Origin of the sequence: Sporocytophaga myxococcoides (assembly GCF_000775915.1) — a bacterium.
Lineage (GTDB): Bacteria > Bacteroidota > Bacteroidia > Cytophagales > Cytophagaceae > Sporocytophaga > Sporocytophaga myxococcoides_A.
In genome coordinates, this window is sequence record NZ_BBLT01000002.1 from 1 (window position 1) to 57,671 (window position 57,671).

A 57,671-nucleotide genomic window follows, 5' to 3' on the forward strand; every position below is an offset into this window, starting at 1 on the left:
CCCTATCTATGCTTGAAAAAATTATATCGCTCCCCAGGTTTTCCGATTGATCCGTTTTTTTGGATCAGTAATCAAGGGGGGACTTGAACCCATAAAAAAAAGCCCGAAGATTTCTCTTCAGGCTTTCGTACCAGGGGCGGGACTTGAACCCGCACGTCCAAGCGGACACAAGATTTTAAGTCTTGCGTGTCTACCAGTTCCACCACCCCGGCAAAGATTTTTAAGTGGAAGTTGTTGATTTTTAATAGTCAACCCCTATTTAACAAATAACCCCGGTAACCGGGGTTTTATTTGAGCGGGAAACGAGACTCGAACTCGCGACCCCGACCTTGGCAAGGTCGTGCTCTACCAACTGAGCTATTCCCGCTTGTTATTTCCTTAATGGGACTGCAAAGGTAATAGATGGATTTAATAAGTCAATAGATATACCCAATTTTTTTTAATTTTTTTTGAAAAAATTATTGATTTCACTTTTAAAGGGTTTTTGCTAATTTTGGTCATCTTCTTATTGCATGAATCTCAGAATCTTTTTTGATAATATCAAGGAGCCTTTAGAAAAGCCTTCTGTCGACCCTACACTATTCGTAAACAACATTAAATTTTACAGTGAGGATTTCCCGGATTGGAAAGAGGCTGATATAGCACTCATTGGTCTTGTGGAGGATAGGGGAAGCACCACCAATAACAATCTCCAAAACGGACCTGATGAAATCAGAAAGAAATTATATAGCCTGAAAAGAGGTGGTGGTGCTTACAAAATCGTTGATCTTGGTAATCTCCGTTGTGGAGTAAATCTTGAAGAAAGTTACCTGAGAATTAAAGAGGTTTGTGAATTGCTGATGCAGCACAATACCATTCCGGTTTTATTCGGAGGTACACATGATCTTGATTATGGACAGTTTTTAGGATATGAATCATCCGGAAAGGTGATCAATATGCTTAATGTGGATGCATTTGTGGATATGGCAGCAAGCAGAGAAGACATGAGTCGCCATCATATACATAAAATTCTGGTCAACGATCCTAATATTATTTTTCATTACAGTCAGCTTGCGCACCAGTCCTATCTTGTAGATCCTGAAACAATCAATGTTCTGGAAAAACTTTATTTTGAAACAAGAAGGCTTGGTCAGATACGCGAAAGCCTGGAAGATATAGAGCCTGTTGTGAGAAATGCCGATATGCTAAGCTTTGATATTACTTCTATCAAACAGGCAGACGCTCCGGGAAATGCGAATGCTCAACCTTTTGGTTTGACTGGTGAAGAAGCCTGTCAAATTTGCTGGTATGCAGGACTTAGTTCCCGTCTCAGTTCATTTGGGATTTATGAATATAACCCTGAGCTTGATTTCAGAGGGCAGACTGCCGGTGTGATTGCAACGATGATCTGGTATTTTATAGAAGGATTTTATCTACGCCAGGAAGATAAGGATTTGAACAGTGTTAATTTTACCAAATACATAGTTTCTCTTCAGGAAGAACCACATAAACTGGTTTTCTATAAAAATGAAAAATCAGAAAAATGGTGGCTTGAAGTACCTTATCCTTCGGGAAAAAGCAAATTTGCAAGGAATTCTATAGTACCCTGCAGCTATGCTGATTACCAGGATGCCAATAATGGCGAGATTCCCAACCGCTGGTTGCTTACGCATGCAAAACTAATTTAATGCGGGCAGGTTATTTCTTCAGTATGGAGAAAGAACCCATTACCGTTGTCGATAATTACACACTTGCATCTCCTGTAGAAAGGATCCTTGCTCTGTTTATCGATTATATAGTTGCAGGAGTGATTTATACAATATTCTTTGTCATCTTCCCTGGTTTTATTGCCGCTCTGGCGAGTACGGTTTATCTGATATTCAGGGATAATTTTCGTTTTCTGGGCTATAAATCCTTAGGGAAAAAAATTTTTAAAATAGAGGTTTTAAAAAATGATTCTTCCCGGATAAGTGTTAAAACTGCTCTGAAGCGAAACTTTGTATTCTTTACTGCACTTTTAAATATTAATCCCGGTTCATGGTTTTATATTGCCGGATCCATTACTTTATTGTTCTTCGCTATTGAAGGCTACCTTTTGATTACAACTGACGACAATCAAAGACTTGGAGATTATTTCGCAGATACTTTAGTGGTGAAAGAATAAGTTAATTTTTTGAATATTCCTGAAGATCAAGATCTAAGGAGCCGACCAGAACATTAGCTTCCACTTTAAGAAGAATTCTTCTTTCGTCATTAGTGATCCATGCTTTTACCGGAAGCTCACCACTTAAAAGACCATTAGGAGGAAGAATAGGAGCAATTTTATAGGCCGTTCCTTTGCCAAATATACTTTTTATCTTCTCTGTTCCAAGGTACTTCACTTTGATGTTATAAGCACTCTCTTCGAGAAACACATCTATCACAATTGTATCGCCAACTTTCATCGAATTAAAACTGGCATTTCTCAATAAATATAATGAACTGATCATATCTTCCATGTCAGCTGTTATATCAAATGTTTTATTTTTGATATTCTCTTTTCTAGTTGTATCAGTTACAAATACTTTATTTTCAAGTCTGTTGAAAATGGAAAATTCATGTTTGCGGTACTTGTTTTCCTGAAGATGTCTTGAAAATTTTACAGGAAGCAAATCAAAGGTGTCTACACAGGTTTCCCAGGTATCATCGAGATTGGACATCCATCCTGCCGCACCTTTCAACTTACAGTTGGCTCTTACGCTATAACAGGGAGTCTTATCTACCCAGTGTGGTTTGTTGTCATTCTCAATAATCAATGTTCCTGCATTAAGCAAACCATAGCTTGCATTATATCTAAATCGCTCACCTTTCTTATAGTAGTTATGTGTATGCTTTATTTGCTTATGCGTTGGAATGAAAAGCTCTTTGCCTCCTCTTTCTCCTTCGCAGCTAAACAAAAACCAGACAGGTATAATTAATATATAGTAATAGAGATAGGCAGATCTATTCATGTTAATATTTTAAGTGGTTCTGGCTCAAAAGAATTGTGCCATATTTTTCAAATTTAATATTTCTGCAACGCTAAAAGCAAAAAAGAAAGTATAATGCTATATCTAAACAAACTATTTCTTAAGGATTTTGCAATTGTTAATCCCTTCGCCTTGTGAAAATCAATCATTTGTATCATTTGGCCAAGTGTGTAGAAAAAACTTTTTCATTTTGAGATTAAAGATATTTAAACTTGTATATGTTAAAATCGAAATAATATATGAAAGGAATTCTGGCAATAGGTCTTTTGATACTTTCCAATGCATTCATGACGCTTGCATGGTATGGTCATTTATTTTTTAAGAAAGTGCCTTGGTTCAGCAAGCTGGGTTTGTTTGGGGTTATAATAATAAGTTGGGGAATGGCCTTTTTTGAATACTGTTTTCAAGTGCCTGCCAACCGTATTGGTTTTGAGGAAAATGGTGGTCCTTTTTCATTATTTGAATTAAAAGTCATACAGGAAGTTGTTTCTCTTACGGTCTTTACAGCCTTTGCAATTCTAGTTTTTAAATCTGATAAGCTGGCCTGGAATTATGTGGTTGGCTTTTCATTGCTCATACTGGCTGTTTTCTTTATATTTAAAAAATGGTAAGTTGCAATTGCTAATGGATTTACCTTAGACAGAAATTAATATTATTGAGCTGATGGCAGAGATAACAGATAAAGAGCGTACAGAGTTATTATATACTAAATTAAAACAAGTCAGGGAAGAAGTAGGAAAAGTGGTGATTGGTCAGGAGTATATGTTTAATCGTCTGCTTTTAGGACTATTTACGAATGGTCACATATTGCTTGAAGGTGTTCCTGGTCTTGCCAAAACATTAATGGTTAATACCCTGGCTAAAGTTTTACACCTGGATTTTAACCGGATCCAGTTTACTCCAGATCTTCTGCCTGCTGACCTCATTGGTACTATGATTTACAATCAGGCCAAGAGTGATTTTGAAGTAAAGAAAGGGCCTATCTTTGCAAATCTTATACTCGCAGATGAAGTGAACAGATCTCCTGCAAAAGTTCAGGCTGCTTTACTTGAATCTATGCAGGAAAGGCAGGTAACTATCGGTGAAACTACATTTAAGCTGGATAGTCCTTTCCTGGTCCTTGCTACTCAGAACCCGGTAGATCAGGAAGGAACATACCCATTGCCTGAAGCCCAGATGGACCGCTTCATGATGAAAGTTCATGTTGATTATCTTGATAAGGAATCAGAGCTTGAGGTTATGAGACGTATGTCAAATATGAATTTCAGATACGAGCCTAAAACTATCCTTGATAAAGGTGATATCGCTTTGATTAGAAATGAGATCAATAAGGTGAACATGTCTGAAAGTCTTGAAAAGTATATTATAGAGCTTGTATTTGCAAGCCGGCGACCAAAGGAGTATGGGCTGAATGACGAAGCAGAATACATCCAGTACGGCGCTTCTACAAGAGCAAGTATCAATCTGAACCTGGCATCTAAATTCATCGCATTTTCAAATCAACGCGACTACGTTTTACCTGAAGATGTGAAGTCTGTTGCTTATGATGTCTTGAATCACAGAATCATTCTTAACTATGAAGCGGAAGCAGATGGTGTGACAACCAGGCAGATCATCGAATCTATATTAAGAAAAGTTACCATAGGAAAGGTATAATATAAGGGAGAAGCTGATGGGGCAGAAGTTCAATTTAACATTTTGATAATATTTGTGTAACTCAGGATTAATAAGAGTTGTCGAACTTTGAACCATATCCGGAAATGATTATTAATGGCTCTCCTGCATTAGTAATTGACTTTTAAAATTAAAAAGCCGAAGGGACGCTTCGGCTTTTTTATTTTAAACCCACAGCAATTGTTTGTTCAAATAATCTCCTTTTTTTGTACTGGTTTGCAAACTTTATTAGGGTGGAAATTTTTTAAATGACCCCAACATGTACTCCTTGCCAATTTCAAGGTATATTGTTCTTCGACTTATTCTTTGTGAAACTTTAGATAAAGATACCTGTAAGCATCCGCACAGATGCCCTAATGCAAGAAATACAAAGCTGCTATAGAAATAATTGACTGCTAAGCTCATAATGATCTGTCCGTCATTTGCCATGTTCCAGTTTTGTGAAAGGTAAATATAAAACCCTAGGGGATGAACTATTAAGAGCAATAATGTAAAACTCTTGAAGTATGATTTTATGTTGATATTTTTCTCCTTCTTAAGTTGCTCAGTGATACTGTAATGAAGATAAAGACAGGATAAAACCAATAGAAAGGACAGTATAAGAATTACACCTGTTCCACTGGTTTGGGCCGACTCATTAGGAAGTATCACTTTGATAATAGCTTCAAGAAGAATTGTTGGCAATGAAATTAATATAGGCACAAGATATGTCGGTGCTGTAAAGATGCTAAATAATGAAAATGCAAAACCAATTAATGTTGCAGTAAATTTTCCTTTCATGAAAATCTGTAACGTAAAAGCGGCTTAATCTGGCTAATTGTTTTTGTGAATCTTCAACAGACCTAGTTAAGAGCCTGCCATGTTTAATATTTCCATGGCATCCAGAAAATTATTATGCCCTTGAGGAAATATAAAGTATTGATAAATACCTAAAGATTCTTTTTGCAAAATGTTATTGATAGAGGCCTCTTCATCTTTAAAATCTTTGAAGCTTATATGAACAAATTCATAATTTTCATTGCCAAATTTTTTATGAACTTCGATCGCATGATCGAACAGGATTCTGGCTCTAATTTCCCATATGCTCTTATCCCTTTGAGAAACCAATTTAGCGCCTTGTGCAAGGCCGTTCAGATTGTGTTGCAATTCTATGATAAATCCTCTGTTGATTATGTTGAAAAAGCTATGGACTATTGCTGTGTTATCTGTTGGCAGTTGGCTGTTTTCCATATTCCAATAATGAAGAGATTAATAAAGAACATAATTTGACTCAGTAAAAGAATTGAATATGTAATTAAATCTGCATTGATAAAAAAGTTTAATCCCAATGTAGATAGTAATTTATTTATGTCATTATCAAAGAAAAAGAAAAGTAACTCGGGTCCCCATAAGATATAAAATAGTGGTAGTAATATCATGATGAAATGAGCAAGAGTAAGGTACTTAATAGTACGATTTTTTTCCCTGTCAAGAAACCCGTATATAGAGGAGATAAATAAGAGAATTCCTAACAAGATAAAAGTTGTTGGAGAGGCCTCATTTTCAATGGTTGTATGCCATCCAAAGCTAAATGAATATAGAAAGCCCGGATAAATCATTGTCACTATTATCGGCACTATAGCAAATAAAAATATTTATATCCTTTCATAAAAGATAATTATGATGCCTCTTCCTTTTCTAAATCCTCAATGGGAATAGGAGGTAACCAGAGATTCTTTTAAGTATGTAGTCACTATATATCGCATGCGTAAAGAGAGAATTTTTTTGAGAATAAAAAAATCCCGGCTACTTCCTTCAAATGTAACCGGGATATGTTAAAGATAGTAAATCAATGTTACTTTAAATCGTCAAGTTTCCCCTTCACTACATCCAGTGCTTTTTTCATCTTCTCCACATCGCTTGCAGCAGCTGCCTGGTCAAGCTTGTTTTGCTCAACATCTTTTTTCAGTTGCTCAAGTTCGGAAGCGTTGTCTTTTAGTTTTTGTTCAAGATTTATTTTCTCTTGTTTGTTTTTATCGATGTCTCGTACAAGATTTTCTCCATCTTTTACTTTTCTTTCCTGATTTTTAACGGAAGAACTTAAAGCTTTTTCTGCATCTTTTATCTGATTGTTGATATCAACTCTATAGCATTCCAGAGCGAATTCATATAAAATTTTTTCAGCAGCTTTGTATGCACTGGAGTTTGATTCTTTGGTTACGTGGGTTGTTCCCATATCTATTGCCCACCATACCTTTGTACCTTTTCCTGAGCCTTCTACCTTTGATACAATTTTAACCGGGCTTGAAGAAATGTTGGAAACATTTGCAGCTGGTGAAGTATAGATGCCTTTAGAACTTTCAGTTTTACCATAACTTTTTAATTGTTTCTCCCACATTTTCTCCACCATCTTCTGGTCAAGGTCAATTACTACAAACAATCCTGACCTTTCTAACTTATCAATTGTTTCAGTTGACTCGCTGACTTTTACTTTTTGAGCCACAGCAAATTGGGACGCAATAAATAGGAGTAATGTAAATACTATTTTCTGCATAAGATTTTTGTTTAAATATTAATTGCTAAACAATATTAATTTCTTTAAATTATTTAATCAAAGAGTTTTGTTTTATTTCCTGAATATTTTAATCCCTATAATGGAATGAAAGGAAAAGTATTAATTACGGGTGGTACGGGAATTATTGGATCAAGGTTAACTGAGATTCTCAAAGAAAAAGGTTATGATGTTGCACATTTGAGCAGGTCAACTGGAAATGGTGATATTAAAACATTTGTTTGGGATATTAAAACCGGTGCAATTGATGATAATGCGGTAAAATTTGCAGATTATATTGTACACCTTGCAGGAGCCAATGTTTTTGAACACAAATGGACAAATGAAGTAAAACAAGAAATAATAGATAGCCGGGTAAAATCAGCGGATTTGCTTATTAATACATTGAAGAAACTTGATCATCCATTGAAGGCATTTATATCTGCCTCTGCCATTGGTTACTATGGTGCAGATACAGGAGATCAAAGGATAGTAGAAACCTCTCCTAAAGGAAAAGATTTCATAGCAAAGGTAACGGAAGAATGGGAAGCTGCCGCTGATAACGCAGCACGTCTGGGAATCAGAACTGTGAAGTTGAGAACAGGAATTGTTTTCAGCAAAGGTGGTGGAGCTTTGGAGCAATTGGTAAAAACAGTAAATAAAAGTATGGGAGCAGCTGTGGGTAGCGGAAAACAGCTAATTTCATGGATTCATATAGATGATCTCTGCCATATGTATATAAAGGCTATTGAAGATGAGTCTATGAGTGGAGTTTACAATGCTGCCGGAGTTCATCCGGATACAAATCACGAAGTAATGAAAGAAGTTGCTGGAATACTTGGGAAACATCTGCTTCCGAATGTCCCCTCGTTTGTCCTTAAGATGATGTTAGGTAGTGAAAGGGCCGAAATGGTGCTGGGAGGAAACAACATTTCAGAGGAAAAAATTTTAAATGCTGGTTTTCAGTTTAAATACAAAGAACTAAAGCCTACTTTACAGGAGCTTTTATCATAAAACTAAATATTTAATTCCTTAAATATCTGTTGATTTTAAGGCGGTGGGCCAAATATGACCAAGGTTTTAAAAACAACACGATCCTTAAATCCGTTTAATGGAGGTAGATAAATAATCGAGGTAGGAACAAAATTTTTTAAATTATGGACGACTACAGATCACCTAATCCTTTAAAATCAGATGATTTTTCTGGAGAACCTAATGAAAATTCTAATCCAACTAGTCCTTCAAAAAATCTAAAAATTGTCAATGAAGAGCAGCAGAGGGTGGATGAAGAAAACAAAATCAGAAAAGCATTCAAAGAGCGCGACTGGAATGAAATAAAGAGCGCTGACTCCTGGGCTGTGTTTAAAGTTATGGCTGAGTTTGTCGAGGGCTTTGAAAAACTTGCTAAAATCGGGCCTTGTGTGTCAATATTCGGGTCTGCTCGTATCAAGCAGGATAATCCGTACTATCAGATGACTGTAGAAATTGCTGCCAAGCTGGTGCGCCATGGTTATGGCGTAATAACCGGAGGAGGGCCAGGTATCATGGAAGCGGCAAACAAGGGTGCGCATATGGAAGGCGGAAAATCAGTAGGTCTTAATATTCAGCTCCCTCATGAGCAGTTTCACAATGTTTATATAGATCGTGATAAGATTCTTAACTTTGAGCACTTCTTTGTGAGAAAAGTGATGTTTGTCAAATATTCTCAAGGCTTTATTGTAATGCCTGGTGGCTTTGGTACACTGGACGAACTGTTTGAAGCTTTGACTTTAATTCAGACCAAAAAGATCGGAAGATTCCCGATAGTTCTTGTCGGTAAGTCTTTCTGGAAAGGCTTGATGGATTGGATTGAACAAATCATGTATACTAAAGAAACTTGTATCGATATTAAAGATATGAGTCTTGTAACGATTGTGGATACTCCTTCAGAAGCTGTGAAGGCTATAGATGATTTCTATTCTAAATATCTGTTGCAACCTAACTTCTAATCATTGAATAAAAGCTTAACAATAGGACTTACAGGTATACTGGTATGTATTTCGGGAATAGGATTTTATGGCACTCTTGCTCATAAGCTGGAATACATACCGGAAGACCAACTCCGGCATCAGCGAAAAATCAAAAGAATACCTGAAGATATGACTTTTGCCGGGGAGATGGTACATTTTAAGTCCCCGGATGCCTATCTGAAATATTATAGAGAGCTTAAGCTTAACACACAAAGTAACTCCAGTACAAGGCTTCTATTCAGAAATGTAAGAATATGGCTCCCTGAAATCACAAGGATAGTGGAGGCTTATGGTCTTCATGACGATTTCAAATACCTTGCTGTTGCAGAAAGTAATTTGAGTAATTCAGTTTCTCCTAAAGGAGCAGCTGGCTTCTGGCAGCTTACCGAGCCTACTGCTCTTGAACTCGGCCTTATCGTAAATGAAGAGGTGGATGAGCGATATCATCCCTTCAGGGCTACCAAAGCAGCTTGTCGATTCTTTAAAAAATCATACAAAGTATTTGGAAACTGGACCTCAGTAGCGGCTTCCTATAACAGAGGAGTTGGGGGGTTACAAAGAGCATTTAATAATCAGAGCGTAAATTCTTACTATGATCTGGCATTGAATGATGAGACATCCAGATATCTCTTTCGTGTTTTAGCTATGAAAGATCTGCTTAATCATCCTGCTAAATACGGTATTACTGTTTTACGGAAGCAGAGACCAAAGATGAAACTCGTTAGAGTGGATTCTTCCATCACCAACCTTGACAAGTTTGCAAGATTACATAAAACAGACCTTGTTACATTAAAAGAATTCAATCCCTGGATTCTTGGTAATAAATTGACTGTCAGTGATAAAAAGATGAACTTTGAAGTAATCATTCCATTAGAAGCTACCCGTATAGCCCTGAAACCTCAGGTTGACACTAACAAGCTGCTTATTCCTGATAAAGATGTTGACAAACTTAGCAATATCATGAACGGAGCATCAATTGGTGAATTTGAACCAGACGCTTTTAAAAATTCCTATTAAGAGAATTCTCGTTATTGCTTTTTTCCTTTTAACTTGCGTTTCGGTAAGCGAACCTTCCCTTATAGAAATTGTTATGCCAGTGGAGCGAGTTAACGAAGTGAAAAAATCTAAAGAAACAACTTTTACAGATTCTACGGGATTTGAATACATTGAAGTTTTTGGTGCAAGAGAACATAACCTGAAGAATATAGACCTTTCTATTCCGAGAAATAAGTTGGTAGTTATTACCGGAATAAGTGGAAGTGGTAAGTCAAGTCTTGCATTTGATACCATTTATGCCGAAGGTCAGAGAAGATATATGGAAAGCTTCTCCACCTATGCGAGATCTTTTATAGGTGATATGGAAAGACCTGAGGTTGATAAAATCAATGGCCTTAGCCCGGTTATTTCCATTGAGCAAAAGACTACTTCCAAAAACCCAAGATCAACTGTAGGCACAGTTACTGAGATATATGATTTTATGCGCTTGCTTTATGCAAGAGCATCTGATGCATTTTCATATGTTACAGGGAATAAAATGGTGCGTCAGTCGGAGGATCAGATACTTCAGCATATCATAGACAATTTTAATGGTCAGAAGCTGAATATCCTGGCTCCTGTGGTTAAAGGAAGAAAAGGCCACTACAGGGAACTTTTTCAGGAAATCAGAAAAATGGGCTTTACCAAAGTCAGAGTCGATGGAGAACTAATGGAGCTGGTTCCTAAAATGCAGGTAGACCGCTATAAGATTCATGACATAGAAATTGTAATTGACAGGGTTCTTGTAAGGGAAGAGGACAGGTTCAGAATTTCTCAGTCTGTCAAAACAGCAATGACACATGGAAAGGGTATAATTATGCTCTTGCAAGAAACTAAAAATGCTCAGGCAAAATTCTATTCCAAATACCTGATGGATCCGGAGTCTGGTATCTCTTATGATGAACCTGCTCCGAACATGTTTTCCTTTAATAGTCCATATGGAGCTTGCCCTGTCTGTAATGGATTAGGTCAGGTAGAAGAAATAACTGAAGATGCCGTAATACCTGACACTTCCCTTAGCATAAGCAGAGGCGCAATTGAGCCGCTTGGAGAATACCGTGATATTTGGATCTTCAAGCAGATTGAAGCTATTCTGAAAAAATACCAGCTGAATGTAAGCACTCCGGTTTCAAAAATTCCAAGAGAGGTATTGGATGTCATTTTATATGGAACCGAAGAGGCAGTACGGATGAAAGCTTCATCGGGTAACGTTTACAATTTTAAGTTTGATGGGATCATCAACTTTATGAAGCAACAGCAGGAGTATGGTTCTGAAAAGACACAGGACTGGCTGAGTGATTATACAACTGTCAATGCTTGTCCGGAGTGCCATGGCGCCAGGCTAAAGAAAGAATCGCTTCATTTCAAAATTAACGGTAAGAATATTTCAGAACTTGCAAGAATGGACATTTCCACTCTTGATGCCTGGTTTACCAATCTTGATAAAAAACTTACCTCAAGACAAAAGCAAATTGCGGCTGAGGTAGTAAAAGAGATTAAAAAGAGAATAGGATTTCTTGTAGATGTAGGTTTGGATTATCTGATGTTGGATAGACCTATGAGAACACTTTCAGGCGGAGAATCCCAAAGAATCAGACTTGCGACGCAGATCGGTACTCAACTTGTAGGAGTGCTTTATATTTTGGATGAGCCGAGTATAGGGCTTCATCAGCGAGATAATGTGAAGTTGATAAGTGCATTAAAAAATCTGAGGGATATTGGAAATTCTGTTCTTGTGGTAGAGCACGACAAGGATATGATGATGGAATGCGATTACATCCTGGATATAGGTCCTGGTGCAGGTCGTCACGGAGGAAGTGTAGTAGCTTCAGGAACACCAGATGAATTCCTTAAGAAAGACAGCTTAACAGCTAAGTATTTAAAAGGAAAATTAAATATTGAAGTCCCTTTGAAAAGAAGAGATGGTTCGGGTGATTACCTGAAATTGCTTGGCGCAAAAGGGAATAACCTGAAGAATGTAAACCTGGAACTTCCTTTGGGAAAGATGATCTGTATCACAGGCGTTTCAGGAAGTGGGAAATCTTCACTGATTCATGATACATTATTCCCTATATTGAACAAACATTTTTACAATTCAAGAAGGGAACCACTAACCTTTAAAAAGGTCGAAGGGCTAGAACATCTTGATAAAGTTATTGAAGTTGATCAATCACCGATTGGAAGAACCCCAAGATCTAACCCCGCAACTTATACTGAAGTATTCACCGAAATCAGAAATCTTTTCTCTCAGCTTCCGGAAGCTAAAATCAGAGGATATAAACCCGGTCGCTTTTCTTTCAATGTAAAGGGCGGGCGTTGTGAAACATGCGAAGGAGCAGGGTTAAAAGTAATTGAGATGGACTTCCTTCCGGATGTTCATGTTTTCTGTGAAACCTGTAAGGGAAAGAGATACAACAGAGAAACCCTGGAGGTCAGGTACAAAGGAAAATCCATTGCGGATGTTCTTGAAATGACTGTGGAGCAGGCTACTGAATTTTTTGAAAGTATTCCGAAAATTCATCGAAAAGTACAGACCCTGTTTGAAGTTGGTCTCGGATATATCACCCTCGGGCAGCACGCCACTACCTTATCAGGTGGAGAAGCGCAAAGAGTTAAACTGGCTACAGAGCTTTCAAAAAAGGATACAGGTAAAACATTATATATTCTTGATGAGCCTACTACAGGTCTTCATTTCGAAGACATAAGACATTTACTGGATGTGCTTAATAAACTTGCTGACAAAGGAAATACTGTTCTTATTATTGAACATAATCTTGATGTGATTAAAGTAGCGGATTACATTATTGATCTTGGTCCTGAAGGAGGAGCGGGGGGAGGAGAAATCTTAGTACAGGGAACTCCGGAAGTCGTAGCAAAGGATAAAAGAAGCTATACTGCGAAATTTTTAAAGGAAGAACTTAAATAGTTCTTCCTTTCATCTTTTGGAAAACCCCTGTTCTTAATGATTATTTGGTCTTGACCTTTGCTTAAAGGTTCCCATTGCAATTTTTTTGTGTATTTAGTCGATGTTGCTTTCAACTGTTGCTGTCCTTGGGGGAACATTAGCCATTTTCATACGGTTCTTCTTAAAGATAATGGCACTAAGATATGGACTTTATTCAACAGCCGGAGAAAGGTAAGGGTGATCCTTCTGAAAAAGGGATTCAATTTATGAACATTCCAAATTCTACCAAACCCAGACTTGTAGTAATAGGAGGAGGTTTCGGCGGAATCGAGCTTATCAAGGAGCTGAAGCATTCAGGAAAGTTCCAGATAGTACTTCTGGACAGACATAACTATCACACCTTTCAGCCATTGTTATATCAGGTGGCTACTGCAGGCCTTGAACCGGATTCTATTGCTTCACCATTAAGGAAAGTATTTAAAGGTTATGACGATTTCTATTTCAGACTTACAGAAGTGGAGAAAATTAATCCTGAAAAGAATTGCATTGAAACATCTATAGGTCATCTTAAATATGATTTTCTGGTTATAGCAACCGGATCAAAGACTAATTACTATGGAATGGAGGACTTTAAAGCCCTGGCAATGCCTATGAAAAAAGTTTCGGAAGCTCTTGACCTGAGAAGTAGAATCCTCCAAAACTATGAGAAAGCATTGCTGATCGATGATCCTAAGGAATTTAGCAGCACTGTCGATATAGTCATCGTTGGTGGCGGACCCACGGGCGTTGAATTGGCTGGAGCACTTTCTGAACTGAGAAAGTATGTATTACCGAAAGATATTCCTGAACTTGATTTCTCTAAGATGGCAATTCACCTTGTAGAGGCTGGTCCGAGACTGTTGTTTGGAATGTCAGATAATGCTGGCAAAAAGGCTTTGAAATATCTGGAAGAATTGGGCATTAAAGTACATTTAAATACTGCGGTAAAATCTTTTGACGGGTTTAATTTAAAACTCCATAATGGCTCAGAAATCCTTTCTGAGACTGTCATTTGGGCTGCGGGAGTTACAGGAAATAGTCTTGAGGGTTTAAATCCAGATTCTATAAAAGCAGGTCGCTATGTTGTAGATGGTTACAATAGAATTGTAGGATATGATAATATATTTGCAATCGGAGATGTGGCCTTGATGATCGGTGAAAATACTCCAAAAGGATATCCTATGCTCGCTCAGGTTGCCATTCAGCAAGGCAAGTTGACAGCTGCTAACCTGAAGACTGTTTTAAAAGGGGGCATTTTAAAACCATTTGTTTACAACGATAAGGGCAGTATGGCTACTGTGGGTAGAAATAAAGCAGTAGTGGATCTTAAAAATTTTAAATTCTCAGGGATATTTGCATGGTTTGTCTGGATGTTTGTGCACTTACTTTTTCTGATTGGTTTCAGAAATAAGGTAACAACATTTGTAAACTGGATCTGGAACTATTTTACTTTTGACAGGGCTACAAGATTGATTATAAGACCATGGTCAAGGTCTGCCTGTGTAAGGGAATTTAAGGAAGAAAAAGCATATGTTGAAAATCAAAGAGGCAAAAGTTAGGTACTTTTGCCTCTTCTGCATTCATCTACCCGCTCATTAAACCGTTGCCTCCAGTTATACCCAAACATTTTTTTCAACTTCTTGTCCGTCTTTTTATTATTTCTTTCTAAAGCCTTTTCAACCTTTTTATTTACAACGCAGCCCAGGTCTCTTGTTCTGAAAAGGAAAAACTCCTCTGTTTTTGCTGTACAAGCATCATAACTTACATGATTCGGGTCGCAATAATAAAATTCCAGATTCGTTTTCTGTTTTCTTTCAATCGCTTGTGCAAATGACAGTTGCATTATTGCAAGTATTGGAATTAGTGATAATAATCTTTTCATAGGATTATTCATTTATTAAAACAACCGTTAAGAATCTTAAACTGTTAATCATGCTCTTTTAATCTCATTTTAAGGCTCTTTTAACACTGTTTTAAACCCTATAAATTTTCTTTGACCTTATTAAAAACTACCTGGCTATTTGACTATACCTCTACTGATTATAAATGTGTTACAGTTTTTCTGCACAATTATCATCTCCAATATTAAAAACACATTAAATACAGGGTATTATGACATCGTCACCAAACGAAAACAAACACAAAAAAAATCAGGTAATTGCATTGGCTGCAACCGGAGCTATTATGACAGGGCTTTTTGCCGGAAGTACAGTTCTTTATGTTGATAACGGCCAGCTTAAAGCGGAAAATGCAGAAAAAGTTCAACAGATTGAAAGCCTTGAAAGCATAGGTAAGAAACTGAAAAGTGACCTTCTGCAGATTAATGAAGAGCTTTCTTCAATGCAGGGAAGAAATAAAGAACTGGATCGTTTGCTTGTTTCTGCTAAAGAAGATATCAATGGCAAGTCAAAGAAAATTTCCATCCTTATAAAGGATAATGCTTCCCTTAAGAAAGTGCAGAAGCAGGTTGCTGAACTCAAAAAGATTAAATCAGGTTACTTTAACAGGATCAAGGAATTGGAAGACCGTCTGGGCCTTCTGACCACTCAGAATGATGAATTAAGAAGAGATAACGAAAGTCTTCAGGATAAATTCGATGACCTCTCGGCAAGATATTCAGAGATGGAAAGAAAGGTTGAGATCGCTTCTGTTTTAAGAGTTGAAAAGGCAACTGCTCTAGGATTCAAAAAAACTAAATCAGGGAAACTTGTTAAAAACAGTAACGCTGGTAAAGTAGACAGATTAACATTCTCTTTTGATCTTGTCGAAAACAAAGTTGCAGAGAAAGGAACCAAAACAATTTATGCAAGAATAATAAATCCAAAGGGAGAAACGCTTCCTGCTCCTGCATCTGAATCTGGTACCTTTAATAATACGGACAGTAATGTTACTTTGCCTTACAGTGTATCAAAACTAGTGGATTATAATAATGAAAATCTGAAAGTAGATATGTCCTATGATTTTGCAAATGATAAAAATGCAAAGGGATTATATAAAGTCGAGTTTTACTGCGATGGCTTCTACTGTGGATATTCTCAGATAAGACTTAAGTAAGTTGTAAGCTTAAAGTTTAAAGTAATTTAAGCTTTAAGGATATTTAACCTGTTAATTTTTCTATTAACCAATCCTCGGAAGAGGTGATATTGTCAACATAGGTGATAGCCCTATATGAAGTGATTGGTAATCGAAAATAGCATGTAAATATTTTCTTTGAGTTTTAAAGTAATTACTTTAAACTTTTAGCTTTCAGCTTTTAACTTTAAAATAGTATCATTTAAATAAAAAAGGCAGTACATTTATACTCTTTGTACTGCCTTATTCTTTTGACTTATGAAAATACTTTTGGTTGAAGATGAAATAAAAGTTGCATCCTTTATCAAAAAGGGGCTTGAAGAGCAGTTGCACGAAGTAACAGTTGCATATGACGGATATACAGGTAAGCAGATGGCTTTAGCTAATACTTATGAAATGTTTATTCTGGATATCAATTTACCTCAGATTAATGGTGTTCAACTTTGCAAAGATCTCAGAGCAGCTAATATCCAGGCGCCTGTTTTAATCCTCACTGCTTTGGGCACTACTGATAATAAAGTCACAGGATTAGATGCCGGTGCAGATGACTATCTGGTAAAACCTTTTGAATTTCCTGAGTTACTGGCGCGTCTCAGAGCACTTTCAAGAAGAACTACTTTACAAAATTCAGGCGGAACAAAATATAAAATTGCTGATCTGGAAATGGATACTGATACCAAAACCGTTATCAGATCCGGAAAGAAAATTGATTTAACAGCTAAAGAATTTTCTTTGCTCGAATACCTTTTGAAGAATAAGGGAAGGGTTATTTCCAGAGTAGACATCGCCGAAAAAGTATGGGAAATTTCATTTGATACCGGTACCAATGTAATCGATGTTTATATCAATTTTTTAAGAAAAAAAATAGACAAGGACTTTTCTCCTAAGCTTATTCATACGCTGGTAGGTATGGGTTATGTAATAAAAGTGGAAGATTAATATGAAGATAAGAAGTAAACTGACTTTAAAGTTTACAGGTATTGTTGCATTGGTTTTGCTTATTTTCAGTATAGCTGTATTTTATCTTTCTGAAATCAACAGGTACAATGTTTTTGAAGATCGCCTTGAAGAAAGAGCGCTTAATACTGCAAGGATGTATCTTGAAGTCGATGAAATAGATGAAAGATTATTAAAGATCCTGAGAAGAAACCATCTTAAATCCCTTCCTTCAGAATTTGTAAGGATATATGATAAAAATTATAATCCTGTTTTTCTAGATGACACTATAAATTATCCTCTGGATAAGAACTGGTTAAGCAAGATTCAGGAAGAAGGGAGTTTAAGTTATGAAGATGGAATCAGACAAATAGTAGGAGTTTTTTATTCTGACAATCAGGGAGATTTTTTTATCGTTGCAAGTGCGATTGATTGGTATGGCCATAAAAAACTAAAGAACCTTGAGGTAGTACTCACTGTCGGATATTTCATATCACTCATTATTGTTTATTTCTTAGGACAGATTTTTGCAAGGGAAGCATTAAAGCCTATTCAGAAAGTTGTTAGCCAGGTGCAAAAAATATCGGCATCCAGTCTTCACCTGAGAGTCGATGAAGGAAATGGCAAAGATGAAATATCTGATCTTGCAATCACCTTCAATACCATGTTTACAAGGATTGAAACAGCTTTTGATTTGCAAAAAACTTTTGTGTCCAATGCCTCGCATGAATTACGAACTCCACTTACTACTATTACCGGAGAAATCAGCGTGGCTTTAATGAAAGACAGAACTGTAGAGGAATATAAAGAGATCTTAAAGTCTTCGCTGGAGGAAGCAAAAGAGCTAACCAAGCTTATTAATGATCTCTTGGAATTGGCTCAGACAGGCATTGATACAAATTCTGTGCTTATGGGAAATCTCGACCTAAGCGAAACGATCAGGAAAGCTACGGATGAGGTTTTAAGAAGAAATCCTGATGCTGCGTTGTGCCTAAATATGGCTAAAACATATCCCAATGGACCAGTTGTATTTGGTAATGAAAAACTCCTGCTAACGTGTTTTCTGAATATAATTGGAAATGCGCTTAAGTTTTCTGAAGGTAAAGAAGTTGTAATCGATTTTTCTTTTAATGATCATGAAGCCTCTATTGCTATTACAGATAAAGGATTTGGAATTAGTGAGGAGGAATTAAAGAATATTTTTGTACCATTTTATAGGGCAGAAAGATCAGGAAGTTTGCAAGGCCATGGAATCGGACTGCCACTTACAAAGAAAATTGTTAATATCCATAGAGGAAGGATAGAGGTTCAGTCAATCCCAGATAGGGGAACAACCTTCAACATATTTTTTCCGGTTTTATTTATTTAATGTCCTTTTAATTCTCTTTTAATTACCCTTTAACTATAAGGAAAGAGCTTTGTCTAAGGAAGACTAAAATATTCCAGATTAATAAACTAAATGCTGGGAATTGTCTTGACAGGACAGAATTACTACAGAATCCATCATTTTTTTTGGGATTTAAATTAACACGAAGGGGATAAAATCATAAGTAATGAAATGGTTATTAAGCATACTTCTAAGCATTGAGCTATTAGTTGGTGCAGATGTTTTTGGACAAAATCAGGTATTTTCAGATACTGTTAAAATCACTGTTGCGGAAGCGGATAAAAGGTTCCTGGAGAAAAATCTATTATTGTTAGCATCCAGATATGATATAGATGCTGCTAAAGCTCAGGTTCTTCAGGCGCGATTGTGGGAAAATCCTTCTGTATATTATGAACAAAACGTTTATAATCCTCAATCAAAAAAATATTTTGACGCATCAAAAAGTGGCGAATTTATTCTTGAGGCATCTCAGCTTATAATGTTGGCAGGAAAGAGAAATAAAAGAATTAAGCTTGGCAATACCAATGCTGAAATTGCAGAATACCAGTTTTTCGATCTCCTTCGTACTCTTAAGTATGAATTAAGAACAAACCTGATAGAGCTTTATTTTCTTCAGCAATCTTATTATATGTTCCAAGATGAGATACGTACGATGAGAAATACTGTAAAGCTTTATCAGACACAATATGAAAAGGGTAATATACCTTTGAAAGAAATCATTCGTCTTAAGGCATTCCTTTTTAACATGGAAAATGAAAGCAAGGATCTGCTTTCCCAGATTACATTAAGGCAGACTACACTGCATGTCCTTTTGAACGACAAGTCCAGGTCCTTTTTTTCTCCTGTACTGGATAAGAAAGAGATCGATAGTCTAAATGTGAGAGAAGTGAACCTTCAATCCCTTATAGATTCAGCTAATGTAAACAGGTATGATCTGAAAGCGTATAGATCTTCGCAAAAATATGAAGAGCAAAACCTAGCTTACCAAAAAGCTCTTGCAGTTCCAGACCTTAGATTTGGTGGGGTCTTTGACAGAAATGGTAATTATATTCCAAATTATTATGCTGTGTCTATAGCAATGGATCTTCCATTGCTTAACAGAAATCAGGGCAATATAGAAATAGCCAAAAAGAAATTTGAAAGAAGTAAGGTGCTAACAGAGGAATATGAAAACAGGGTAGAGGCAGAGGTAGCTGGAGCATTAAGCAGATCAATTGAGTACAATGACCTCTATTCAAATTTTGATAATAAGTTTACCGGTGAATTTGACAGACTTATTGGAGGTATTCTTATAAACTATGAAAAGCGAAATATAACGTTAATTGAATTCATAGACTTTTACGAAGCATACAAAGCTTCTGTAATTCAAATGAACCAATTGCAGATCAACAGATTGAATGCATTTGAAGAGCTTAATTTTTCAGTAGGAAAGCCTGTCATTAAATATTGATATTATCTCATATGAAAAAGATATATTTTATAATCGTCTCTGCTGTTTTAGCAGTGAGTTGTTCTAAAAAACAAGTTGAAGTACATGAAGAAAAGTTTTGCCTGAGCGATACTATGAGTCGAGTTATATCCATTGATACAGTTAAAAGGCAAAAATTAGCAACTGAACTGATCTTGTCAGGAAAAGTAACTGCAAATGAAGACAAAGTAGTTAAAGTGTTTCCTTTAGTTGGGGGTAACATTGAAGACCTAAGGGTTGAATTGGGAGATTATGTAGAGAAAGGACAAACATTGGCAATCATTCAGAGTAGCGAAATCGCAGATTTTGAAAAGCAGTTAATTTCGGCTGAATCAAATCTTTCTGTAGCACAGAAAAGCTTTTCTGTAACCCAGGACATGTACAAAGCTGGTCTGGCTTCTGAGAAAGAAATGGTTATGGACAGGAAAGAACTTGAAAAGGCCGAAAGTGAATTGAAGAGAATCAAAGAGGTTTTTAGAATTTACGGTGTACAGGGTAATTCTGTATATACAATGAAAGCTCCTATTTCTGGATTCATTATTGAAAAGAATGTTACTGAAAATATGCAGTTCAGAACTGAAAGCGCAAATAACTTCTTCACCATTTCCGGGCTTGATGAAATCTGGGTCATCGCTAATGTTTATGAAACGGATATCAATAAGGTAAAGATTGGTTATGACGCGGAGATAAAAGTACTGCCCTATCCTGATAAAGTATTCAAAGGGAAGATAGATAAGATCTTTAATGTTCTGGATCCTGCTACACGTGTGATGAAAGTACGTGTTAAGATGAATAACAAAGGTTATGAATTGAAACCTGAAATGTATGCACATGTGATTGTACGGTATGAAGAAGGAGATCATTCCATGATTGCAGTTCCATCTGAAAGCATTGTTTTTGACAAAAACAGAAATTTTGTAATGGTCTATACTGACAAGTGTTCTATTGAAACCAGAGAGGTTGAGATTCAACAAAGGTTAAATACGATTACTTACATCAAAAGCGGCCTGAAAGAAGGTGAGAGGATCATCTCAAATCATCAGTTATTGGTTTATAATGCGCTTAATAACTAATATTTAATCTCAGTGCATTTTAATCATCAAGGATCTTTCATTTAAGATCAGCCATTTACAATTACATCTATGAAGCGGTTTATTGGAAATATTGTTGGGTTTTCTTTAAAACATAAATTCTTTGTTTTTTTTGCAACCTTAGTATTGATTATTGCAGGTATATTCAGCTATCTGAATACTCCTATTGAAGCTTTTCCGGACGTGACAAACGCTCGGGTTCAGATTATAACGCAATGGCCTGGAAGAAGTGCGGAAGAGGTTGAGAAGTTCATTACCATACCTATTGAAGTGGAAATGAATGCGGTGCCGGGTAAGACAAGTTTAAGGTCAATTTCTCTTTTCGGTTTATCCGTCGTTACCATGATATTCGATGATGATGTTGATGATTTTACCGCAAGGCAAAATGCAATCAACCGTCTTATGAATGTGAACCTGCCTGATGATGTAGAACCTGAAATGCAACCACCTTATGGTCCTACTGGTGAAATTTTCAGATATACACTTCATAGTAAAACTAAGGATGTTAGAGAACTGAAGACCATTCAGGACTGGATCATTGACAGAAATCTGAAAGGTGTGCATGGAATAGCGGATGTTGTAAGCTTTGGAGGAGAAGTTAAAAGCTATGAACTAAGCATTAATCCTGATTTATTAAAGAACTATAACCTGACAGCTCTTGATGTTTATGATGCAGTTACAAAAAGCAATATGAATGTAGGAGGTGATGTTATAGAAAAAAATGATCAGGCATATGTAGTTAGAGGTATCGGTCAGCTAAAGAACATATCCGATATTGAAAATATTATTGTCAATGAAATAAGTGGTACTCCTATTTTTGTAAAACATGTTGCAAAGGTAAGGGAGCATCATCTGCCAAAGCTCGGTTATGTTTCCAGAGATACAACAAAAAATCTGGTAGAAGGAATTGTAATCATGAGGAAAGCAGAAAATCCTAGTATGGTGCTTGCCGGACTTAAGGAGAAAATTGAAGAGCTTAATGATTACATACTCCCAAATGATGTCAAGATAGTGCCATTTTATGACAGGTCTACTCTTATTGGTTTTACTACACGTACAGTAACAAAAAACCTGATTGAAGGGATTGTTTTGGTTACTGTCATTGTATTTATTTTCATGGCAGACTGGAGAACTACCATTACTGTTTCCATTATAATTCCGTTGGCATTGTTGTTTGCCTTTATGTGTATGCGGATCAAAGGCATGTCTGCAAACCTCCTATCAATGGGTGCAATTGACTTTGGGATTATCATAGATGGGGCGGTGGTGATGGTGGAAGGATTGTTTGTGATGCTTGATCATAAAGCGAGCAAATTCGGTATGGATCGTTTTAACAAACTGGCTAAAATGGGCTGGATAAAAGAAACCGGAGCTGAACTGGGAAAGTCTATCTTCTTTTCTAAATTAATCATTATAACAGCACTCCTGCCTATATTTTCATTCCAAAAGGTGGAAGGAAAGATGTTTTCTCCTCTCGCATGGACTTTGGGATTTGCGCTGCTTGGAGCCTTGATTTATACACTCACTTTGGTGCCGGTTTTAAGCCATATTCTTTTAAATAAAAATGTTAAAGAGAAGCATAATTTCTTTGTTGAGTTTGTAAACAATATAGTTACGAAAGCTTTTTCATTCGTTTTTAAACATAAGAAGGTAAGCTTCATGACTTCATTAGTTGCGCTTGGAATAGGTTTGTTTTCATTTACATTTCTTGGCTCAGAATTCTTACCACAGCTGAATGAGGGGGCAGTTTACATAAGAGCCAGCATGCCTATGAGCTCATCATTGAATGAGTCCATTTCAATGACGAATAAAATCCGCAAATCCATTTCGTCTTTTGATGAAGTAAATGCTGTAATGAGTCAGACCGGAAGACCCAACGATGGAACAGATCCTACCGGGTTCTTTAATATTGAATTCCACGTTGATCTGAAACCAAAAGAGAATTGGCAAAGAAAAATCAGTAAGGATGAATTGATCACTCAAATGAAAAACAAGCTTGCTGTATATCAGGGAATCAGCTTTAACTTCTCTCAGCCAATTATGGATAACGTAGAAGAAGCGGTTTCCGGGGTGAAGGGTTCTATGGCAGTTAAGATTTTTGGTGATGACTTTGGAAGGCTAGAAGAACTTGGCGAACAGGTTAATAAAATTTTATCAGGTGTTGAAGGTATTGAGGATCTGGGTATAATCAGATTGATTGGTCAGCCAGAAATGCGCATTGAACTCAATCAGCAAAAGATGGCGATCTATGGAGTGAGGACAGAAGATGCGCAACGTGTTATAGAAATGGCAATTGGAGGAAAAACGGCATCAAAGATGTATGAGGGGGAGAAGAAGTTTGATATTGTTGTAAGATATCTTCCTCAGTTTAGAAAGACAGAAGAGCAAATTGCAAATATTACTGTTCCTACAATTCATGGAAACAGAGTGTTGCTGAAAGAGCTTGCGAAAATTCACCCGGAAACAGGTCCGGCATTTGTCTATAGAGAAGGTAATCACAGATTTATTGCTGTGAAGTTCTCTGTGCGAGGTAGGGACTTAGGAAGTACTATTAATGAGGCTCAGGAAAAAGTTCAGAAATCGGTGAAGCTGGATAAGGGAATGAAAGTAGAGTGGAAGGGTGAGTTTGAAAACCAGGTAAGAGCCACCAAAAGGCTTGGACAGGTTGTGCCGCTGAGTATTCTTTTGATCTTCCTTATTCTTTTTGTGACCTTCGGAAATCTGAAAGATGCGGTCCTTGTTTTATTGAATGTACCTTTTGCGTTAATAGGAGGTATCTGGGCATTGTTGATTACAAATACTAATTTTAGTATTTCTGCTGGTGTCGGATTCATTGCACTGTTCGGTATTTGTATTCAGAATGGGGTGATTCTTACCACTGTATTTAAGAATAATTTAAGAGAAGGAATGTCATTGACGGATACACTTGTTGATGGGGTAAGATCACGGATAAGGCCGGTAGTAATGACTGCGATGATGGCTGCATTGGGACTTTTGCCTGCAGCACTGTCAACGGGTATTGGCTCAGAAACTCAAAAGCCTCTTGCCATCGTAGTAATCGGAGGTTTGATAACAGCGACGGTGCTCACACTACTTATTTTTCCATTAATATTTGAATGGGTTTATAAGAGAAATATGGATTTTGAAAGACAGTTAGATTAAAGTTTGTTATTCCCATAGTTTCTTAAATGTCCCGGCAATGGTCGGGACATTTTTGTTTCAAAGATTATATTAACTTATTATCTTTTAGTGAGTGTAAAGAGAAGTTATTCCTTTCAATACTTTTTAACTTTTTGCTTTAATCCTTTCGCTTTCCGCTTCCAAATCACCTTTCTATTACTTCAAACTTTACCCGTTTGCTTTCTCCTGATTCATCTGTAACAGTTAGATAATGTTCTCCAGGATCCGGATTCACAGCGAGTTGATGAAAGTCTTTAGTTGATCCTACATAAGAACTATCTATATACCAAAACACTTGTTTACCAGGGTTTCTATGAGCTACTTCAAAAACAGTCTTTCCTTTCCTTTCGTCTATCTCAACAGGAATAAAGATTTTACTTCCATTAGAAGGATATAAGATTTCAAACGAACGGTTTGAGATATAGGCCATGCAGTCTTCCCTGTACGGTGGTAAGGTTTTGTATGAAGCATTCTTGTTTTTAAAATAGTATTCCATTGCTGGTGGAAGCACAAACAGAGGCTTGGTGCGCATATTTCTGACAGATTCACATTCACCGCTTACCCTGTATTGTCCTGTTGCATCCAGATGGACAAGCTTATGATATGGGCATAAGCCGGAAAGATGAGCAGCCTTTTGTGTCCATTGAGTGACACTTTCTTCACAATTTTCACCTGCTTTAAATCCACTTTTTGTGCATACTTCAGTCTGAACCATTTCATTAAATGGCTGTAGAAACCAATGTTGCGATTTAAGATGTTTAAAGATGTCAAATAAAATAGGTGCAGCTGAGCCAATACCTGTGAGGTCAGGTCTGCCTTCTCCGTCTGCATTGCCAGCCCATACGGCAACGACATATTGAGGAGTACAGCCAATGGCCCATGCATCTCTGTTACCATAACTTGTACCTGTTTTCCATGCTATTTTATATGCGGAACTAAAGTCTCTCCAGGAGGCATCCTCCTCTGGCCTGGAAACTTCGTTCATAGCTTCGAATGTCAACCAGATAGATCCAGCATCAAGAACTGTACAATAGCCTTGTTTTTCTTTTTCAGAGATAAAAGAGGGTTTCTCTGTTTTTAATCTGAATTTATGAGTGAGATGATAATCATTTAATGAGGAGGCCATGTTTCTATAAATACCTGCAAGATCCCATAGAGTTCCTTCAGCACCTCCCAATATCAAAGATAACCCATAGTGAGTGTATGGTCTATTAAGTGTGGTCATACCAAGTTTCTTCAGGTTATGATGAAATTTTTCAACTCCATATTCCTGAAGGACTCTTACTGCTGGCACATTAAGTGATCTGGCTATTGATTGCTTGAATGCTACTGCCCCATCATAGGTCAGAAAATAGTTTTTAGGAGCATAGCCGCCAATAATTGTTGGAACATCAGCAACAAGAGATGTATTCAATAATTTTCCTTCTGTAAGAAGCATTCCGAACAATAAAGGTTTTAGTATACTGCCGGTACTTCTCTTTGCCTGAATAATGTCAACACTGTAACCATGATCATCAGTTTTGTCATTCAGGATATTGCCACCATAGGTGAGAACCTTACCAGTCTTAACATCTAGGATCAGAGCTGCGGCATTATATACTCCATTTGCAGAAAGCCTTTCCTGATGATAATCTAATATTTTATTTACAGTTTTTTGGAGATGAATATTTATAGTGCTGCTTATACGTTTGCCTTTCATTCCTTTTTTCTCAGAATAGGCCAGCAAATGTGGGGCAACAACTGGTAATGCATAGGGTTTACCTGGCAATGGCTCTTTTAACGCCAGTTCATACGATATCTGGTCGATGTGGCCTTTATCATGTAAACCTTTGAGAAGTCTGTTTCTCTTCTTTAAAAATATCAATTCATTTTTGCCAGGAAAGATAAGTGCCGGACTATTTGGTAAAACAGCAAGTGCAGCAGCTTCAGCCCAGGAAAGTTGACAGGAGGGTGCATTGAAATATCTCCATGACGCGGCTTCCAAACCAACAACATTGCCACCGAAAGGAGCATTCGATGCATAAAATGTTAGTATTTCTTTTTTTGATAAAGTTAATTCAAGCCTCAACGCCTGAGATATTTCTATAAGTTTTTCAAGAAATGATCTTTTCTTGTTTTTTCGGCTCAATCTTATTACTTGCATAGTAAGGGTACTACCTCCTCTTACTATTTTTCTGCTTTTTATATTCTGCCAGGCAGAATTGCATATAGATAAAAAATCTACACCAAAATGGTTATTAAAGTTTTTGTCTTCAAAAGTTAAGATGGATATGGCAAATTTTTTTGGAACTGAATCACTGCTCGGAAACCTCCATTGACCGTCTGAAGCAATTTTAGCGGCAAGCAGTTCTCCTTTTTTGTCCTCAAGAATTGTAGACGTCGGGTCTCTGAATAATTTTGAAGGAAGAGAAAACCAGAATAATAGAAAAAAAATAAGGAGAAGCATAAGTATACCTAGATATATTCTGCTTCTCCTTTTCATGAGTTTTATAGTAATTATTTAAGAGAAATTTCTCCAGCTTTAAACACTTCTACCCATTTGCCTGGCACAGTCGCATTGATAGAACCATCATACATTGCTTCTGCATATGTTGCAGGAAGATAGAATTTGCCAAGATATGCAGCATTCAGCATTACCCGGAATGTTTTCTTTTCATTTGCTTTTATATCAAAGAAGGTGTAGACTCTGTCGTCCCTGAAATCTCTGTAAGTTGGAGCATCAGCCAATGGAAGCCCCTTAGAGGTTGTTTCCTCTTCCTCTTCATTTTCCGGATCTTCATCTTCATAGTAATAATATCTTCTTTTCTTCTTTTCTGCTTTGGTCTTTTCTGTAAAGTTATCCAATCGGGAGTTATTAATCTCCCATCCTGAAGCGAATATTTGTTTTAAGGCCATTTGCTTATAATCTCCTCTGAGGCCAGGATTTGCAATAGAAACTTCAGCAATGAAGTCAGTTCCCTGCTCAAGTTTATAAACATCTATCTCAACTCCGTCTTTTGATAAATAGCGTACTGAAATTTCAAGATTGTTCTCAGCAGCTTCTTCCATTCCGGGCTTTGGTGTACCTGTTAATAATACTCTTGCATATGCCACACCATTGCTGGTGTTTTTAACCTGTAAGCTGAATGGGTTTACATTTGGTTTAAGATCAACTTCAGAAATTTTCATATCTGACATTGCATTAATCTGTTTGCCATTATTAACGGAATATGCAAAACTCACTTTTGTGCCGGGAGTGGAAACATTTGCAAACTTTGTAATGGCCATCAGACAATAAGACGATTCTTGTGTGCTTAACCATTTTTCTGAAGATAGTGCAGCTGAAATTTCTTTTGCAAGCGGAGCGGCCTGTGTTTTCATATTCAAGATGCTTAATACTTCCAGAATCATCGCTTTATCTCTTAATGTTGAGCCATATGTATTGTCCATCTCTCTGTAATCTTTTATAGTGAGAGAAGCAGTACTTACCAGGTTTTTGGCAACCTCTGTTTGTCCAGCCAAATGGTATGCTGCAGCAAGTCTCCATTTTGCAGGAGAAGAAAGACTTTTCGATTCTCTGAGTCTGTTCATAGCTCCAATTTCCGGATCACCTGCAAGTGCAAGAGTATACAATCTGTATGCCTGTGTCAGGTCATCATTATATGCTCCATAGTTCCAGTTGCGTGCTTCTTTCTTCTGGCTCTTCTTCCAATTGTTAAGGAAACCTTGAGGAAGTGCGTATCCTTTTTTCTCGGCTTCAACTATAAAATGTCCTGCATAATTAGTAGCCCAAGGATCATAATAATTCTGCCCAGGCCAATAGGTCATTCCTCCATCAGGTAGTTGAAACAGCTTTAGACGCTGTATACCTGCTTTAACATTTTTCTCAACCATTTTTTTCAACTCCTCTGTTGGTTGCATCAATTCCAGCACATAAAGTTGAGGGAATACTGAAGATGTTGTTTGTTCTAAGCATCCATAAGGATAATGAACCAGATGCCTTAAACGTTTGCCCAGGTTTATCGGAGGTATTACTGAGATCTCAAGTGTTGCTTTGTTTGTCCCTGCTAATCCAAATGGAGTGAAGTCTGAATTCCATGAGGCATTTGAGGAAAGAACATTTTCATAAACCTTAGTAATTTCAGTATTGCCATTTCGAATGTCTATGTCAACGTTATATTCAGCTCTTTCATTTCCACTAGTCGCAGTAACTGAAACAGATCCTTTTCCTGCTGCCGGTTTGGCTTTTAGATAAAAATTCACGACCTCGTCTCCAGGTTGATTAAATGTTATGCTTTTTGAGCTCTCAGCAACTGGTTCAAACATATTATTTGCTTTAATCGTAACATTGACATTTTTTACGTTTTTTGTCATAGCAAATATATTTACAGGTAATGCGACAGATTCTTCAGGTCCTAGGACTCTTGGAAGTGTGGCTAATACCATTAATGGTTTTCTTACAGGGACGGCCTTTTCTGCTTTACCATAAGCTCCATCAGGATTTCCCGCTACCACCATGGCTTTTACTGATCCTACATATTGTGGCATCTTTAAAGTATGTGTTGCCGAGCCACCAGGTGCAAGGCTGAATGGTCCTATAAACTTCACAACAGGTTTAAATCTGTTGGTTTTGTTTCCTTCGCTGCCTTTAAGTTCACCGTCACCACCGATACTTAATATCTTGTCTATTCTTTCTCCATAAGCACCTATGACATAGTCATACATATCCCAGGTATTTACCCCCAAAGCTTCTTTAGCGTAGAAGTGATCATGAGGGTTGGGTGCTTTAAAGCGGGTAAGGTCCAACAAGCCTTCATCAACAACAGCTAAAGTATATATCATAGGCTTACCGTTTTGCTCTTTGATGGAAACAGTGAAGTCTTCTTCCGGTCTGAGCTCTTCTTTCATAGTGATGACGGGAGACAGTATCGTTTGCGGATTTTCAACAGTTAATGGAATGATTCCATATAAACGAATAGGAAGATCATTAAGCGTTTGTGCATGTGGTTGAATTAAAGTGACATTGACAAAGATATTTGGAGTCATTGCTTCGGTAACTTTGAATTCAAAGTTGTTGTTCCCTTTCTTGGTCTCCAGCCATTGGGTCTGTAGTACTTTAGCTCCCGATTCAATACTTACCAGGGCTCTGCCTTCACTGCTTCCGGGAATTGAAAGTCGGACAGTTTCGCCTACATTATATTTTGCCTTATCTGCTGAGAAGGAAAGTAAAGCAGCTCCACCTTGATTTCTTTCTCTAGAGTTTCCAGCCCATCCAGGCCAGTCAATAAATACAATCTTTCCGGTGCTATGACCACTTTTCGTATCCTTGGCGCGTATATAAAAGCGGCCCCATTCCGGGTAGTTTACTCTGAATTGCCATCTTGCCTTTCCATTTGTTGTAACTACATTCTCTCTTATTAGGGCCTGTTTGTAGTTGTTATCCAGGTATGCAGAAAGATTCTCTTCACCTTTTTCCCACCAGTATCTCCATTCTATTTTATAAAGTTCCATCTGAATGTTTCTTCCTGAAACAAGATTTCCATTAGGGTCAAGGCTGACGATATCAATTGTATGAGAAGTATCAGTAAGGAGCATATTTCTCGACTTATCGCCCTCAGGAACTCTTATACCTGTGAAGGATGTAAATGGATAATAAGGCATTGAAAACCTGTCAATACTTGAAGCTCCTCCTTCTTCCATTACTCTTACCTTGAAGTTGGCTGTCATCATTCCCGGTGCATTATCACCGGCATCTAGATGCACATTGACAGATGCGTTACCGTTCTGGTCAATTTTTCCTTTAAAGACTTCTATAGGTTCTCCTTCGTATTTTTTTCCAGGATCATCAAAAATGAAATCAGAATATTTATTAAACTTAGTTTCTCCTTTTGCAAGTTGAACAGTCACATCAGTCTCAAGATTCCTGGCAACAGCACCATGCAGCCATTTTACATTTAGATCCCCTTTCATGGATGATCCTCCTGCTGTGATTTTATCTTTGCCAAAATCAAGATTTATTTTAAGCCTGTTTGGCATTACAGTTTCTATTTTTAGCGGATAGTTGAAGGTGGCACCCCCAACTTTAACAATTGCTGTCCAGTTACCTGTAGGGTCTTCAGGGGAAGTTGTTGTGCTAAAATTATAAAAGCCTTCCACTGAATTAGAGGATACAAGTTTTTTTACTACTTGTCCCGATGGATTGGCTAATTCAAAATTTACCGGCAGATTTTTAGGAAGGTTATGAAGCTTGTCTTCGAGAATAAAAGTTAGAAACAGAGAGTCTCCCGGTCTCCATACACCCCTTTCTCCATATAAAAATCCTTTAATGCCTTTCTGAACTTTAGCTCCGGAAATGTCAAAGTTGCTGACAGCTAATGCAGATTGATCATCCATCTTAAGATATCCTATCTGTTCTTCTTTTTTAACTTTAACCAGGAAAGGTTTCTTTTTGAGGTCAATAGTTAAAATACCTTCTCCGTTTGTCTTATCCTGAGAAATAAGTTGCTGTTGATAGTCATACACTTCTACTGTAGCGCCATCAACAGGCTTGGTTGTTTTAAGGTCGGTAACTACAAACACTAGGTTTCCGGAAGAGCCGGCCTTCGCAATTATGCCAAGATCTGATGCGAAAATGTTTCTTGTTACAGATCTGTATTCGCCATAGTATGAATTGTGGCAGGGATTATCTCTTTGAGAATAATCGTACTCCTCATCGTAGTAGTAGTATTCCTCACTGTAGTCCCAATAGCTTGATTCGTTTTCTTCAATGATATCATCATCATTGACTTCAAGAGTGGTCTGACCTGTAGCTTCAGATACTGCTTGTTCAGAAGCATCACAGCTATAAAAAATATCTTTTTTGTCAAAGCCGATTTTTATTTGATAGATGGCCCCTGGTTCTGTTTTTATTAAGCTTGAAATATCAAGAGCGTATCTTTTCCACTTGCCATAATCATTGGGATTTGTATTATTTAATGAAATGTTCTTTTTTAAAACTACCTTTCCAACTCTTTTAATCTCACTGTTTCCATCGTATCTGTTTACTTGAAAGAACTGCGTAACATTATTTTCGAATATCTTGATGATTTTTACATTAACGGATTTCAAGCTTACTGCTTCAAAAGGGAATATTAAGCCATCAGTGCTTGGAAGAATGACTCCTTTGCCGGTTAGTTTAACAGAAGGTTTTATTTCCTCAAAGTTAATATCAAGGTTTTGTGTTTTTCCTAACGCTTTACCTTTGATATTTTTAATGCCTTGATTTACAGTAATGGTTTTATTGCCGATTTGTCTTACCGGAGGGTATAGCTTTAATACATTTTCATCTTTTACTATATTGAAATCAGGAACATCTGATATTTGTATGAGACCTTGAAGGTCCTGGTTTTGATCAAGAGGGTCAGAGAATTGAATTTCCGCATATTGTTCTTCGCCTTGTACTGCTCTTGCAGATGTAATGGAAAATTCCCCTATTGCAGGAATCTCAATAGTTTCAGTGCCTTTAGTTTCTGATTGAATAGGGGCGCCGTTCCATGTTAAAACAACAGTTCCTGCCACTTCTTTTCTTTGGATCTTTTCAACCTGGAATCTATGGGTTTTTCTGTCGTTTTCGTGTGTCCAGCTAATGGAGAGTGCTTTACCATCCTGGCTTGCAGTTAATACTTTTTCTAGTGTCGCATTGTCTGTTACATCAGCAGTACTGAGTATTCCAAGCAATTTCTGAGAGGCAAGGTTTGTAACATCATAAGTCCTTAGCCCTTCTACATAGACATCAAAGGTCTGAGGGATGGTCTGAAATGCGAATTCAAAAGTCTGAAGGTCTTCAGGCATTTGTATGACTTCACCTATTTCAAATTTAGCCTCAAAAGATTGACCAGGATTAAGAGGTTCTTCCGGAACAAATTCAATAGTACTTTTATCTATCCATTTTGTAGTACCCTTAATTGATGGAGAGAATCTGAATAAGTCACTCTGAAGAGGAGTATTAATCTCTTCTTGTTTTACAATTTCAGATATAAATGAAACCCGAATAGGGGATTCCCTGGAAATAATTCCGCCAGTGAAAGAACTGACATAGGCTTTAAATGCCGGATTGAATTTGTATTCGCCTTTAGCTTTGTTTTTTGAAGCATACCAGTAGACGCCTCCGCCTATTGCTGCTATAGCTAATACTGAGGACAAGATAACTTTTATCTTACTGCCTGATAGTAATGTTTTTAAAGACATAAAAAAGTTAAATAATAGCTTTCTAAAAGTTTTATTATTGTTGTTGGTTTTAAATTTATATAGGTTAAAATCATACCTAAGTTAACGGAAAAGCTTCTTTAAAAGTGGAAAATAGCTAAAAAAAATTGCCGTCTTTTTCTAAGAAAAGACGGCAATTTATAAATCCGTTATGTAAGAAATTATTTACCGAAGCTGAATCTTCCACCGATACCTCCCTGACCTGTCACATATGGATAGCGCAAGAAAGCAATAAATACGTTTGCATCTGCAAAGAAAGTTATTGGAGCCTGTTTTAATGCATATTCGACTCCACCAACTACATCTGGGCCAATATCAATCGTGTGAACTCTGTCTTCAGCATAGTAGTAGTTTCCAAAGTTGTCATAATACTGACGCACAGGGACTACGAAAGTATTATATCTCACCTGTCCTCCAAACCCTATATGCCATGTAAATCCATCGATGTCCCCTATTGGGAATCTCCATAGATAATGTACCTGCAGAGCCATACCAAAATAGTTATAACCGTAACGGCCAGTATAATATCCGTGACCTCTATAGTCGTAATCGTATTTTCTGTCATAATATCTGTCTGCATAATGCGAACCACCCCAAACAGGGAATCCGAATACAAACTCCAGAGCTTTATTATCCATGTACTGTTTTAAAGTGACACCGGTTGGGTCTCCAAGTTTTAAACCAAGTGTAAGGTCATTTCTTGAAAATGCCTGATTCCCTTTAGAAGAACTTTTCTTCTTTTGTGAATATCCTGAAAATGAAATGCCAAGCATCAGGATAAATACAACTAATGTTCTGGTAATTGATTTATTCATGTTAGTTTAATTTTTCTACGCTAATATAATATAAGTCTGTGGGGATTTTAAAATCTTCTATACTGTTTTCTTCAATTTCAACTTTTTTGACTATGTTTTCTGCTATAATTTTTATAGTGTTTCCATTTTTGCTCTTTATTTTTATGGGAAGGGCAAAGTCTTTTTCTGAAGCATTCAGCTTGTAAATAAGGTAATATTTGCCTTTTTTCCTTTCAATTTTGTATTTTAAAACAGGTATAGCGGTATGTAAAAGATACTGATTAAAGAATGGTCGTAAGTTAATCATTCCTTTTTGAGAAATAAAATTAATGAGTTCATCAGAACAGATCTGTTTTTGTGAAAATTGATCCTGTATTTCCTTTAGGATAGAAAACCAAAGACTGTCATTGTCAATTACAGATCGTAATGTATGAAGCATCCATGAGCCTTTATAGTACATATCCGAATCTTTCCAATAGTGGTAATTAACATTTGATGGACCTTTTATTGGCTCACTATTTTTAATATAATTTCGTTGTCGTAACAGGTATTTTACAGATGTGTTAAAGTCAAATATACACTCGACAAATAATGCTTCTGCATAAGTCGTAAAGGATTCCTGAATCCAGAGGTCTCCATGATCACACGCAGTGACGTTGTTACCCCACCATTCATGTGCACTTTCATGGATAACGATATAGTCGTATCCGAGCATGTTTTTCCTGAATTTATTCCCATAGGAAATAGCGCTTTGATGTTCCATCCCCAGATAGGGTGTTTCAACTATTGCATAACCATCTTTAGGAAATGGGTATTTACCAAAATAATGTTCAAAGCATTTTAGCATGGGTTTTACCTGTTGGAAATAATCCCATGACTTAGCTTCGTTGTATTGTAAAACGTAATACCTAAGATCCAATATACTGTTGTCTGGTCGTACATACTCATCTTTGACCTCTGCATAATTCCCAATATTTAGAGTCACATTATAATTATTTATGGGATAATGGACTTTCCAGATATATGTATTAAAATCCTTTCCGGAAACTTCCTTTTCCAGATTTCCATTACTTATACATGTTAAGCCTTTCGGTACTGAAAACGCCATTTGAACACTGTCTGCTTCGTCTGAAGGATGATCCTTACAAGGCCACCAAAGACTTGCTCCGTCCCCTTCACAGGCCACACCTATCCAGGGTTTACCCTGAGCATCTTTTGTCCATACAAAGCCTCCTTCCCAGGGTGGATTACTTGCTTCAGCAGGACTTCCGGAATAATAAATGGTTATGGAATCTGATGAATTATTTGGTAGTGCTTTTTTAAAATTGATAAAAACAGCATTGCTGTCTCGTTCAAAGTGAAGATGCCCCTTTTGATGTAATATGCTGTCAATAGTAAGTCTTGAAGACAGATCTATTTGTATTTTGGCAGTGGGTTCTATTATTTTAAAGTAAATTGAATTACTGCCATTGATATATTTTTTATCGGGATCAATATTAAGCTTTAAGTTATAAAAGTGAACATCATAACATGTTCTTTCCCGAGAAAGGCTTCCGCGCAGTGTATCGTATTTTGTAAAGGATTTGATCTGAGATAGTCCGCAATGAAATGTAAACAGCAGTAAAAGAGTTATAGAAAAAAATCTTAAATACATTTTTCGGAAGAGTTAATATGGTAAAATTGGAGATAATTTTATTAAAGAAAAAATTCCGGATCAGTATCGGTTTTGCATACTTTGTCCAGCTGGGCATTGAGGTGTAAAGCTGCACTGATAAGGCCAGCATGGCTAAAGGCCTGAGGAAAATTTCCAAGATGTTCCCCCATGAACCCCAATTGTTCTGAGAAAATACCTACATGGTTTGCATATCCCAGCATTTTTTCAAAATAAAACTGCGCTTTCTGCAACTGACCTGATCTGGAAAGACATTCTACATACCAGAAAGTACACATGGAGAATGTTCCTTCTCTTCCTCCCACTCCGTCAGGTGCAGCGATTTCTGGAATATAGCGATAAACAAGGGAATCTGAAACAAGCTCCTTTTCGATTGCTTCCATGGTCTGAAGCCATCGGGGATCAATAGGGCTGATAAATTTGATAATGGGCATAAACAAGCAGGAGGCATCAACAGTTTTTGCGCCTTGGTACTGAACAAATCCTTTTAAGTCATCATCCCAGAATTCACTAAAGATGCTTTGATATATTTTATTTCTTTCGGTTTTCCATGTTTCAGGATATGGGAAAGACCTTGATTCTGCAATCTTAATAGCTCTGTCAAATGCTACCCAGCACATGAGGCGAGAAAATAAAAAATGCTTTATTCGTCCCCTAACCTCCCATATTCCATTGTCTTCTCTTTTCCAGTTATCTGTAAGCCAGTTGATTTGAAATACCAGATTATTCCAGAAATCATAGCTTATTGGTTCAACATATTTGTTATATAAATACACAGAGTCTAACAACTCTCCATATATATCCAATTGCAATTGTTGTGTGGCATTATTCCCAATCCTTACAGGTGCAGAGCCTTTGTATCCTTCAAAGTTTTCTAGTGTTGTTTCCAGTGGGTTGCTGTCGCCTGCTACAGTATACATAAGATGCAAATGACCGGGATTTCCTATATCACGGCATTCATGATGAATCCATTTTATAAAGTCTTGAGCCTCTTTATTATATCCGGTTTTTATAAGGGCATATAGACAAAATGCTGAATCCCTTATCCAGCAGTATCTGTAGTCCCAGTTTCTGTTGCCTCCGATGAATTCTGGTAGTCCAAAGGTTGGACTTGCTATGATAGATCCGAACTTTGCGCTGCAGAGCAACTTAAGCGTTAATGCAGATCGCTGAATTGCCTCAAGCCATCTTCCTTTATAGGTAGATTTTGATATCCAATCTCTCCAGTATTTTACAGTATCAAAGAATGTTTTAGTGATAAAGTCTCCCAGGGAAATATTTGGAGGATCTTCTTTAGAAATATCTTCAAGTATAAAATCAGCACGTTCTCCTTCTTTTAAGGAGAATTCAGCATATCCATCATTTTCCGAAATATGTAATGGCACAGAGCTTTTGAGCCTTAGCTTCAAGGGCGTTTCACCCTGACTTTCGAACAGTATTTCAAAATTGTGATTTTTTTTGTGTGCAGTATGTTTATCCCGGCCATAGTTAAAGCGGGGTCTGCATTCCATTTTAAATCGTATGTTTCCCCTAATACAGGACACTCTTCTGACTAGTTCATTGCCATTCACAATGCCTTCCATGGGCATGTAATCTGTAATTTCTCCTACTCCGTCTACAAACAGAAATCGTGTAAGCAAAACGTTGGTACCGGGAAGATACATTTGCTTATTTTTAACTTCTTCCTGAATAATAGGATGGATTTTGAAATAACCTCCTTCTCTATAGTCTAAGAGGGCAGCGAAAATTGATGGAGAATCATAATAAGGAAAACACAAAAAATCGATAGACCCATTGAGGCCTACAAGAGCGATTGTATTTAAATCTCCAATGATTGCATAATTCTCAATAGGCTGATAATTCATCCGTCTTTACTGATCAGAAATACCGTCAGTAAGGAGAACCATATAAGAGAAAATATGTTGGCGGATTTTGAAAGAGGAGAAATAAATTATTTTCTTACCAAAGTCAGAAGTTCTTTTTGAACTCCCCAGTCTCTTGCAAGTTTTAGAATGGCGGTTGCCTCCATTTCACTGATAAACCCTTTTGAATTAGTAGCTTCCCAAACCATATTCAGATAGGAAAGCTTAGTCTGAGTATCATAGGTTCCAATGGTTGCATTGAAAAATTCGCGAGCTCTTTCAAAAGCAGTGAAAACATCACTACCAATAAAATCTTCAGCCCATTTTAATTCTTCAGCCGCACTTAAATTTTGAGCTGTTGCTTTTAAAATCGCCTGTTCATCTTCATTTAAACCATGATAATTGAAAATTATTGATTTAAGAAGAAGAAAGGCCTTTTTCTGATCGCTTGTCATTTGGGCAGTCATACCACAACAAATATAACATTTTTAAATTTATTTTCCCCCATACAACTGATTTTCTTCATATGATAAAGAATGCCTCCGTGATTTTATCTGCTATCAATTTTCCCTTGGGTGTCAGCTTTAAAAAATTATCTTCTTTAATCATAAAGCCATCCTCAATGAATGATTTTGCAGTATCTATATAATAATTTACCTCAAGATTAAACTTTTGTTTTATTTCTCTTAAGTCACATCCCCATTTGGTGCGCAATCTGGTAAGAAAATATTCATTCGCTTTATCCAGATCTGTTAAATGTTCTATTGTAAACTCTGGTTTTGAGGTGGTTATTCCTTCAATATATTTATGATTATTGCTGATATTGTATTGTCTTGATATACCATTATACGAATGGGCAGAAGGTCCAAGACCTAAATAGTGAGCTCCAAGCCAATAACTGCTATTATGACGAGCAATGTTACCTTCTTTGGCAAAGTTGCTGATCTCATATTGTTCATATGACGCCTTTTCTAATTTGGATACAAGATCTTCAAATTGAAGTGCAACATTTTCTTCTTCCTCTGGGGAAAACTTCCCTTTTTTCAATCGTTTGCCTAAAACAGTTTTCTCTTCAATCGTTAGCGCATAAGCAGAAATATGAGGAATACCAAGATCCACAAGTGTTTGAATATTATCTTCCCACTTTCCTTTGTCAAGCCCTGGTATTCCATATATAAGATCAGCAGTAATATTGTAAAAGCCTTGTTCTCTTGCCTCTTCAATAGAGTTAATTGCCTTTTTACTGTTATGAGCTCTGTTTAATAATGTTAACAAATTGTCCTGAAATGCCTGAACGCCAATACTAAGCCTGTTTATACCAGCTTGTTTTATTCCTTTTAAATATTTTTGTGTAATGTCATCAGGATTTACTTCAATTGTTACTTCAGCATTATCATCAATCTTATAGTGGCTCTTTACTTCGTCTATAATTTTTCTAATTTCGTCGACAAGAAGTAAAGAAGGCGTTCCTCCTCCAAAGTAAATGGTATTAATATTTTCATTAATGTAGCTTTTCCTTTGTTTCAGCTCCATGCAAATAGCTTCTACCATTTTTTCCTTGAGTGATAAATTCGTTGAGAAATGGAAGTCGCAATAATGACAAGCCTGTCTGCAAAAGGGAATATGGATATAAATTCCTGACATTTATTTTCTTTGCAAAATTAATCCTGGATTGAAAATAGTAATTTTACGGTTTACTTTCGTTAGTATAAACGTGTTGAAAAACTTTTTAATTCTCTTTGTCTTATTCTTATCTTCTCTCTTTTCTTATGGACAAAGAGATAGCACCCGTATTTTTCTTTCCTTTTTCTGTGAAAATAATGGCTTAATACCTGATTATAAAACTTCGTTTAGAGATTCGATCAGTGCTGTACTTGAAGTAAAAGAAGTCATACAAAAATTACACAAACAAGCCTATCTTCAGGCTTCGGTCGATTCATTCGCAACTCATGGAGATACGTTGTTATCATTTATTTCTATGGGTGAGCAATTCAAATGGGCAGCCCTGAAAAAAGGAAATATTAATCCAATAATTCTAAGCAAAGCAGAATTCCATGAAAAGTACTATCATAATAAGCTTTTCAATATTGATCAGTTTCTTGAGTTTGAAAATGATTTGTTGACTTATCTGGAAGACCATGGCTATCCATTTGCTTCACTTCAGATCGATTCATTTATGATTGAAGGGAATAGCTTGTATGGTGTTCTGAATTATGAAAAGGGACCAATAATAGTTTTTGATTCTATTGTTGTTGTGGGAAGCAGTAAGGTCAAGACCAGGTATCTTATGCGTGAACTTCATATTGAAAAAGGACAGCCATTTAGCCAGAAAAAGGTACTAGAAGCTGATAAAATAATATCCGCACTCGGTTTTGTAAGGGTCGCCAGACCTCCAGTTGTAGAGTTCAGAAGTGGAAAGGCAACTGTAACTATATTTTTGGAAGATAAGAAAATCAATCAGGCAGATGGTATTATTGGTTTTCTGCCAAATGAAGGCGGGGGAAAAAAAATACTGATTACTGGAGAGCTCAATTTGAACCTTAAAAATGTATTTGGTACAGGAAAAGGCGTGTTGTTGGAATGGAAGAAATTAAAAGCTTCTTCTCAGACGCTGAATACTGCCTATTACCACCCAAAGCTGCTGGGCTCAAATCTTGATCTTCGTTTGAATTTTAATTTGTTGAATCAGGATAGCTTATTCCTTACAGTATATCGAGGAATAAACGTGTCAAGTGCTTTGTCGGTAAGATCAAGAGTTAGTTTTTTTACAGGACTCAAGACTTCTAGACAGTTTTCCAGTTATTTAGGGACTGATACTACTCTTTTACTAATGTCAGATTATAATTATTATACCTATGGACTAAGTTATAATTGGAATAATCTGGATGATATATTTTATCCTCATAAGGGTTGGATTTTTGATGTACAGCTTTCTCTCGGAAATAAAGTTTTAAGGGAGAATGCATTAGTTAAGCGTGAATTGTATGATCAGCTTGACAAAAAATCTATCCAATATTCATGTAATATTTTAGTAAACAGATTCTTTGCGTTGAAAGCCAAGTCAGTAATATTTACAAAGCTTGAAGCTGCGAAGATTTTTAATGACAAAAACACCTTGTTTATTAATGACTTATACAGGGTAGGAGGACTTAAATCTTTAAGAGGATTTAATGAATTGAATTACTATGCATCAACATTTGGGATTGCCTCCGTCGAATACCGGTATTTTACGGATCCAACGTCTTATTTGCTCGTATTTTATGATCAGGGATATGTGTCGAATGCTGTAAATCCTTCGTTTAAGGACGACTTCCCATTTGGTTTTGGACTAGGCGTGTCTTTCACAACAGGAGCAGGTGTATTTAATTTCGTTTATTCTCTTGGGCAATCCAGAGAACAGAAATTAAGTTTGAATCTTTCTAAGGTTCATTTTGGTATAATTAGCAGGTTTTAGTTATTTTGTTTCTTTCTCAAAGTGCATGCTTTATAATTCAGTCCTTTCGTTTTGTTGGGCCTTTCTGATCGCAGTATTTGCAATTCCATCAATAATTTATGTTGCGCACATCAAAAAATTATTGGATGAACCAAATTTACGCACCGTCCACGAATCTTTGACCCCCCGTTTGGGAGGACTAGCGATCTTTGCAGGATTTATGTCGGCATTAACCATTTTCGGCTCACTGGAAAATGGTGTACAACAAGTTTTGGCAGGTTCCATAATCATATTTTTTATTGGATTAAAAGATGATGTTGTTCCCGTTTCTGCATTTAAGAAGTTTTTTGTTCAGGTACTTGCAGCAGGTATTGTAATGTTTGTTGCAGATATAAGAATATCGGACTTTAAAGGTATGCTGGGATTATATGAAGTAGATCATGGTATTAGTTATGTCGTGACTTTTCTTGTAATTATAGGTATTACAAATGCTATTAACCTCATTGATGGCGTTGATGGACTTGCAGGAGTAATTGTAATGATTATCACTTCTGCATTTGGAGTTTATTTTTATTTGTATGGAGGAGAAGCCTTTGGTGAATATTCTTATGTCGCGTTTAGCTTATTGGGTTCAATAATAGGATTTTTAAGGTATAACTTTCACAAAGCTATTATATTTATGGGGGATACTGGTTCTTTGGTATCTGGATTCATTTTATCAATTTTGGGAATACAGTTTGTAAGAATGGAGGCATTTGACGCTTCTCCATCCATTGCAATTGCAGTATTAATAATTCCCATTATGGATACTCTTAGAGTTTTTATGCTAAGGATTCTAAATGGGGCATCTCCTTTCTCTCCGGATAAAAATCATATTCACCATAGACTTATGGATCTTGGCTTTTCTCAAGTAATGACAGTATTTTTACTTGCTTTGATTAACCTTTTTGCCATATTAGGAGTTAATGTCTTTTCTAATCTGGAAAATAACTATTTACTATTTTTAATGGTAGGATATGGTTTTTTAGTTACAGGAGTAATTGAAATCTTTTATTTGAGATCAAAGAGAGAAAATGCTAGTGCATAAATCTAAAAACATAATAGGCAACATTAAGAGTATTTTATTTTTAATTTTGGCAACCTTGCTTCCTCAATGGGGTAATTCTGCTGAAAATGAATTTAAAATTGTAAAAGATCTAAGCTCAGATTGGAAAATTTATAATGCAGATATTAATGGTTATGTCCCTTTCATAAGAGAAAAATCCCAAAAAAGCCATTTCGTTTTTCAATGGATCAATCTGGATAAATATGCTAATTATCACCTTCGGGTAAAGGCAGCTCCTAAGTTATCTTTGTTTGTAAATAATAAATTGTATTATACAAATATAGAAACTAAATATCAGGATATTGCCATTCCCGTAAAAGACCTTCTAAACAATGCTACGATAAGCAGGAAGGATTTACTTACCATATATCAACCGGACGCTTCATTTAATGAAGGAGCTGTTTTTATAGGCTATTTTCCTGAAAAAGAAGTAGAATTAGCGCCCGCAATTAAAATAGAGGCTAAAAGGCAAAATTTTCTAGGAGACTTGGTGATGGCGCTTTTTATAAGTTCATTTGCCATTATTGCAATTTTGAAAAACAGATTTCCCAAATCGTTTTCTCTCTTTTTTCAAAAATCTGAATTTTCACTAAGCGCTTCAGAAGAGTTGTTGAATAGTCGTATTATTGATTTTCCACTCTTGCTGGTTATTATTTTAAACGCATTTTCTCTTAGTATTCTGATATTTTCAAACAAAGAAAGCGAAAACTTTGTAAAATTTCTTACGTTAGTCAAAACCCCGAATTTGTCTTTATTCTCACAGTTTGCATTGTCAACTTTGGTGATAATCTTTCTTATTATAATTAAATATTTATTAATTACCTTCCTCGGTTGGATATTTGACCTTAATAGACTCATTACCCTTCATTTTTATGAGTTTTTATCTATTATGCTCAAAGTCAATCTTTTTGTGGTTCCAGTTGTTTTAATTTTGTTATCAATTAATAATTTTCATCCATTTATGTCCATAACGGCTCTGACAATTATTTTATTGATAATCTTCTTTCTGTTAATACTAAAGGTTTCCTATATCATATTTAAGTTTTCCAACTATAGAAATCTTTATTTATTTTCTTACCTTTGTATCAGTGAAATACTGCCTTTTATTGTAATTACTAAACTATTGGCATCTGACGTTATAAAATATTAATAAGGTATTGAGATAATGAGTGAAATTAAAGAAAAAGAGCTAAAGGATAGATATACAAAAGTATCAAGTATCTTAGTAACACAACCCAAACCGACAGACGATAAGTCGCCTTATTACGGTTTAGCTGAGAAGTATAAACTGAAAATTGATTTTAGGCCGTTTATTGAGATTAAGGCGCTCGATTTCAAAGAGTTTAAAAAGCAAAAGATAGAGATACTCGCACATTCCGCAGTTATCTTCACAAGCCGTAATGCAGTTGATAATTTTTTTAGGCTTTGTGCGGAGGGAAGAATAGAAGTGCCGGCAGAAATGAAATATTTTTGTATTTCTGAGCAAACAGCAAACTACCTTCAGAAGTATATAGTAATTAGAAAGAGAAAGATTTTTGTAGGTCAAAAAACTGCAAAAGATCTTGAGGAAATTCTGAAAAAGCATAAAAACGAATTCTATTTATATCCTTGTTCCAATATCAGAAAAGAGGAAATTCCTTTATTTCTTAAAGATAACGGGTTTAAATTCAGCGAAGCAGTAATTTATGAGACAGTTCCTAGTGATTTGTCTGACCTTGCTGAAGTTAATTATGATATAATAGCATTCTTTAGTCCTTCAGGGATTAACTCACTATTTACCAATTTTCCTGAATTCAAGCAGAATAAAACAAGGATAGCGGCATTTGGTCCTACTACGGCAAAGGCGGTTAAAGATGCAGGATTAATATTGGACATTGAAGCTCCGCTACCCAATGCGCCATCAATGACCGGAGCCTTAGAGCTATATATAAAGAAAGCCAATAACATTAAGTAAAATTATCCGTAAGAGGTAAGGCAACCTAGTTATCAAAATCCCTCATTGGAGAAGAAGTGTTTATTTCTTTTTTAATTTTATTTATATTTAATTTAAAAATATTTAGTTTTGAAACTGGATTTATTATCCCAAGGTGTCTTTTATGAAAAGAATTAAACTATCTGTGTTTTTCTTTCTGATCTTTGTATCTGCTGGTTTTGCTCAACAGGATGCTCAGTTCAGTCAGTATATGTTCAATACCCTTTATTATAATCCGGGTTTTGCTGGTACTGAAGGACTAACGAGATTTACCCTTCTGAACAGGGTTCAATGGCTTGCATATCAGCCAACACAATATAGAGGTTCTGCACCATATAGTACGGTATTAAGTGGCTCTTCTCTACTTCCCTTTTTTAATAAGAGGATGGGTTTGGGCGTACATCTGGTAAATGATAATCTTGGTCCACTTAATAATACAGAGTTTCAGCTTTCAGGTTCTTACCATTTTAAAATTAAAGAAGGCGTATTGGGTGTTGGTGCTCGTGCTGGTGTCTACTCAACCAGAGTGAGAACTGATTGGTACAAAGTTGTGCAGGAGAACGATCCTATTTATGAAGATCTTACTAGAGATGGCATTAATAGAATACGTCAGACAAAACCAGATTTTGGCGTAGGTTTTTGGTATCAGAGTAAAAAATTCAGCGGAGGAGTAAGTTTTGACCATTTGGGTGAAACCAAACTTTCTTACAAATCCGATGTGATTAATTCGAAATTGGCAAATCACCTTTATATTAGTGGTTCTTATAATTTTGATATAGGCCCTACTCTTAAGATAACACCTTCTGCATTTTTTCAGACAGATATGAACCAGCTTACATACCTATTTGGAGCATTGGGGACATATAATGAAAAATTCTGGTTGGGCCTGAATGCGCGTCAGTCTTTTGCGAAAAGAGATGTAGATCAGGGTGGCAAAACGCTTTCCAACGATGATATAATATTATATGTTGGAATAAACCTTTTGAAGAATAAACAAAATATGAATGCGTTAAGAGTCGGTTATGCATTTGATTTTGTAACAAACGGCGTAAAAGCCAAAAAAAGAACATCCCACGAGATTATGCTTTCCTATATAGTTCCGACACCTTGGGAATTACCTAAACCTAAGATCAGAACGCCAAGATACAGGCACGAAGAAAATTAACAAAATTTTGGAATATTGAAATTTTTTATAGAACTTGTACAACATTTCTAAACATTTTATCAATTATTTGAGTTTTTTTTGGACTTTTATAATTGAGATGAAAAAAGTTCGTTTAAGAAATAAAAATTTAGTAATTTAAAACACAATTTATTATCAAAAAATTTACAAAAGAAAATTAAACAAGTGTATTATGAATAAAATAGGTGTTATCAGAAGTCTCTGCTACATTGCACTGTTCGGAGCCTCTATTCTTATTCAGGGATGTGGACGAGGTACCTCCGATGGAGGAGGAGACCTAGTCGGCGTTCAGGGAAGAGAAGGATGGGTTATGACGGTGCCATACGGTATGACAACATGTCCGTCGGGGACTTTCCACATGGGGCAGGCGGATCAGGATGTTCCGGCTACTCAAATTAACCTTAACAAACAGGTGACCATCGGTGGTTTCTATATGGACGAAACCGAAATTACAAACAATGAGTACAGACAATTCATTGATGTAATGTTAAGCGATTCAGTTGACGTATTGGGTGAACAATATATCAGAACTGAATTGTATCCTGACACAGCTGTTTGGGTAAAGGATTTTGCGCACCACATGGGTGATCCAATGATGGAATATTACTATGCTCACCCTGCGTTTGACGAATATCCAGTAGTTGGTGTTGATTGGTTCGCTGCAAGATATTTCTGCGAGTGGAGAACTAAGCACATGAATAACTGGAGAGCAGAGCAAGGACTTTGGAAAATGCCAAACTTCAGATTGCCATCAGAAGCGGAGTGGGAATATGCTGCTAGAGGTGGAAGAGATATGGCTAAATATCCTTGGGGTAACCCATACATCAGAAATGCAAAGGGATGTATGCTTGCTAACTTCAAACCAGGAAGAGGAAACTATTATGATGATGGTTTCATGTATAGCTCACCAGTTGCTTCTTACTTTTCAAATGACTTCGGTCTGTACGATATGGCAGGAAACGTATCAGAGTGGTGTGAAGACGCTTATTATGATGCCGCTGTTCCTGTAGTTTGGGATCTTAACCCAACTTACTATGATGACGATGAGCCTAGAAAGATTATTCGTGGTGGATCTTGGAAAGATATTGCATACTTCCTTGAAACCGGAACACGTACTTTCGAGTATCAGGACACTACAAAGTCATACATAGGCTTCAGATGTGTTATGACTTATCTTGGTAGATCTTCAGGTTTCGAATTCTAAAAATCAGATCCTTTAAAGATTTTATAAATTCAATAGTTGTATAATCACAAACTATATAATACTCTATTACCTAATAATTAATTGTTAAACACTTAAAATTTAAAAATTTACGAAAATGAGTTCAAACAAAGGTGGTTTTAAAGATGTATTCTTTAACAAGATCATGCCAATGGTCTACGGAATGGGTGCCGCAGTTGTAATTGTTGGTGCGATGTTTAAAATTATGCACTGGCCAGGTGCTGGTCCAATGCTTGTAGTTGGTCTTAGTGTTGAAGCATTAATCTTCGTATTCAGTTCATTCCAGCCGGTTCCTCACGATCCAAAGTGGGAGAGAGTTTATCCTCAATTGGCTGATGATTATTATGAAGAAGAAGAAGAAGGTGAAATCGCTTCTAACGATGGTCTTACAAGAAGACTTGATGATATGCTTTCTGAGGCAAACATCACTCAGGATGTAGTTAACAAATTAGGCGCTGGCTTTAATTCTCTTTCTACATCGGTATCTAACCTTAAAGACCTATCTGATGCTTCAGTTGCTTCTAGCGAATATGCAAACAACGTTAAGCAAGCATCTAAGTCTCTTCTTGAGATGAATAAATCATATTCTAAAACTGTAGATGCAATGTCAGAAATGGCTAACGCTTCTGTAGATGCTAAAGAATATCATTCACAAGTTCAAAACATCACTAAAAATCTTGGTGCATTGAACGCTGTTTATGAAATGGAACTTCAGGATGCTAACAACCACTTGAGAGCTATGAATAAATTCTATGGTAATCTTTCTCATGCTATGGAAAACATGGCAGATGCAAGCAAAGATACTGCTCAGTTCAAAGAAGAACTTGGTAAATTATCTAAGAACCTTGTTCAGCTTAACACAGTGTATGGTAACATGCTAACTGCAATGAGAGGTTAATTTTCAGTAGAAATTATTTTAAAAACGAAAAAGACAAAGGTTTAAAATATGGCTGGAGGTAAAGAAACCCCAAGGCAGAAAATGATTGGGATGATGTACCTGGTTCTAACAGCGCTGTTAGCACTCCAGGTAAGCTCAGCTATCATTCAAAAATTCAAATTTCTTGATGATAGTTTGATGAACGTGAACGAAAAAACAGCTGCTGAGAATGCTAAAGTAAGTAGCAACATCAGAAGAATTGTTGAACAAGAAGGTAATAAAGATGCTCATATTGTTAAAAAGGCAGATGAAGTAAAAGCTGCAACCGCTGAGCTAATTGCTTATATGGAAGGTCTTCGTAAACACCTTATTGATGATACAGGTGGAAAAGAAGAAGATGGAAACTATAAAGGTGCTAAAGAAGAAGAAAAAGTAGCAAACTTTATGGTTGGTCCAGAAGGTAGCAAAAAAGGAGAAGCCTATAAATTGAAAGAAAAACTTAACAATTATGCTGCTTCTCTGTCAAAGTTTGGTGTAAACGCTCCTAAGTTAGCATTGGATGGAAAAGAAGATCCAATGTTCATGAAGGATAAAGAGCAGGCTAGAAAAGATTTTGCTCAGCTTAACTTCTCTGAAACTCCAATGGTTGCTGCTCTTGCAGTGTTAGCACAAAAAGAAGCTGAAGTTCTTAAATATGAGAACGAGGCTCTTGCTAAACTTGCTAGTGAAGTAGGTGCATCAGATATCAAATTTGATAACGTTGTTGCGATGGTTAGACCTGCATCTAAAGTGGTAGCAGCAGGTACTAAATATGAAGCAGAAATGTTCTTGGCTGCATCTTCAAGTGCAATAACTCCAACAATGAGTCAGGATGGAAGAGCAATACAGGTTGATGCTAGAAAAATCGGTAAAGTTTCTTTTACTGCAACTGCCGGAGCATATGACAGCGAAGGTAATGCTAAGAAAAAGTGGAAAGGAGCTATCAATTTCAAGTATAAAGGAAAAGATACTACTTTCGTAGTTGAAGAAGATTATATTGTTGCTAAGCCTGTAATTCAAATTCAGTCTGCTTCAGTTTCTGCTCTATACAAAAACTGCGGTAACGAGCTTAACGTTCAGGTTCCTGCTTTAGGTTCTACTTACAGCCCTTCATTCACTGCAAGTGGTGCTAAAGTTATTCCTGGTGCAACAAAAGGTCTTGTTACTCTGGTTCCAACTGGTGCAAAAGTAACTCTTAATGTAGCAAGTAGCGGAAACGCAATTGGTTCACAAGAATTTAATGTTAGATTAATCCCAAAACCTGAAATCCAGGCTTTATCTAACGGTAGCCCTGTTAATGAGAAGCAAGGTGTTCCTGCTCCTGGTCCTAGAGCTATTACTATGAAAGCTGTTCCTGATGAGAGCTTTAAAACTTTCTTACCAAAAGACGCAAGATATAAGATCACTCAGTGGGATGCTATCCTTGTTAGAGGTAAGAGACCAGTTACTCAAACTTCTTTCACTTCTGAAACTGGTAACCTTGCTCAGTTTGCTGCAGCAGCTCAGCCTGGAGACAGAATCATGATCGAGGTTAAGAAAGTTACGAGAACTAACTTCCTTAATGAGTCGGAAGAGGTTAATTTGGGAATAGTAATTAAGAACATCCCGCTTAACTAATACCTAAACTACTTAGTTATGAAAAAAATTAGTGTTATTTTATCAGGTTTGTTGTTCGCATCAAACCTGATAATTGCTCAAGAGGCAGCTGAATCACCTGAAGCAACTTCTGGAGCTGAAAATACAGGTTATAATAAATTTTCTGTTAGACCTATACATGAATCTGATATCATGTATAAGAAGACGATCATCAGAGCTCTTGATCTAAGAGAAAAGCAAAATAAACCTTTATTTTCTAAAAACAGAGAGCTAACTCGTTTGCTAATCGACGCTGTTCAAAGGGGTGATATTAAAGCATATGCTACAGATTCCCTTTATGATGGTAAAACTCTTACAATTGAAGAATTCAATGAGAGAATAAAAATGCCATCTGAGCAAGCTGAACTTAGTGCAGAGGAGCTAGAGATTATGAAGGCAAATGGGGAGGATATTGCTGCGATTGGAGGTGGTCCTAACTATTATTTCCCAACTGATTTATATCAGATGGAGATAAAAGAAGATATCATTTTTGATAAGCAAAGATCCAGATTGTACTATGATATTCATGCAATAACAGTGTACGTTCCTGCTGATCACCCTGCTAACATAAGAGGTATTCAGACTCCAATTGCTTCTTTCGAGTATAAAGAATTAGTAAACAAACTTTTCAAGGATAACCCTAAAGCAATCTGGTTTAATCCTCAGAACGATCAGCAGCATAAGAATCTTGCTGATGCATTTGAGTTGCGTTTATTTAGCTCTTATATTATCAAAGTTTCCAATCCAAACGATGCATATTTAGTTGACATCTATGGTGGAGATCAGCAAAAAGGTATCATGGCCGCTCAATGGGCTGCATTTGAGCTTCTTGAGTATGAGCATAACCTTTGGGAATTCTAAGAAATTTCTGACTGTACGAATTATAATAAAAAAGGAGGTTATTCGACCTCCTTTTTTATTTATTGATTTTCTTCTTTTTTACTCTCTTTTTCAACAGGGAGATTTAATAGAACCAGCTCAGCTTTTGCTTTCCCGACTATTTCCGTTAGTTCTTCCAAGCTCGCTTGCCTAATCTTGCTTACCGAGCCAAAATGGCTCACCAACTTTTGAAATGTAGATTCTCCTACTCCTTTTATAGAAGCTAATTTACTTTTAGCTAAAGTACTCTTACTTCTTTTGGTTCGGTGAAATGTAATTGCAAATCTGTGAGCTTCATTTCTGATTTGCTGTATTATTTTTAAAGATTCTGATTTTTTGTCTATATATAAAGGGAGGGTATCATCAGGATAATAAATTTCTTCTAGTCTTTTGGCAATTCCTACAATTGGAATTTTTCCATATAAATCCAGCTCTTGAAGTGCTTGGCAAGCCGCGGAGAGCTGACCCTTTCCGCCATCAATTACAATCAAATTTGGAAGTGGTAGTCCTTCTTCTAAAACCCTTTTATACCTTCTGTGCACTATTTCGTGCATACTGTCAAAGTCATTCGGACCAACTACGGTCTTTATATTATAATGGCGATAATCTTTTTTCGATGGTTTTGCATTTTTAAAGACCACCATTGATGCAACTGGATTTGTTCCCTGTATGTTAGAGTTGTCAAAGCATTCGATATGAAATGGCTTTTCTTTTAACCTTAGGTCTTCTTGCATAGTATTGAGTATCCTTAAATCTCTTTCATTATTTGAGACGGATTTGCTCATTTGGAATGATATATTATTCAGAGAAAGATCCAGAAGCTTTTTCTTATCACCAATTGAGGGTACCGCAATTTTCAATTCATCTATTTCTACTGGAATATTGGCTATTATATCTCTGGTAGTGATTTCCATCTCCTCTCTGATATTAATTATTGCTAGCTTTAGAAGATCTTCATCCGTTTCATCAAGTTTCTTTTTGATTTCTATATTTTTGGTTTGAAGAATTGCCCCATTTACTATATGCAAGTAGTTTATAAATGCATTTTTATCGAGACTTTTGATGGTAAAGACATCCAGATCGGTGATTTTAGGATTAACAATAACTGAGCTTGTTTGAAACTTCTCAAGTAAATCAAGTTTGAGTTTTAACTTATGAGCTTTTTCAAATTCGAGATTTTCAGCTGCCTGCTGTATTTGCTCCTTGTAAAAAGTTTTAACTACTGAAATGTTACCTTTAAGAATTTGGTGGGCTTTATCTATATTTTCTAGATAAACTTCCTCTGTAACTAAACCTTCACATGGTCCTTTACAGTTTCCTATATGATACTCCAGGCAGACTTTGTATTTCCCATCATTTACATTTTTCTCGGAAAGATTGAAATTGCATGTTCGTATAAAAAATAATTTATGTATAAGGTCAAGGACACTGTTCATGGCTTTGACACTTGTATATGGACCATAATATATCCCTAGTGATTTGTCAAATGTTCTTGTCGCTATAACCCTGGGAAAACGTTCACGGGATACATATATGTAAGGATAAGTCTTATCATCCTTCAAAAGTATATTATACTTTGGTTGGTTATTTTTGATAAGACTATTTTCAAGAAGAAGGGCATCAAACTCTGTGTTTACGATAGTAAATTCAAGTCTTCTTATCTGGCTGACAAGTTTTCGGGTTTTGTTGTCAACTCCTGTATTTTTATTAAAATAGTTAGAGACTCTTTTTTTGAGGGATTTAGCCTTTCCTACATATATGAGTTCTCCCTCTTCACTGAAGAACTTATATATGCCAGGTTGGTCTGGTAGACTTTTAACTTGATCTCTTACCTCCTCACTTTCCGCCATGATTAAATCTCTTAAAATTCTATAGGCAATACTTGTTGATGTTTCTGCTGAAGAGAGTCTGAATGCTGGGAACTCTTTTCTTTATACCTTTTACAATCTATCTCAACACTTAGTTTAGAAGGTCGCGGGAAGCGTTCTTTAATCAGACCAAGTGTAGAATCTGCGAATACCTTTTTCATAAAAATAGCCCAAAGTGGCATTGCCATTCTTGCACCCTGACCGAGATCCATACTCCTGAAGTGAATGCATCTGTCATCTCCTCCAACCCAAGCTCCTGCAACTAATTTTGGAGTAATGCCCATAAACCAGCCGTCTGAATAATTTTGTGTAGTACCCGTTTTGCCTCCAATTTCATATCCATTCCACAAAAGTCCATATTTATTCAAACCAAGGGCCGTTCCTCCTTTTTCTTCTGTTGCTCCTTTTAGCATATGCACCATAAGATAGGCAGTTTCTTCATCAAACACCTCAACACTTTTTGGAATGAACTCCTGTAAAACATTTCCATTCTTGTCTTCAATTTTGGTAATGAAAAATGGTTCAGTCCAAAATCCATTATTAACAAAAGTGCCGTAAGCGCCGACAAGTTCATAAATTGAAACATCACTTACACCAAGACAAAGCGCTGGTACAGGATCCAGTGGGCTGGTAATTCCCATTCTCTTAGCATTGTTTACTACAACCTGCGGCCCGATTTCTTTCATCAGATTAGCAGTGATGGAGTTAATTGAATTTGCCATTGCCTTTCGAAGTGTGAACATTTCTCCAGTGAAGCCTTCTCCATTACTGTTTTGAGGCGTCCAGGTCTTGTTTACGTCTGCTGTTGGGAATGTTACCGGAAGATCGGGTAATTCGTAGCATGGTGAATATCCAAGATCTATAGCAGAAGCATAAACAAAGGGCTTGAACGTTGAGCCTGGTTGTCTCTTACCTTGCTTTACGTGATCATATTTAAAGTGCTTATGATCTATTCCTCCCACCCATGCCTTTATGTATCCTGAGTGAGGGTCCATTGCCATAAACCCACAATGAAGGAAATGCTTGTAATATTTGATTGAATCTATCGGAGACATCAAAGTATCTATTTCTCCATCCCAGCTGAAGATCTTCATTTTGATAGGAGTCTTCATTACCTTCATAATCTTTACTGTATCATTTCCATATTGAAGTTTCAACGCGCGATACCTGTCAGATCTTTTAGCAGCTGTTTCAATAAAATTAGGAATAACTTTTCCTTGCTCATCTGTCCAAGGGCTTTTACCCTTCCAATGTTCAAAGAACTTACGTTGTTCTTCTTTCATGTGGGAAGCAACTGATTCTTCTGCATATTTCTGCATTTTGGAATCAAGAGTTGTATATATTTTTAGACCGTCTGAATATAAATCAAGACCTCTTTCTCTGCACCATGGAATCAGGTAAGAAGTGATTAAGCTTCTGAAATATGTTGCAGATCCTTTATTGTGGTTTTCAACATTATAATCTAAAGCGATAGGAAGTTTTTTAATTGAGTCAGCTTTTATAGAAGTCAAATAGCCGTATTTGGCCATCTGACTGATCACAGTATTTCTTCTGGATGTAGATGAATCAGGATTAAAAACCGGGCTATAGGTCGTGGGAGCTTTGAGCAGACCCACAAGCACAGCAGCTTCTTCTATTTTAAGACTATCCGGAGTAGTATTGAAAAAGGTTTTAGATGCTACTTCAATACCAAAGGAATTACTTCCAAAATCTACCGTATTTAAATACATGGTCATGATTTCTTTTTTGGTATAAGCCCGTTCTATCTTTACTGCGGTTATCCATTCTTTGGTTTTAAAAATTACCTTTCCAAGAGTACCTTTGCTTAATTTACCTTTGTATAGAGCACTTCTCGTTTGAAATAAATTTTTGGCAAGCTGTTGAGATAGTGTACTTCCTCCCCCTGAGTTTCTTTGACCTAGAATAATAGTTTTAAAAAAAACACGGCCCATTCCTCTTAAGTCAATGCCAGAATGTTCTTCAAATCGTGAATCTTCTGTTGCAGTTAAAGCATTTACAAGATTTGGGGAAAGCTTTTCAAAGTCTACCGGAGTTCTGTTTTCTTTAAAGTATTTTCCCAATAAAACATTATCGGCGGTGTAAAGCTCAGATGCAACTTCACTTTTCGGGTTTTCCAAAGCTTCTAAACTTGGCATAGGACCGAAAAGTCCTAAAAAATTTATAGAAACGAAATACACATAAAGTACTAAGCTTCCGATACCGACAATAAAGCCGATCCAGATGCTTTTGATAAATGCGGATATAAAGAAATTACTTTTGCTCATGTTTACTTCTTATAATGTTCCTCAAAGAAATTAAGGTAACTTTCAAGTTTTTTGGATTTGTTAAACAGGGAAAAATTCTCCTCTGTAATTACAAATAAGTCATACTTTAGGTTCTTGGTTTCAGATTGAAAGGGCTGAAAATTTTTAATTTGAGTGTAATATATCATTCCTCCTGATTTATCCACAAGAGTTTTTATGCTTATTAAATTTAGGGTATCATTTAATGGGACGACTTCAGTCTGAATCTCACCTGGTTTATAATGCTCCACATTGTATTTCTTCAAAGCATTTACAATTTTGACAGGTTTCAAATTTTTGCCATGAACAGCCACTACAAACATGTGAGGTTTGTCTTTTACGTCAGTTTTATATTTAACCTGGTTTTCATTTAATGATTTACCTCCTGCTGAAGCTAATTTTATATATTCTTCCGTCGAAGCCAGAAGCTCTTTTGCTTTGGGAAGAAGCACGCTTTCTTTCTGATTTGCTATAAACTCTTCCAGTTTTCCTTTGTAAATAAGGGCATTTTTTGTCTGTCCGATGATTAATATTTCAAGCAATTGGAGTTTGTCTTCTATATCATTTTCTTTATAGGCAACCCGTATTGCTTTAATTGCAGAATCTGCGTCGAAGAATCTTTCAGCTTTGTAAAGATTATAGGCATCCTTATACAATCTGTTTATATGTTGACTGGTCTCCTTTGTCTCTGCCAAATAATTAGGGTTCCGGATTAGTTTGGAGTAAATAGAGTTGGGAAACTCATCATGCAGCATAGCAGCATAGTTTTCAAACTTTGGATCAGGCTTTTCTTTATAAAGGAGGTACAAAAAGTATAAAACTTCGGATTTCAGTTTAGACGTCGGAAACCTGGTCAAATGTGTCTCAAATGACTTTATGGCATTTCCTTTTTCATCAAGTTTCTGATCATAAATTTTCCCTACATTATATAATGCATTTTCAACTTTCAGTGAAGATGCGGCTTTTGATTCATCAGAAAACGGAATTTCTTTGTAGTATTTTGTTTTATCTACTTTTACTTCTTTTTCCAGTTTTTCTTTTGACTCAAGCGCCACAGCTGCAGAATCTATGTCTTGACTTTCATTTTCATCTAAATTATCTTGTACTGCTTCTTTCGTGGATCTTCTCCAGTTGTCTTCGAGTTTCCTTTGCCCCCAGCGTTTCACGAATTCTGTTTTTCCCCGTGTTATGGATGCTTCATTATAAAAATGCCAGGTACTCTCCCCACTGCCAGAGACAGGGCCTGATCCATTGTTATTATTGTTGGATGCACTTTTTTCTGCCAGAGCCTTCTCTCTAGCCTCGGCTTTTTTTAAATCCTCTTTCTCTTTTTCAATTACCTTATCAATATGCTTGGCGAGTGTAATACTATCCATTGTGGCAAGTCTCATCAGACTATCCTCTTTTTGAATAATTCTTAACTGAGTAACAAATTCCTGAAGAACTTCCTGTCTGGCAGCAACTAGTCTGTAGCGCTTGTCTTTTTTATCCATTAGAGCTATTGTGCTGTCATAGTATAATTTGGAAGTCTCAAAATCCTGGAGTTTTTCATAATGAATTTCAGCAAGCATAAGGTATGAAGATGCTTTTTGATAATTGTTCCCAGCGCTTGCAGCTACTGACTTTTTCAGGTATTCAATGGTACCAGGGAGGTGTCCTTGTTTGAACTCAAACTTGGCCATCTCAAAATATATTTTGTCTTTGTATTCCTGATTTTTTAGGTCTTTCAGAAGCTTTTTGAAATATTTTTCGATTCTTTTTTTATCACCGGATTTCGAAAGGTTTGTTACTTGAGCCATATAAAGCCTCGTATAGAAGGAAAGTTCATATGGAGGGTTGTGTTTTAAAACAGCCTTGTAATTTTTATAAGAATCTTTATCGTTATTTTGCAATTGATGTATTTGTCCGATTATAAAATGAACTCTGGATTTAACATCTTTTTTCTTTATGAGGGGTCTGGCGGTTTCAAGATCTTTAAGGGCTTCCTTATACCTTTCCTGCATTATAAAATACTGAGCTCTTGTAAGGAGGTATTCCCTTTGGTTTGTAGAGTTCATTTTTTCCTTTTTAAGGAAATAATTAACGCTGTTCACATAGTCAAAATTCTGAGCAGTCAGAAAAAGCCTCATAAGGTAAATAATAGCCTCATGTCTTGCATCTATATCATTGCTTTTTGAATTGACATATTTATAAGTCTCTATCGCCTGTGGCCATTCTCCTTTATAAAACTTTACCTTTCCGACCAGAATATAGCAGTCATCAACCCATTTGCTGTTTTTGTGTTTTTGAATAGGAAGAGAGGCCTTTTTAAAAATATCTTCAAGAAGCTGTTGCTGAGCTTTTAGTTTGTTGGTATCTGGTAGTGCAAGAGCATGAATAACTTTATTGTAATCATCAAGTCTGGCTTCGTCGATTTTTTTATCTACCTGCTTCATTCGCTCTCGGGCAAGGAAATAAGCGTTGTCGCGTGCAGTAAGGTTATGGTAGCCTTTGCTCACAAAGGAATTACTTTCAGGAGAGCATGAAAAGGCTATAAAACCAACAATCAGGCAAAGTATTTTGATATGAATTGATTTAGTTTTCAAAAAAATCAAATTGTTTAATTTAAATAAATTCGAATAAAATAATTATAATGTAAGCTCGTAATAATAATAATTCTGAATTATAATTTTGAAACACAGAAAAACACTTTCTCACTGGTTAACGAACAGATTTCTGCTAATTATCAGAAATGAAGAAAATTTTGCAGAAAAACGAACATTTAGTTTCACTTATGCGAAATTAATTGTTTTCTGTTCAATTTTTTTAATTCTGGTTTTTTCCCTCTGCTTTTATTTAAGTACGACATTATTAGCTGCATTTTTTGATCCGACCCATAAGCAAATTGTGTTAAACAAAAAAATAATTGCACTTTCTGCTAAAGTAGACAGTCTGACGACGGAGATGGAGCAAAAAGCTGCATTTACGGACCTTATTCAAAGAGTAATTTCAGGAAAGGACGAAGAAATAAAGTCTGAATCCTCAACTTCTGTAAAGGTTGTTAAAGTTGATGAAATTAACCAGTTGTCAATAGTAGATTCGCTATTCAGAAAAGAATTTGAGAAAAAAGAATCGAATGTTTTTTCCGTAAAAAATGTTTCTTTTGGAAAATTGTCCAACTTAATACTTTTTAATCCCGTTTCGGGATTAGTAAAGTCTAAATATAATGCCGTAAATCAGTCTTATGAGGTGGGGCTGCTTGTCAAGCAAGGGGAATCAGTAAAGGCTGTGGCAAATGGAACAGTAATTTTTGCCGGATGGACAGATCGGAATGAAAATGTGATAATCTTGCAACATGAAGATAATCTGATGACTGTATATAAAAAAAATTCAGTAGTTTTAAAAAAAGACGGAGATGCGGTAAAAGCTGGAGAAGTTTTGGGGGTAGTAAGTGATCCTCAGATTGGAGGAAATCCTAATTTTTATTTTGAGCTTTGGTATAAAGGCAAGCCGGTGAATCCGGAAAATTTCATAACATTTTAACTAAATTTCTATGTTTCAGAACAAAAAAGAAAAGAAAGAATTGGAAGCGCTGACCAATTCAAGTACAATTGTAGCTAAAGGGACAGTTCTTGAGGGAAATATTGAAACTTTCGGGAATATCAGGATAGAAGGCAAGGTAATTGGAAACATTAAAAGTAAATCCAAAGTTGTGTTGAGCGAATCTTGTGTTGTGGAGGGGAATATTCTGGCACATACTGCAGAGATTTTAGGAGAGGTGAGAGGGACAATTGAAATTGCAGACGTAGTGGTTATGAAAGCAACAGCATTAATTAATGGTGATCTTATTACCAATAAAATGGTCATGGAATCCGGAGCTACGTTTAACGGACAGTGTAAAATGGGTGCTACAATAAAAGAAATTCAAATTGGAGAAGGAGAACGAATCAAACCAATCAAACAAGAAAAAACCGCTTGAGGGGTATGCTAAATATTCCAGCCTTGTGATCCAGATGATAGCAACAATGTGTCTTGGAGCCTGGGCCGGAATAAAACTTGATGAGCATTTTCATGTCAAAAGTCAGTTGTTTACGATTTTTTTAACTATATTTTCAGTAATTGCAGCAATTTACTTGGTAATACGGGGGCTTATGAAATAACTTTGCCCCTGTGAAAAAATTTCTAATTTGCTTTATCGCCACTTCTTTAATAATAGTTAGTTTGACTAAAATTAAAGATCCAATATTGGTCCATCCGTTTATCTGGTATAGCCAGGTATTTTTCTTTTCTATTTTTTTTATATCAAACAGGA

42 protein-coding genes and 2 tRNA genes are annotated in these 57,671 nt (G+C 36.4%); 27 read left to right on the top strand and 17 right to left on the bottom strand.

All coding sequences use genetic code 11. From position 1 onward, the window contains the following. Positions 1-128: 128 nt before the first annotated feature. Positions 129-212 (bottom strand) — tRNA-Leu (locus tag MYP_RS04290). 82 nt (positions 213-294) lie between these two features. Continuing rightward, positions 295-367 (bottom strand) — tRNA-Gly (locus MYP_RS04295). A gap of 145 nt (positions 368-512) precedes the next feature. Between MYP_RS04295 and MYP_RS04300 the strand changes: the two genes are divergently transcribed. Together MYP_RS04300 and MYP_RS04305 are read left to right on the top strand one after the other, a co-directional pair. Continuing rightward, a complete protein-coding gene (locus MYP_RS04300) occupies positions 513-1,667 on the top strand; it encodes a formimidoylglutamase (RefSeq protein WP_045459283.1) in 1,155 nt (384 codons plus the stop codon). Beyond that, positions 1,667-2,143, top strand: a complete 477-nt coding sequence (locus MYP_RS04305; RefSeq protein ID WP_081990394.1) for an RDD family protein — start codon at positions 1,667-1,669, stop codon at positions 2,141-2,143. Before MYP_RS04300 ends, MYP_RS04305 begins: the two co-directional genes overlap by 1 nt. Position 2,144: 1 nt before the next feature. Here the strand turns inward: MYP_RS04305 and MYP_RS04310 are convergent, their stop codons facing one another. Further along, positions 2,145-2,969: a DUF3108 domain-containing protein gene (locus tag MYP_RS04310; RefSeq protein WP_045459287.1), complete on the bottom strand. Its 825-nt coding sequence runs from the start codon at positions 2,967-2,969 to the stop codon at positions 2,145-2,147. Positions 2,970-3,226: 257 nt separating this feature from the next. Here MYP_RS04310 and MYP_RS04315 point away from each other — a divergent pair, with 257 nt between their 5' ends. Both MYP_RS04315 and MYP_RS04320 read left to right on the top strand, forming a co-directional pair. Beyond that, positions 3,227-3,598, top strand: coding sequence for a DMT family protein (locus tag MYP_RS04315; protein WP_045459290.1), 372 nt, complete (start codon positions 3,227-3,229; stop codon positions 3,596-3,598). Positions 3,599-3,650: 52 nt separating this feature from the next. Beyond that, positions 3,651-4,643 carry an AAA family ATPase gene (locus tag MYP_RS04320; protein ID WP_045459292.1) on the top strand — a complete coding sequence of 331 codons (993 nt, stop codon included), beginning with the start codon at positions 3,651-3,653 and terminating at the stop codon, positions 4,641-4,643. Between the two features lie 246 nt (positions 4,644-4,889). On the opposite strand, the gene MYP_RS04325 is transcribed toward MYP_RS04320, so the two are convergent. The 3 genes from MYP_RS04325 to MYP_RS04340 all read right to left on the bottom strand — a co-directional run bounded on the left by MYP_RS04325 (position 4,890) and on the right by MYP_RS04340 (position 7,194). Then, positions 4,890-5,441: a hypothetical protein gene (locus tag MYP_RS04325; RefSeq protein WP_045459294.1), complete on the bottom strand. Its 552-nt coding sequence runs from the start codon at positions 5,439-5,441 to the stop codon at positions 4,890-4,892. Between the two features lie 66 nt (positions 5,442-5,507). After that, positions 5,508-5,891, bottom strand: coding sequence for a hypothetical protein (locus MYP_RS04330; protein ID WP_045459300.1), 384 nt, complete (start codon positions 5,889-5,891; stop codon positions 5,508-5,510). A 604-nt stretch (positions 5,892-6,495) separates the two neighbouring features. After that, positions 6,496-7,194, bottom strand: a complete 699-nt coding sequence (locus MYP_RS04340) for a hypothetical protein (protein ID WP_045459305.1) — start codon at positions 7,192-7,194, stop codon at positions 6,496-6,498. Between the two features lie 105 nt (positions 7,195-7,299). On the opposite strand from MYP_RS04340, the gene MYP_RS04345 reads away from it, so the two are divergent. The 5 genes from MYP_RS04345 (at position 7,300) to MYP_RS04365 (ending at position 14,738) form a co-directional block, all read left to right on the top strand. Beyond that, positions 7,300-8,205: a TIGR01777 family oxidoreductase gene (locus tag MYP_RS04345; RefSeq protein ID WP_045459307.1), complete on the top strand. Its 906-nt coding sequence runs from the start codon at positions 7,300-7,302 to the stop codon at positions 8,203-8,205. Positions 8,206-8,348: 143 nt separating this feature from the next. Beyond that, the gene (locus tag MYP_RS04350) at positions 8,349-9,179 is read left to right on the top strand and encodes a TIGR00730 family Rossman fold protein (protein WP_081990395.1); all 831 of its coding nucleotides are present in this window, start codon (positions 8,349-8,351) and stop codon (positions 9,177-9,179) included. Positions 9,180-9,182: 3 nt separating this feature from the next. Continuing rightward, a complete protein-coding gene (locus MYP_RS04355; protein WP_052429942.1) occupies positions 9,183-10,217 on the top strand; it encodes a lytic transglycosylase domain-containing protein in 1,035 nt (344 codons plus the stop codon). Between the two features lie 73 nt (positions 10,218-10,290). Continuing rightward, positions 10,291-13,161 carry an excinuclease ABC subunit UvrA gene (gene uvrA, locus MYP_RS04360; protein WP_081990432.1) on the top strand — a complete coding sequence of 957 codons (2,871 nt, stop codon included), beginning with the start codon at positions 10,291-10,293 and terminating at the stop codon, positions 13,159-13,161. A 182-nt stretch (positions 13,162-13,343) separates the two neighbouring features. Next, on the top strand, positions 13,344-14,738 hold the full coding sequence (locus tag MYP_RS04365; protein WP_231570005.1) for an NAD(P)/FAD-dependent oxidoreductase: 1,395 nt from the start codon (positions 13,344-13,346) through the stop codon (positions 14,736-14,738). On the opposite strand, the gene MYP_RS04370 is transcribed toward MYP_RS04365, so the two are convergent. Next, entirely contained in the window at positions 14,735-15,061 is a 327-nt protein-coding gene (locus tag MYP_RS04370; protein WP_156140312.1) for a hypothetical protein, read from the bottom strand. The two genes, MYP_RS04365 and MYP_RS04370, sit on opposite strands and share 4 nt — an antisense overlap. Before the next feature lie 230 nt (positions 15,062-15,291). On the opposite strand from MYP_RS04370, the gene MYP_RS04375 reads away from it, so the two are divergent. From MYP_RS04375 to MYP_RS04400, 6 genes are all read left to right on the top strand, one after another. Then, on the top strand, positions 15,292-16,233 hold the full coding sequence (locus MYP_RS04375; protein ID WP_045459316.1) for a hypothetical protein: 942 nt from the start codon (positions 15,292-15,294) through the stop codon (positions 16,231-16,233). A 276-nt stretch (positions 16,234-16,509) separates the two neighbouring features. Further along, entirely contained in the window at positions 16,510-17,190 is a 681-nt protein-coding gene (locus tag MYP_RS04380; RefSeq protein WP_045459317.1) for a winged helix-turn-helix domain-containing protein, read from the top strand. A 1-nt stretch (position 17,191) separates the two neighbouring features. Further along, entirely contained in the window at positions 17,192-18,556 is a 1,365-nt protein-coding gene (locus tag MYP_RS04385) for a sensor histidine kinase (RefSeq protein ID WP_045459319.1), read from the top strand. A 184-nt stretch (positions 18,557-18,740) separates the two neighbouring features. Further along, positions 18,741-20,024, top strand: coding sequence for a TolC family protein (locus tag MYP_RS04390; RefSeq protein WP_052429943.1), 1,284 nt, complete (start codon positions 18,741-18,743; stop codon positions 20,022-20,024). Between the two features lie 11 nt (positions 20,025-20,035). Next, positions 20,036-21,115: an efflux RND transporter periplasmic adaptor subunit gene (locus tag MYP_RS04395; RefSeq protein ID WP_045460928.1), complete on the top strand. Its 1,080-nt coding sequence runs from the start codon at positions 20,036-20,038 to the stop codon at positions 21,113-21,115. 69 nt (positions 21,116-21,184) lie between these two features. Then, positions 21,185-24,295 (top strand): efflux RND transporter permease subunit, encoded by a 3,111-nt coding sequence (locus tag MYP_RS04400; RefSeq protein WP_045459322.1) that lies wholly within the window; start codon positions 21,185-21,187, stop codon positions 24,293-24,295. 163 nt (positions 24,296-24,458) lie between these two features. Here MYP_RS04400 and pbpC read toward each other — a convergent pair whose 3' ends face one another. The 7 genes from pbpC to hemW form a co-directional block, all read right to left on the bottom strand. Beyond that, a complete protein-coding gene (pbpC, locus tag MYP_RS04405) occupies positions 24,459-26,759 on the bottom strand; it encodes a penicillin-binding protein 1C (RefSeq protein ID WP_156140314.1) in 2,301 nt (766 codons plus the stop codon). Between the two features lie 50 nt (positions 26,760-26,809). Continuing rightward, positions 26,810-32,518, bottom strand: coding sequence for an alpha-2-macroglobulin family protein (locus tag MYP_RS04410; RefSeq protein WP_045459327.1), 5,709 nt, complete (start codon positions 32,516-32,518; stop codon positions 26,810-26,812). A 179-nt stretch (positions 32,519-32,697) separates the two neighbouring features. Next, positions 32,698-33,351 (bottom strand): hypothetical protein, encoded by a 654-nt coding sequence (locus MYP_RS04415; RefSeq protein ID WP_045459329.1) that lies wholly within the window; start codon positions 33,349-33,351, stop codon positions 32,698-32,700. A 1-nt stretch (position 33,352) separates the two neighbouring features. Next, positions 33,353-34,984, bottom strand: coding sequence for a M1 family metallopeptidase (locus MYP_RS04420; RefSeq protein ID WP_052429944.1), 1,632 nt, complete (start codon positions 34,982-34,984; stop codon positions 33,353-33,355). Positions 34,985-35,025: 41 nt separating this feature from the next. Next, positions 35,026-36,867 (bottom strand): glycoside hydrolase family 15 protein, encoded by a 1,842-nt coding sequence (locus MYP_RS04425; RefSeq protein WP_045459331.1) that lies wholly within the window; start codon positions 36,865-36,867, stop codon positions 35,026-35,028. Positions 36,868-36,953: 86 nt separating this feature from the next. Then, entirely contained in the window at positions 36,954-37,331 is a 378-nt protein-coding gene (locus MYP_RS04430) for a hypothetical protein (protein ID WP_081990396.1), read from the bottom strand. Positions 37,332-37,386: 55 nt separating this feature from the next. After that, positions 37,387-38,508, bottom strand: a complete 1,122-nt coding sequence (gene hemW / locus MYP_RS04435; RefSeq protein ID WP_045459333.1) for a radical SAM family heme chaperone HemW — start codon at positions 38,506-38,508, stop codon at positions 37,387-37,389. Between the two features lie 73 nt (positions 38,509-38,581). Here hemW and MYP_RS04440 point away from each other — a divergent pair, with 73 nt between their 5' ends. The 9 genes from MYP_RS04440 to gldN all read left to right on the top strand — a co-directional run bounded on the left by MYP_RS04440 (position 38,582) and on the right by gldN (position 49,191). After that, positions 38,582-40,318, top strand: a complete 1,737-nt coding sequence (locus MYP_RS04440) for a BamA/TamA family outer membrane protein (protein WP_156140316.1) — start codon at positions 38,582-38,584, stop codon at positions 40,316-40,318. Positions 40,319-40,343: 25 nt separating this feature from the next. Beyond that, positions 40,344-41,384 carry an MraY family glycosyltransferase gene (locus tag MYP_RS04445; RefSeq protein ID WP_045459336.1) on the top strand — a complete coding sequence of 347 codons (1,041 nt, stop codon included), beginning with the start codon at positions 40,344-40,346 and terminating at the stop codon, positions 41,382-41,384. After that, positions 41,371-42,552 (top strand): DUF4271 domain-containing protein, encoded by a 1,182-nt coding sequence (locus tag MYP_RS04450; protein ID WP_045459339.1) that lies wholly within the window; start codon positions 41,371-41,373, stop codon positions 42,550-42,552. Before MYP_RS04445 ends, MYP_RS04450 begins: the two co-directional genes overlap by 14 nt. A 15-nt stretch (positions 42,553-42,567) precedes the next feature. Then, the gene (locus MYP_RS04455) at positions 42,568-43,356 is read left to right on the top strand and encodes a uroporphyrinogen-III synthase (RefSeq protein ID WP_028981158.1); all 789 of its coding nucleotides are present in this window, start codon (positions 42,568-42,570) and stop codon (positions 43,354-43,356) included. 142 nt (positions 43,357-43,498) lie between these two features. After that, positions 43,499-44,539: a PorP/SprF family type IX secretion system membrane protein gene (locus tag MYP_RS04460; protein WP_045459342.1), complete on the top strand. Its 1,041-nt coding sequence runs from the start codon at positions 43,499-43,501 to the stop codon at positions 44,537-44,539. A gap of 190 nt (positions 44,540-44,729) precedes the next feature. Beyond that, positions 44,730-45,761, top strand: a complete 1,032-nt coding sequence (gene gldK, locus MYP_RS04465; RefSeq protein ID WP_028981160.1) for a gliding motility lipoprotein GldK — start codon at positions 44,730-44,732, stop codon at positions 45,759-45,761. Between the two features lie 115 nt (positions 45,762-45,876). Beyond that, positions 45,877-46,677 (top strand): T9SS inner membrane protein PorL/GldL, encoded by an 801-nt coding sequence (gene gldL, locus MYP_RS04470; RefSeq protein WP_045459345.1) that lies wholly within the window; start codon positions 45,877-45,879, stop codon positions 46,675-46,677. A 48-nt stretch (positions 46,678-46,725) separates the two neighbouring features. After that, positions 46,726-48,312, top strand: coding sequence for a type IX secretion system protein PorM/GldM (gene gldM / locus MYP_RS04475; protein WP_045459348.1), 1,587 nt, complete (start codon positions 46,726-46,728; stop codon positions 48,310-48,312). A gap of 18 nt (positions 48,313-48,330) precedes the next feature. Next, a complete protein-coding gene (gene gldN, locus MYP_RS04480; RefSeq protein WP_045459350.1) occupies positions 48,331-49,191 on the top strand; it encodes a type IX secretion system protein PorN/GldN in 861 nt (286 codons plus the stop codon). 59 nt (positions 49,192-49,250) lie between these two features. Here gldN and uvrC read toward each other — a convergent pair whose 3' ends face one another. From uvrC to porW, 3 genes are read right to left on the bottom strand one after another with little or no spacing between them, the layout of a single operon-like run. After that, entirely contained in the window at positions 49,251-51,059 is a 1,809-nt protein-coding gene (gene uvrC / locus MYP_RS04485; protein ID WP_045459352.1) for an excinuclease ABC subunit UvrC, read from the bottom strand. Positions 51,060-51,070: 11 nt separating this feature from the next. Further along, complete coding sequence (locus tag MYP_RS04490) at positions 51,071-53,362, bottom strand: penicillin-binding protein 1A (RefSeq protein ID WP_045459354.1); 2,292 nt, start codon at positions 53,360-53,362, stop codon at positions 51,071-51,073. Positions 53,363-53,364: 2 nt separating this feature from the next. Then, entirely contained in the window at positions 53,365-55,965 is a 2,601-nt protein-coding gene (porW, locus tag MYP_RS04495; RefSeq protein WP_156140318.1) for a type IX secretion system periplasmic lipoprotein PorW/SprE, read from the bottom strand. 301 nt (positions 55,966-56,266) lie between these two features. Here porW and MYP_RS04500 point away from each other — a divergent pair, with 301 nt between their 5' ends. From MYP_RS04500 to MYP_RS26895, 3 genes are read left to right on the top strand one after another with little or no spacing between them, the layout of a single operon-like run. Continuing rightward, positions 56,267-56,902, top strand: a complete 636-nt coding sequence (locus MYP_RS04500; protein WP_156140321.1) for a murein hydrolase activator EnvC family protein — start codon at positions 56,267-56,269, stop codon at positions 56,900-56,902. 10 nt (positions 56,903-56,912) lie between these two features. After that, positions 56,913-57,338, top strand: coding sequence for a bactofilin family protein (locus MYP_RS04505; RefSeq protein WP_045459358.1), 426 nt, complete (start codon positions 56,913-56,915; stop codon positions 57,336-57,338). Then, positions 57,289-57,519, top strand: a complete 231-nt coding sequence (locus tag MYP_RS26895; protein WP_367113571.1) for an AtpZ/AtpI family protein — start codon at positions 57,289-57,291, stop codon at positions 57,517-57,519. The genes MYP_RS04505 and MYP_RS26895 overlap by 50 nt, the downstream gene beginning before the upstream one ends. Positions 57,520-57,671: the final 152 nt, after the last annotated feature.

What these genes read in the sequence shown, in the direction of transcription:
- MYP_RS04325 (WP_045459294.1), bottom strand. Translation starts at nt 5,441, where the DNA reads ATGAAAGGAAAATTTACTGCAACATTAATTGGTTTTGCATTTTCATTA.
- gldN (WP_045459350.1), top strand. Translation starts at nt 48,331, where the DNA reads ATGAAAAAAATTAGTGTTATTTTATCAGGTTTGTTGTTCGCATCAAAC.
- MYP_RS04425 (WP_045459331.1), bottom strand. Translation starts at nt 36,867, where the DNA reads ATGAATTATCAGCCTATTGAGAATTATGCAATCATTGGAGATTTAAAT.
- uvrA (WP_081990432.1), top strand. Translation starts at nt 10,291, where the DNA reads ATGCCAGTGGAGCGAGTTAACGAAGTGAAAAAATCTAAAGAAACAACT.
- MYP_RS04445 (WP_045459336.1), top strand. Translation starts at nt 40,344, where the DNA reads ATGCTTTATAATTCAGTCCTTTCGTTTTGTTGGGCCTTTCTGATCGCA.
- MYP_RS04505 (WP_045459358.1), top strand. Translation starts at nt 56,913, where the DNA reads ATGTTTCAGAACAAAAAAGAAAAGAAAGAATTGGAAGCGCTGACCAAT.
- gldK (WP_028981160.1), top strand. Translation starts at nt 44,730, where the DNA reads ATGAATAAAATAGGTGTTATCAGAAGTCTCTGCTACATTGCACTGTTC.
- MYP_RS04340 (WP_045459305.1), bottom strand. Translation starts at nt 7,194, where the DNA reads ATGCAGAAAATAGTATTTACATTACTCCTATTTATTGCGTCCCAATTT.
- MYP_RS04365 (WP_231570005.1), top strand. Translation starts at nt 13,344, where the DNA reads ATGGACTTTATTCAACAGCCGGAGAAAGGTAAGGGTGATCCTTCTGAA.
- MYP_RS04345 (WP_045459307.1), top strand. Translation starts at nt 7,300, where the DNA reads ATGAAAGGAAAAGTATTAATTACGGGTGGTACGGGAATTATTGGATCA.
- MYP_RS04350 (WP_081990395.1), top strand. Translation starts at nt 8,349, where the DNA reads ATGGACGACTACAGATCACCTAATCCTTTAAAATCAGATGATTTTTCT.
- hemW (WP_045459333.1), bottom strand. Translation starts at nt 38,508, where the DNA reads ATGTCAGGAATTTATATCCATATTCCCTTTTGCAGACAGGCTTGTCAT.
- MYP_RS04315 (WP_045459290.1), top strand. Translation starts at nt 3,227, where the DNA reads ATGAAAGGAATTCTGGCAATAGGTCTTTTGATACTTTCCAATGCATTC.
- pbpC (WP_156140314.1), bottom strand. Translation starts at nt 26,759, where the DNA reads ATGCTTCTCCTTATTTTTTTTCTATTATTCTGGTTTTCTCTTCCTTCA.
- MYP_RS04305 (WP_081990394.1), top strand. Translation starts at nt 1,667, where the DNA reads ATGCGGGCAGGTTATTTCTTCAGTATGGAGAAAGAACCCATTACCGTT.
- MYP_RS04300 (WP_045459283.1), top strand. Translation starts at nt 513, where the DNA reads ATGAATCTCAGAATCTTTTTTGATAATATCAAGGAGCCTTTAGAAAAG.
- MYP_RS04385 (WP_045459319.1), top strand. Translation starts at nt 17,192, where the DNA reads ATGAAGATAAGAAGTAAACTGACTTTAAAGTTTACAGGTATTGTTGCA.
- MYP_RS04310 (WP_045459287.1), bottom strand. Translation starts at nt 2,969, where the DNA reads ATGAATAGATCTGCCTATCTCTATTACTATATATTAATTATACCTGTC.
- MYP_RS04420 (WP_052429944.1), bottom strand. Translation starts at nt 34,984, where the DNA reads ATGTATTTAAGATTTTTTTCTATAACTCTTTTACTGCTGTTTACATTT.
- MYP_RS04330 (WP_045459300.1), bottom strand. Translation starts at nt 5,891, where the DNA reads ATGGAAAACAGCCAACTGCCAACAGATAACACAGCAATAGTCCATAGC.
- MYP_RS04490 (WP_045459354.1), bottom strand. Translation starts at nt 53,362, where the DNA reads ATGAGCAAAAGTAATTTCTTTATATCCGCATTTATCAAAAGCATCTGG.
- MYP_RS04400 (WP_045459322.1), top strand. Translation starts at nt 21,185, where the DNA reads ATGAAGCGGTTTATTGGAAATATTGTTGGGTTTTCTTTAAAACATAAA.
- MYP_RS04375 (WP_045459316.1), top strand. Translation starts at nt 15,292, where the DNA reads ATGACATCGTCACCAAACGAAAACAAACACAAAAAAAATCAGGTAATT.
- MYP_RS04450 (WP_045459339.1), top strand. Translation starts at nt 41,371, where the DNA reads ATGCTAGTGCATAAATCTAAAAACATAATAGGCAACATTAAGAGTATT.
- MYP_RS04430 (WP_081990396.1), bottom strand. Translation starts at nt 37,331, where the DNA reads ATGACTGCCCAAATGACAAGCGATCAGAAAAAGGCCTTTCTTCTTCTT.
- MYP_RS04415 (WP_045459329.1), bottom strand. Translation starts at nt 33,351, where the DNA reads ATGAATAAATCAATTACCAGAACATTAGTTGTATTTATCCTGATGCTT.
- MYP_RS04320 (WP_045459292.1), top strand. Translation starts at nt 3,651, where the DNA reads ATGGCAGAGATAACAGATAAAGAGCGTACAGAGTTATTATATACTAAA.
- MYP_RS04395 (WP_045460928.1), top strand. Translation starts at nt 20,036, where the DNA reads ATGAAAAAGATATATTTTATAATCGTCTCTGCTGTTTTAGCAGTGAGT.
- MYP_RS04410 (WP_045459327.1), bottom strand. Translation starts at nt 32,518, where the DNA reads ATGTCTTTAAAAACATTACTATCAGGCAGTAAGATAAAAGTTATCTTG.
- uvrC (WP_045459352.1), bottom strand. Translation starts at nt 51,059, where the DNA reads ATGGCGGAAAGTGAGGAGGTAAGAGATCAAGTTAAAAGTCTACCAGAC.
- MYP_RS04390 (WP_052429943.1), top strand. Translation starts at nt 18,741, where the DNA reads ATGAAATGGTTATTAAGCATACTTCTAAGCATTGAGCTATTAGTTGGT.
- MYP_RS04455 (WP_028981158.1), top strand. Translation starts at nt 42,568, where the DNA reads ATGAGTGAAATTAAAGAAAAAGAGCTAAAGGATAGATATACAAAAGTA.
- gldM (WP_045459348.1), top strand. Translation starts at nt 46,726, where the DNA reads ATGGCTGGAGGTAAAGAAACCCCAAGGCAGAAAATGATTGGGATGATG.
- MYP_RS04460 (WP_045459342.1), top strand. Translation starts at nt 43,499, where the DNA reads ATGAAAAGAATTAAACTATCTGTGTTTTTCTTTCTGATCTTTGTATCT.
- gldL (WP_045459345.1), top strand. Translation starts at nt 45,877, where the DNA reads ATGAGTTCAAACAAAGGTGGTTTTAAAGATGTATTCTTTAACAAGATC.
- MYP_RS04370 (WP_156140312.1), bottom strand. Translation starts at nt 15,061, where the DNA reads ATGAAAAGATTATTATCACTAATTCCAATACTTGCAATAATGCAACTG.
- MYP_RS04380 (WP_045459317.1), top strand. Translation starts at nt 16,510, where the DNA reads ATGAAAATACTTTTGGTTGAAGATGAAATAAAAGTTGCATCCTTTATC.